Source organism: Sphaerisporangium aureirubrum, from assembly GCF_042658925.1.
Taxonomy (GTDB): Bacteria; Actinomycetota; Actinomycetes; order Streptosporangiales; family Streptosporangiaceae; genus Sphaerisporangium; species Sphaerisporangium aureirubrum.
In genome coordinates this window covers 172660-230330 of record NZ_JBHSRF010000006.1, presented here as the reverse complement: position 1 = coordinate 230330, position 57671 = coordinate 172660, and the positions used below count along the sequence as shown (strand labels likewise).

Here is a 57671-nt window from a genome sequence, read left to right as displayed (position 1 = left end):
CCGTGGAGTTCGCCGTGGAGGACGTCCCCCCGGTGGAGGATCTTCTGGACGGCCCCGGCCGCCTCTCCTCGGACCCCATCCCCTTCGGCCGTGTCCAACCCCCCACCGCCGACTCCCCCCCGATCGTCGTCGTCTACCGCCGCCCTCTGGAAGCAAGGGCCCGCGACCGCGACACCCTGGGCACCCTGGTCCACGACGTAGTCGTAGAACAGGTAGCCAACCTCCTGGGCCTCTCCCCCGAAACCGTCGACCCCGGCTACGACGACCGCCACTGACCCGAGACCACGCACCCCCGAGCCTGCGCGGGGCTCATCGTGCTCCACCACGCCGCGTTCGGGTCCATGCCCCGCCGTCCCGCCCCGCGTTGAGGGGCCGGCCACCGTACGACGGCGCCGAATTCGCCATACGACAACTCACCGTCGCGGCGCCGACTTCAGACCACCCCCAAGGCAGCGCTCACGTGACGTCGCCCCCGCTTACGTCCCGCCAAGTGGTGCACTGCGGAGGCACCGCCGAGATCATGGCTGTCGCCGGACGGCCGTCCGCGTGGGAACCAGCTGGACGGGAGACGCGCGGTCCGGACTCCCTGTCGAGGGTCAGGGGAGGACGGCGGCGGGAGATTCGAGGGTGGGGTGGACTATGGCCCAGATTCGGGTGGGGGTCAGGGGCTGGGTGGTCAGGAGGAGGCCGGTGGGGGTTTGTTCGTCCTGGATTTGGCCGCCGTATATGGGGGCGGAGCCGGGGAGGGGGGTGAGGATGAGGCTGTAGTCGCCGGATTTGCCGGTGGGAGGGGAGAGTTTGATCTCCTTGGTGCGGGCGGCGGGGACTTCGATGTCGACGGGGGGTGGGGGGGTGCCCTTGGTGGGGAAGGTTTGGAGGCGGAATTTTCCGGGGCCCTCGGGGGCGGAGAGGATCAGGCGGGTGGAGATGTTCTTGGCGGTGCGGTTGTCGGCCAGGACGCTGCCCAGGTCTATGGGGGCGGCGCCGGCGGTGAAGGCGATGTCCTGGGCGGTGCCGGTGCCGGTGATCATCAGGCCGGCGACTATGGGGGTCTGGGAGGTCAGCACGATCGCCGAGGGCTGGCCGCCGACGCCGGTGGAGAGGTCCAGGGAGACGGTGGAGCCCGCGGGGACCTCCAGGGTCTCGCGGTTCTTCATGGCGTAGAAGCCGTCGGCGGTCAGGGCCTTCACCTGGACCAGGGTGTCGGCTTCGCCGGGGGACGTCACGTACAGCTCGCGGCGGCCGCCGCCGCCGGGGAGGCCGGGGACGACGACCCTGGTGGCGGGGGGTGCGGCGGGGGGGAGCCAGTCGGTGCCCTTGCCGTCGCCGAGGACGGCCCGGGCGGAGGCGGCCACGCGGCCGCTGGTGGTACGGACCTCCAGGGCCATGACCAGCGGCGACGGTGCCAGCTCGCTGACCTTCACCTCGCGGTGCTCGCCGGGGCGCAGGACCAGGGCGTTGCCGGACTCGCCGACGACCGGGCCCTCGCCCGCGTACACCATGATCTCGATCACCGCCTGGGCGGTGTCGGCGTTGGTGAGGTACAGCGTGATGTCGGCGGTGGCCGGGCCGGGGCCGACGAACCACGCGCTGGCGCCGGGTTCGGCGCAGCGGACGGAGGCCAGGCCGCGGGAGGCCCCTCGGGTCTTCTTGGTCGTCTGGACGGCTTCCAGGCCTGAGGCCATCGCCCCGGTCCCGGCGACCTCCACGGGCGCGGACCCGGCGGGCAGGTCGCGCTTCCACAGCAGGCCGGGCCGGTCGAGCTCGGCCAGGGGCGACGCCTTGGCCTTCACCTCGGTGACGGTCGCCCGCCCGGCGCCCTTGCCTCCCGGCGGGGTGACCGTGCTGATCCGCCCGCCCCCGGGGTCGGGGCACACGGTGGACACCGACTCCACCGCCACCCTGGCCGGGGCCGCGACCTTGGGCGCCACCGGCGCGGGCCGGGTCACGTGCGCGACGCCGTACAGCGCCACCAGCGACGTCAGCACCAACGCCAGGAACCCAAACCGGTTCTCGATCAGCCCCCGGACGATCCCACCCACCCCGACCCGCGGGCCACGCGGGGGCCCCGCGGAGGCGCCGGCGTCATCCTGGCCCCCCGCTCCGTTCGTCCCGGGACCACCAGAACCACCAGAACCACCGGCACCGCCAGAACCACCGGGCCCACCAGGACCGCCGCGACCGCCGCGACCGCCGCGACCGCGACCGCCGGGACCACCAGCAGCACCGGGACCACCGGGACCACCGGGACCGCCAGAAGCACCGGGACCGCCGGCCCGCACGGGACCGCCGTCGTTCTGGGGCTGCCCGTCATTCCGGATATGTCCGTCGTTCCGCGCTTGCCAGATGTCACCGGATCCGCCCGCACGCCCGGGAGCGCCGTCACCCCACACGTCGCCGGATCCGCCCGCACGCACAGGGGCGCCGTCACCCCACACGTCGCTGGACCCGCCCGCACGCCCGGGAGCGCCGTCACCCCACACGTCGCTGGACCCGCCCGCACGCCCGAGAGCGCCGTCACCCCACACGTCCCCGGACCCGCCCGCACGCACAGGAGCGCCATCACCCCACACGTCACCGGACCCGCTGGCACGCACCGGACCACCGGTGCCCCACACATCGTCGGACGGGGCGGCCGGTACAGGTCCGCCGTCGCCCCGAGGCCGCCAGAGGTCGCCGGGCTGGTCCCCCCGGGCCGGGCCGGTCTCCTCCGGCTCCGGTGCGCCACGGCGCCGGCGGCGGCCCTTGTCGCCGGGGGGGCGGGCGCCGGGCTCGGGGGGCGGGGAGTCCTCGCGTCTGCGGCGGCCCTTGCGTTCTGCCATCAACGGACCAGCACCCCCGGGGCCTCTCGTTCCATCGGCTCGTCGGCGTACTCAGGAACGGCCTCGGCGCCCCGCGCCCCCGGGGAGGCGAGGACGAGGACCAGGGCGACCAGGGCCAGCTGGATCCACAGCCAGGTGTCGTGCCGGAACGTGTCGTGCTCGACGGTGACCCGGCCACCGGCGGCGGGGGCGTCGAAGCCCTGGGCCCAGCCGTCCACGGTGGTGCCGGGGACCGAGGCACCCGCGGCCGTGTGCGCGAGCCAGCCGCCGGCGGGTTCGGCGAGCACCAGGGTGCGCTTGCCGGCCCCGGGCGGCACGGTGACCGCGAGGGCGCCGCCGGGCGGATGTTCCACCCGCAGCGGGGTGCGGAGGCCGTCCTGGCCGAGCAGGTACGCCCGGCCGAGGGGGGCGGCCATGCGCCACAGGCCGCCGCTCGCCGAGAGGTTCACCCGGGCCAGGGCCGGGTCGGAGTCCAGGGCCTGGCGGACGGCGGTGTCGACGGGCGCGGGGACGGCGATGAAGCGCACGCCGAACGTGGCGAGGGTCAGGGCGTCGTCGCCGCCCCGCCCGGAGATGACGCCCGCGATCACGTCGCCGAGCCGGGTGCGCAGCGCCGCGGGCACCGGCAGGTCGGTCTCGCCGAGCAGCGGGGAGCGCCCGCGCAGCACGGTGAAGGCCAGCTCGCCGCCCGGCACCTGGCGCAGCACCACGGTGCTCTCGCCGCCGGTGGAGTTCGCGGCGGCGTAGTCGGTCACGACGTCCGGCACGCCGCGCCGCAGCGGCCCGGAGACGCCGTCCCGCACCCAGAGCGCGGCCACGGCCACCGGCCCGGCGCACGCCACCAGCACCACCAGCACGGCCACCACCCGCCGCAGCCCGCGGGCGCGGAACAGCTCGATCACGCGGTACCCGGTCAGCGCGGCGGCCACGATGAGCCCGGTGGCGGCGAACGCCAGCGGCACCCCGGGCCAGCCGGGCGCGCCGGCCACCGGCACCCGGGAGACCACGATGGCGACCAGCACGCCGAACACCGTGACGCCCCACCCGACCACGACCACCATCTGGTGGCGGCGGAACAGCAGCGCCGCCAGCGCGGTGGCGATCAGCCCGGCGGTCACCCAGATGGGCGGCACCCCGGGCCCTCCGGGGCTGAGCATCAGCAGGGACTCGGCGGGCAGCCGGGGGTCGACCAGCGCGGGCCGGTGCAGCCCGGCTTCGAGCAGGATGCGCCCGGGGTCGGTGACGGTCTGCGCCAGCCAGGGCGCGAGCAGCACGACGGGCACCGCCATGGCGATGCCGAGCGAGAGCCCCACCCCGCGCCGCACCCCGCCGAACGACACCGCGGCGAGGCCGCCGAGCACGGCGACCAGGACGTACACCAGGGGCGCGAAGGCCGTGCCCACCGCGAGCAGCAGCCCGAGCGCCCAGGCGGCCCGCCGGGCACCGCGGCGCTCGCCGTTGATGACCCTGGAGGCGAGCGCGGCGTACGCGGGCAGCAGCACGAACACCACGGCCGTGCCGAGCCGCCCGGCGGCCACGACACCGGTCGCGACCGGCAGCAGGGCGTAGGAGGCGGCGAGCCAGACCCGCGCGGGCGGATAGGAGATCATCGAGCGGGTGGCGACATAAGCGGAGATCCCCGCGAGCGGCACGCAGCCGAGCAGCAGCACCGACACGGCGAGCCAGGTCTTGCCGAAAAAGAGCGTGGACAGCGCGGCGAGCACGGCGACGTACGGCGGCGCCCAGGCGTCGGAGCCGAGGCCCGCCGCGTGGTAGCCGGAGGTGTAGAGCTGCCACAGGTCGGAGGCGCCGCCCACCACGGGCACCAGCGCGCCCCCGCCGAGCAGCCCGCCGAGCACCAGCGAGCGTTCCGCGGCCAGCGTGACCGCGAGCAGCGCGAGGCACAGCAGCACGCCGGGGTTGCCGAACACCCGCTGCATCAGCCCGGCGTCGGTGAGCAGTTCGTCGCCCTCTTCCGCGGACGGCTCGGAGATCACCGCGTGGTGCCGCCCGGACGAGTCGATCGGGCCCGAGCCGGAGAGATACCCCTGGAGCATGTCGGCCAGCCGCCGGTACGCCATGCCCTGCGGGGTGAACAGCTTCTTGACCTCGGGATATCCCTGTTTCCTGCCCTGACGCCGGGCCTTGCGCGCCCGCATGAGCCGCCGGGGCCTGCCGAGCACGGACACGAGCGCGACGATCTCGTCCAGCGCGTTGGCGGGCTGTTTGGCGAGGAGCAGGAGCAGGCTGCGCACCAGGGAGGAGACGATGTTGCGCGCCACCGACCACAGCAGGGACCGGAACGGGAGGTTCGCCATGATCACGAACATGGCGTTGCGCCGGTCGAGCCTGCGGGGGTGGTCGGTGCTGGCGGTCAGCCGCCGCCTGCGCCGGGACGCCGCCTCGGCGTGCCACACCACGGCGTCGGTGACGTTGAGCACGCGGTGACCGGCGGCGGTGGCCCGCCAGCACAGGTCGAGGTCGTCGCGGAACAGGGGCAGCTCGGGGTCCAGGCCGCCGAGCGCCTCCCAGACGTCGCGCCGCACCAGCATGCCCGCGGTGGACACCGCGAGCACCTGGCGGACGCCGTCGTGCTGCCCCTGGTCGTACTCCCTGGGTTCCAGGCCGGTGTCGCGGCGGCCGGACCGGTCGACGGTGACACCGGCCTCCAGCAGCAGGCGCCGGTCCAGCCAGTCGCGGATCTTGGGCCCGAGCACGGCGGCCTTCTCGTCCGCCGCGGCGACGGCGAGCAGGGCGGCCAGCGCGTCCGGGTGGGGCGCGCAGTCGTCGTGCAGCAGCCAGATCCACTCGCTCTCGCCGGCGTGGGGCAGCCGCTCCAGGACGGCGGCCACCGCCTCGCCGAAGCCGGTGGAGCGGGGAAGGCTCAGCACGCCGTTGGCGCCGAAGGCCTCGGTCAGCAGCCGGCCGCCGCCGTCACGGCTGCCGTTGTCGACCCCCACGAGCCGGTCGAGGGGCCGTGTCTGCCGCAGGACGCCGTCGAGTGTCTCTCTCAGCCAGCGGGCGCCGTCGTGGGCGACGACGATCGCGGTGACGGACATGCGGGACGGGTGCACGGAGATGATGTCCTCGGGTCGTGTGGCTTGCGCCGATCACGATACGACACCCCCGGCGTGCCTGGTCCGGCACTCTGCCAATCCGGTCCGCCCGACGATGGACGGAACACCGGCTCGTCCCCCCGGACGAGCGGTCACGACCCCCCGGACGTGCCCGCTCTCAGCCGGCCTCGCGCTTGATGCGCCGACGCTCCCTTTCCGACAATCCCCCCCAGATGCCGAACCGTTCGTCGTGCTGCAACGCGTACTCCAGGCACTCGGCCCGGACTTCGCAGGAACGGCACACCTTCTTCGCCTCTCGCGTCGACCCGCCCTTCTCTGGAAAAAACGCCTCCGGGTCGGTCTGCGCGCACAGTGCGCGCTCTTGCCACCCCAGCTCTTCCGCGCCGAGCATCTGTGCCATGACCAGGTCGGTCACTGCACACCTCCTGCTGATCGCCCACCCGCCCCGCAACGGAGCCCCCCTTTTGAACACCTTCCTCAATACCCACGATGTGAAAGGCGTAACAACACAGCTGTAATTACACGCGTGTGCCGCATGTGGCGTCAAGCGGCAGGACGGTATCCGGGGAAAGAGCAGCTCACCCCGGTATGCGGGCCCCTCGGCGGAATGGGGCCACCACAGCGTCGGCGGCACAGGCCGCCTGGGGGATCCGGCTGCCTCCAAGATCCCCCGATCCTCAATGCCCTCAGCGGTCGGAACCGTACCAGGGGGCCCCTTGATCTGCTCCAGATTGTGCTTGATCTCTACCGGGGCTTTCCTCGGGCGTTGCCTGAGGGGTCCGATCCGGCGCGTATATGGCGGTCGGGTCGATCGCGTCGCCCCGGCGCGGCTGGGGCGCGGAGGGGGGCAGGGCGGACGGCAGGGGGGCGTTCAGCGGGTCGTCCTGGAACGCCTTCTGCTCGAACCGCACGGTCCGCTCGGCGGGTGCCTCCTCCCAGCCGGGGATCGGCTGGGGGTACGGCTGGGGCTCCGCGGGGGCCGGGTAGGACGGCTCCGGGGTCCCGTAGACCGAGTCGGCGCGGGACTGGTAGGTGCCGGTGTCGATGGGTGCCTGCGGGTGGCCGAAGGGGTTGCCGTAGCCGGAGGCGTAGTCAGGCGTGCGCACCGGCTGCGTCCCGGTGGTCTCGCCGCCGTGCCCGCCGCTCCCCTGCTCGGCGCGGCCCCCCTGGGCCTGGTAGTTCTGCGCCTGCTGGTACGCCTGCGCGATCTGCTGAGCGCGCGCGTCCGAGCCGTCGGCGTACAGCGGGGAGGCCTCGGACGGCCGCCCGTGCTCCCCGGTGGGGTAGCCGCCGCCGAACTGCTCACCGCCCTGGGGGTAGCCCCCCGCGTACCCCGGCTGGTCCAGCGGGCTCGCCTGCGGACCGGTCTGCCCGTACGAGGAGTCCAGCGGGCTCACCTGCGGGCCGCTCTGGCCGTACTGGGGCTGATCCACCGGGGCCGCCTGCTGGCCGTACGACGAGTCCAGCGGGCTCACCTGGGACCCGCTCTGGCCGTAGGTGGAGTCCAGCGGGGTCACCTGCGGGCCGCTCTGGCCGTAGCCGGGCTGCTGCTGGTCCAGGGGGCTCACCTGCGAGCCCGTCTGCCCGTATCCGGGCTGGTCCAGGGGGCTCAACTGCGGAGCGGTCTGGCCGTACGAGGAGTCGAGCGGGCTGACCTGCGGGCCGCTCTGGCCGTACGAGGAGTCCAGCGGGGTCACCTGGGGGCCGCTCTGGCCGTACGAGGAGTCCAGCGGGGTCACCTGGGGGCCGCTCTGGCCGTACGAGGAGTCCAGCGGGCTGAGCTGCGGGCCGCTCTGGCCGTACGCGAGCTGGTCGGAGAAGGGTGCCTGTGGGCCGGTCTGGCCGTACGCCGGGGGCTGGTCGGCCTGGCCGGAGTGCGGGAGGGCCTGGCGGGCGCCGGTGGTGAAGGCGTCGGGCGGGGTGCCGAAGGCGCCGCCGCCCGAGGAGGGGTAGGCGGTGCCCGCCTGCTGCTGCGCGTACGACCCGGGTATCTGGGGGTCGGTGGACTCGCCCTGGGGGCCGCCGGCCGGGTAGAGCGCGGGCGGGAACTCCAGGGGCTGGGAGTGCTGGGGCGAGTAGCTGTCCGACTGCGGCGGCTGCTGGTCGGCCGCCACGTACGGGTGCGGCTCGGCGGGCGACGGGAACTGCGGGCCGCCGAACTGCTGCGGGCCACCGGGCGTGGGGTGCTCGGCGTACCCCGGCGGCGTGCCGAACGCCTGCGGGCCGGACATCTGCGGGCCGGGCATCTGGGGGTTGGGCAGCTGGGGGTTGGACACCTGCTGGCCGGGCATTTGCTGGCCCACCATCTGAGGGCCGGGCACCTGAGGACCGGCCGCCTGAGCACCGGCCATCTGCGGACCGCCCATCTGCTGCCCCTGTGGGCCGCCCATCTGCGGGCTCCCCATCTGGCCGCCGGGAGGCGGGCCGTGCGGCGCGCCCATGCCGGGTGTGAAGCCGGCGGTGGCGGGTGTGCGGGGCGGGCGGGGGGCGGCGGGCGGCAGGACCGACAGCGCGTACAGCAGCGCGAGCACGGACAGCAGCAGGCCGGGCACTCCGGTGAGCACCCACGAGAAGGCGTTCACCCAGATGGAGCCGCCCCCGATCAGGGTCCCGAAAAGGGTGACCACGCCGATGAGCGCGGAGGCCCCGAGGACCCCGATCACCCCGAGGTGGATCAGCCGCGCGCGGGGAGCGGGCGGCCCGAACCGGGTGGCCAGGAAGAACGCGCCGAGCGCGAGCGCCGTGTGCACCGGCGAGGTGAGCGATGTGAACGTGTAGACGGACCAGTCGCCGAAGGTGACCGAGGTGAACAGCAGCCGCACCACCGCGATGAGCACCTCGGCGCACACCAGCGCGAGCATGATCCATGCCGCGGGCTCGCGGAGCCGTCCGGGCTCTACTTTGACCACAACTACCTACCCCCCATGGGTCATACGCCACCCGAAGTTTCGCACATATCCCCACTTAAGAGCGTGCAGACCCACAAACCACACCCTCCCCACGCCCCGCATCGGCACGCCCCGCAATGCCGTGACCTGGGCGTTTCATCGGACCACCCCACCGGGCGGCCCACCGGGCGACACACCAGTGGAACACTTGACAACATGCGCATCGTGTCCCTCGCCGGCGGCATCGGCGGCGCCCGTTTCCTGCGCGGGCTCCGCGCCGCGGCCCCCGACGCCGAGATCACCGTCATCGGCAACACCGGTGACGACATCACCCTCTTCGGCCTGCGGGTCTGTCCCGACCTCGACACCGTGATGTACACCCTCGGCGGCGGCATCGACGAGCAGCAGGGCTGGGGGCGGGCCGGCGAGCACCACGTCGTCAAGGAGGAGCTCGCGGCGTACGGCGTGGAACCCCAGTGGTTCGGCCTCGGCGACCGCGACTTCGCCACCCACATCGTGCGCACCCAGATGCTGGGCGCGGGCTACCCCCTGTCCGCGGTCACCGAGGCGCTGTGCGACCGCTGGCGGCCGGGCGTGCGGCTGATCCCGATGACCGACGACCGCGCCGAGACCCATGTGATCGTCGAGGACGAGCAGGGGCGCCGGGCGATCCACTTCCAGGAGTGGTGGGTGCGGCTGCGCGCCTCCGTCCCGGCGAAGGGCTTCGCCCTGGTCGGCGCCGAGGACGCCAAACCGGCCCCGGGCGTGCTCGAGGCGATCAGGGACGCGGACGCCGTCATCCTGCCGCCGTCCAATCCCGTGGTGAGCATCGGGACGATCCTCCAGATCCCCGGCATTCGCGAGGCGGTGGAGGCGAAGCCGGTGGTGGGCGTGTCCCCCATCATCGGCGGCGCCCCGGTGCGCGGCATGGCCGACGCCTGCCTCACCGCGATCGGCGTGGAGACCAGCGCCCAGGCGGTGCTGGAGCTGTACGGCTCCCGGCTGGTGGACGGCTGGCTGGTGGCCGAGCAGGACGCGGACGTCGCCCTGGAAGGCGTGCGGGTGGAGGCCCGTCCCCTGCTGATGAGCGATCCCGAGGCCACCGCCGCCATCGCGCGGGCGGCGCTGGAGCTGGTCAAGTGATCACCATCCACCCGGTGCCCGGCCTGCCCGAGGTGCGGCCGGGCGACGACCTCGCCGCGCTGATCGCCGCCGCCGTGCCGGACCTCGCGGACGGGGACATCCTGGTCGTCACCTCCAAGATCGCCAGCAAGGCCGAGGGCCGGGTGCGCCGGGCCGCCGGACGCGCGGAGGCCATCGCCGGCGAGACCGAGCGGGTCGTGGCCCGGCGCGGCGAGACCGTCATCGCGCAGACCCGCCACGGGTTCGTGATGGCCGCCGCCGGGGTGGACGCCTCCAACACCGAGCCGGGCACGGTGCTGCTGCTGCCCGAGGACCCCGACGCCTCCGCGCGGCGCGTCCGGGCTGGGCTGGGGGCGAACGTCGGGGTGATCCTTTCGGACACCTTCGGGCGGCCCTGGCGCAACGGGCTGACCGACATGGCCATCGGCGCCGCAGGGGTGCGCCCGCTGGACGACTTCCGCGGCAGGTCCGACGGGTACGGCAACCCGCTGTCGGCCACCGTCACCGCACTGGTGGACGAGATCGCGGCGGCGGCCGAGCTGGTGAAGGGCAAGCTGGCCGGGGTGCCGGTCGCGGTGGTGCGCGGGCTGTCCCACCTGGTGACGGCCGAGGACGGCCCCGGGGTGCGCCCGCTGATCCGCCCGGCCGCCGAGGACATGTTCCGGTACGGCGCCGCCGACGTGCTGTTCGCCCGGCGCACCGTCAGAGAGTTCTCCGCCGATCCCGTGGACCCCGCGGCGGTCAGGCGGGCGGTCGGGGCCGCCGTCAGCGCGCCCGCGCCGCACCACACCACGCCGTGGCGGTTCGTGCTGCTGGAGACGCCGTCGGCCCGCGAGAAGCTGCTGGACGCGATGCTGGAGGCGTGGATCGCCGACCTGCGGGCGACCGGCTTCACCGAGGAGTCCGTCGCCAAGCGGGTGCGGCGCGGCGACGTGCTGCGCCGGGCGCCGTACCTCGTGGTGCCGTGCCTGGTGATGGACGGCTCGCACACCTACCCCGACGCGCGCCGCAACGCCGCCGAGCGGGAGATGTTCGTGGTGGCGGCGGGGGCGGGCGTGCAGAACCTGCTGGTCCACCTGGCCGTGGAGGGGCTCGGCTCGGCGTGGGTGTCCTCCACCATGTTCTGCCGCGACGTGGTGCGCGAGGTGCTCGACCTCCCCGGCTCCTGGGACCCCATGGGCGCGGTCGCGGTCGGCCACCCGGCCGCCCCGCCGCGCGACCGCCCGCCGAGGGACGCGGCGGACTTCATCGTCACCCGCTGACCGGCTCCTCGCGGTCGGGGCCGGCCCCGACCGGCTTCCGCGGGCGGTTCCGGGGTGCCGCCGGCGGCCGGCCCGAGGGCTCGGGGGCGGGTGCCGTCAGCTCGTCCTGGCGCAGGTGGGGTGGCACAGGCGGCGGGCCAGGGCGCTGAGCACGACGTCGATGATCTCGCCGGGGCTGGTGGCGACGTGCAGCGAGCCGTTGGTGACCGAGGTGATCTCGGCCAGCGCGTCCCGGTCGACCCCGGAGCCGAACGCGATCACGATGATCTGCACCGGGCGGTCGGGGTCCCACTCCTCGCGCAGCTCGCGCACCAGAGCGGCCCGGGACAGCCCGGCGCCGTCGTCCCGCCCGGCGGTGATGGCCAGCACCGAGTTGTTCCGCGCGGGGTCGTACTTCGAGGTCACCTCGCGGAAGCCCGCCAGGATGCTGTCGTACAGCGAGCTGCGGCGCCCCTGGTACGCCTTGAGCGTGCGGGTCAGCTCGGTCAGGCGGCTGCGCCGGGTGAACTGGTCGGACGGACGGTCGGGCTGGCCGATCGGCCCGAGGCCGACCAGCTCGCGGTGGCCCGCGCCGCCGCCCAGACCGTCGGCGAACTCCCACAGGCCCATGCTGGTCGTGTCGGGGAACAGCTGGAGGCCGGTGCGGGCCGCCTCCAGCGCCACCGACTGGCGGGTGGCGCCCTTGCGCCCGGCGATCGGCTCGGCCATGTGCCGGGAGGCGTCCGTCATCACCAGCACGCCGGTCGGCGGGGCCAGGCGGCTCCACGCCTCCAGGGCCGCGTCGACCAGCGGCGGGGTGATGGAGGGACGGGGGCTCGGCGGGGTGGCCGGGATCTCGGTGCCCGCGCCGAGCGGCGGTTCCTTGCCGCCGGGGGTGCGGAAGCCGCCCCTGCGCACGGCGGAGCGCGCCTCGAGCGACGTCAGCCAGTCGCCGAACAGCCGCGCCCCGGCCGCCACGTCGGGCTCCTCGGCGGTGACGACGTAGGGGTAGTCGAGCAGGATCGTGCCCTCTTTGGGGTAGAGGGCGACGACCGGGTCCGCGGACGGGACGCGGTTGCGCAGCCACACCGACTGCTCGGGCACCACGACCACCGGGCGCCGCCAGTACGAGCGGTCCTCCGCGGCGGCGACCATGGTGCGGTAGTCCGGCGCCGAGCCCGCCTGCGCCATGCGGACGAACGCGGTGAGCTGCTTGTCGCCGGCGGGGCCCGTGCCCGCGAGGTCCCTGGCCGCGGCGACGGTGGCGATCCCGGCGCCCGCGACCGAGGGGTCGGGGATGCGCACCACGTCCGGCTCGTCCTTGCCGGGCTGGAGCCGCCCGCGCGCGGTGGCCGGGAAGACCATCTCCCAGCTCATCTCGGTCTTCCCGCCCGCGAACGTGTCAGCCAGGGAGCGGGTGGTGGCGAACACCAGCGGCGAGGTGGCGACCACCGTGTCGCCGGGGGCGAGGCCGGTGGCGCCGGAGGCGCGGGCCAGCCGGATCCAGGCCGTGGAGTCGGCGATCCACGCGGCGGGGCGCCCGGCGGGCACCCCCGCCGGGTCGCCGATCAGGGTGCGCAGCACGGGCGCGGGCGGCTGCTCGGCGACCTGCACGAGCACGCAGCGGCCGTCCACCGCGGCCCTGGTGGTGTTGAACCGCTCGGCGGCCTCCATGGCGACCGGCGCGAAGTCCACCGCGGCGTCCACGCCGACCAGGACGGGGTTGCGGGCCGAGCAGGGGCCGCCGCTGCCTTGGAAGACCACGACGAGCACGCCCGCCAGCACCACCAGCGCGAGGGCCGCCGCGATGACGCCGCCACGCCCGCCGCGCCTGCCACGCCGCCGCGGGACCTCGGCAAGCGGGTCCGCGCGGTGCCGACCTGGACGACCAGACGCCACGGTTCGCCTCTCGAAGTGTCACGTTCCGGCGGATGAGCCCGACGATCGTCCAATGCCCCCCGTGCGGTGCGCAACCCTTGCTCACCGTCAAATATGAAACTTGTTATAACCGCCCCGGAATCGCGGTGTTCGTGCCTATCGCGCCGCCAGCGGCAGGGTGCGGCGGATGCTGCGGCAGACGCCGTCGCTGGCCCGTGCGGCGGCCACGCGCTCCTCGGACGGCACGCCGTACCCGGTGGTGCGCTGGCGCAGCGGGCGGCCGGTGGGCTCCACCATGGCGGCGATCTCGCTGATCGTCTTGTAGGAGCCGTTCTCCGAGCCCGCCATCCGGCTGATCGTCTCCTCCATCAGGGTGCCGCCGAGGTCGTTCACCCCGCCGGTCAGCACGTCGCGGCACAGGTCGTCGCGGAGCTTCACCCACGAGCACTGGATGTTGGAGATGGCGCCGTGCAGCATCACGCGGGCCAGGGCGTGCACGGCGCGGTTCTCCGGCGCCGTGGGCCCGGGGCGGGCGATCCCGGCGAGGTAGATGGGCGCGCTGTGGTGGACGAACGGCAGCAGGACGAACTCGGAGAAACCGCCGGTGTCCTCCTGGATGGAGCGGATCAGCCGGATGTGCGCCACCCAGTGGGCGGGGGTGTCCACGTGGCCGTACATCATCGTGGAGGTGGTCGGGATGCCGAGGCGGTGCGCGGTGGTGATCACCTCGATCCAGTCCCGGGTGGGGAGCTTGCCCTTGGTCAGCACCCAGCGCACGTCGTCGTCCAGGATCTCGGCGGCCGTGCCGGGCAGCGAGTCCACCCCGGCCTCCCTGGCGGCCTCCAGCCAGTCGCGCACCGACATGTCGGTGCGGGTGGCGCCGTTCATGACCTCCATCGGGGAGAAGGCGTGCACGTGCATGCCGGGGACGCGGGCCTTGACCGCCCTGGCGATGTCGAAGTACGCGGTGCCGGGCAGGTCGGGGTGGATGCCGCCCTGCATGCAGACCTCGGTGGCGCCCGCCTCCCACGCCTCGGCGGCGCGGTCGGCGACCTGGTCGAGCGACAGGGTGTAGGCGTCGGCGTCGGTGCGGCGCTGGGCGAACGCGCAGAAGCGGCAGCCGGTGTAGCAGACGTTGGTGAAGTTGATGTTGCGGTTCACCACGTACGTCACGTCGTCGCCGGCCGCCTCCCGGCGCAGGCCGTCGGCGACGCGGCACAGCTCCGCGAGGTCCGCGCCCTCGGCGCCGAGCAGGGTGACGGCCTGGTCGTCGGTGAGCGCGGCGGGGGCGGACTCGGCGCGGCGCAGGGCCTCGCGCATGTCGCCGGAGATCCGTGACCCCGTGGCGGCCGGGAGGCGGTCGCGCAGGGCCTCCCAGTCGCCGTACACGTTGTCGAAGTCGTCGCGGCGGTCCGCCGAGCGCCCGCTCCCGTCGACCTCCACGTGCAGGTCGGTGCGGCCGGACGCGGTGAAGCCGCCGTCCGGCTCCTGCCAGGGCCTGCCCACCGGCAGCACGTCGCGGGCCAGGCCGGTCTCCGGGTCGGCGAGGGCGTCCACGTGGCCGCGCAGGCGCGGGTCCAGCCACGGCTCGCCGGCCAGGACGTACTCGGGGTAGATCGTCAGGCGTTCCCTGAGCGTGAAGCCGGCCGCCGCGGTGCGGGACGCCAGCTCGTCGATGTGCGGCCAGGGGCGCTCGGGGTTGACGTGGTCGGGCGTCAGCGGGGACACCCCGCCCCAGTCGTCGATGCCCGCCTGGATCATCAGGGCGTACTCGTCGCCGATGAGGTTCGGCGGGGCCTGGACGCGCATGCGGGAGCCGAGCACGAGCCGGGTCACCGCGATGGTGGCGGCCAGTTCGTGCAGGTCCGCGTCCGGCATGCCGCGCATGGCGGTGTCCGGCTTGGCGCGGAAGTTCTGCACGATGACCTCCTGCACGCCGCCGTACTCGCGGGCGGCCCGCCGGATCGCGAAGATCGACTCGGCGCGGTCGGTCACGGTCTCGCCGATCCCGATGAGGATGCCCGTGGTGAACGGCACGTTGGAGCGCCCGGCGTCCTCCAGCACCCGCAGCCGGACGGCGGGGTCCTTGTCCGGCGAGCCGTGGTGCGCGCCGCCCTTCTCCTCGAACAGGCGCCGCGAGGTGGTCTCCAGCATCATGCCCATGGACGGCGCGACCGGCTTGAGGCGCTGCAGGTCCCCCCAGGTCATCACGCCCGGGTTGAGGTGCGGGAGCAGGCCCGTCTCCTCCAGCACCCGCACGGCCATGGCCCGCACGTAGGACAGGGTGTCGTCGTACCCGTGGGCGTCCAGCCACTCCCTGGCCTGGTGCCACCGGTCCTCGGGACGGTCCCCGAGGGTGAACAGGGCCTCCTTGCAGCCCATCTCGGCGCCCCGGCGGGCGATGTCCAGCACCTCGTCGGGGCTGAGGAACGCCGCGGGAAGCTTCCCCGGCGCGGTGGCGAAGGTGCAGTAGCCGCACCGGTCCCTGCACAGCCGGGTCAGCGGGATGAACACCTTCCGGCTGTACGTGATCATCCCTTCCCGGCCCGCCGAGGCCAGCCCCGCGTCCCGCACCCGCCCCGCGTGGCCGAGCAGCCTCGTAAGGTCCCCGCCCCGCGCGTGCAGCAGAACGGTGGCCTCCGCCACGTCCAGCGCCTTACCGTCCCTGGCCCGAGCCAGTGCCCGCCGCATCGCGGCGTCTGTGGGGATCACGTCCATGCATCGCACAGTACGAAACCGGGAGGGACACCGGGTGCGGCGGGTCCCGGATCAGGGGTGCGGAGTGTTTAGGGCCGCTTAATGGTAAGGGCCAGCAAATCTCGATGGACGTAAAACTATGCACGAGAACATAATTAAGAGGTCGCCCCAGGCGGCGCCCTCGGACCCCCGGGGGACACCGGATCCGGACCCCCGGACCGGGCACCACCGGCCCCGGAACCACGGGACCCGCATCCCCCACTAGGAGCACGCCATGTCCTGGCTCGTCCTCGCCTTCATCCTCGCCGCCGCCGTCCTCGCCCCGCTGTTCGGCGCCGACACGCGCGACGGTCGTGACTGGAAACCCGCCGCCACGCCCGCGCACGACGACGACCCGTACGCCTCGGCCCGCCCGCGCGGCCGGTTAGTCCGCTTCCGCGAACGGCGCGCGGCCGTTCACATCCCGGTCCTCGGCACCCGCCGCGTCCGCACGGGCGCCTGACCCGCGGCACCTCCGTCCCACGCCCCCGCCACCCGCGGCGGGGGCGGGCCGCGAAAAGCGCCGGCGGTGATCGAGACCGGGGACGCCGGGCGGGTCAGAACGAGCGATAGTCGCGGGCCGGCATCCGTGGGCCCCGCGCCGGGGGACGGGTGCCGCCCAGCTCCAGGAGCCGGACGATGCGATGGCGGTGGCCCCGGTAGGGGGCCAGGAGCTCGAGCATCCCGGCGTCGTCGGTGCGGTCACCGGTCAGGGACCAGCCGACCAGCGACGGAATATGGTAATCACCCACCGAGACGGCGTCGGGATCGCCGTGGGCGCGCTGGCGGGTCTCGGCGGAGGTCCACACGCCGATGCCGGGCAGGGATCGCATCAGGCGGTCGGCCTCGGCGGATCCGGCGGCCTCGAACTTCTCCGCGTGCCGGGCGGCGTTGATGATCGTCTTGGCCCGCACGCCCTCCACGCCCGCCCGGTGCCAGTCCCAGGACGGGATCGCCCGCCAGACCTCGGGGGCCGGGCAGATCCGCATCCCCGCGGGCCCCGGACCGGGGGCGGGATCGCCGTACCTGCTCAGGAGCCAGCGCCACGCCCGGCGCGCCTCCCGGCCCACCACCTTCTGCTCCAGCACGGCGGGCACCAGCGCCTCGAAGACCCGCGACGTGCGCCCCACCCGCAGATCGCCGTACCGCCCGGCCAGCTCACGGATCAGGGCGTGGCCGCCGCCGCCGAGCCGGTCCATCAGGGCGCGGAAGTCGGCCAGCGGGTCGGCGGCGCCGAGCAGCTGCGGCAGCGTCTCCAGCAGCCACTCCGCCCCGGGCCCGAAGGCCCGGCCGAGCACCAGCCCCTCACGCGGGTGGGCCGAGACGCGGATCGTGCCGGGCCCGGCGGGTGTGCGGGACGTCCGCCAGATCGCGCCGTCCGCAGCCTGCTGCCAGGTGGGGTCGCCGGACCCCCGCCGGTGCGGCAGGAGCGTCCTCGCCACATCCAGCGGGCCCTCCGGCCGCCACCCGCGTTCACGCACGGGGCCAGACTAACGCCGCCCCGGGAGCACCTCCCGGGCGCCGGGTCAGATCTCGCTGGAGAAGCGGACCGAGCACGCGGGCAGCTGGACGCCCGGCCAGACGCGCATCCCCGACAGCAGCTCGTTGTCCGCGCCGACCACGGCGCCGTCGCCGACGACCACGTTGCGCAGCACGGCGCCGGAGCAGACGCGGGCCCCGGCGCCCACCACCGACTCGTGGACGGTGGCGCCGGACTCCACGACGCTGTCCTCGGAGAGGACGCTGCCGTGGACCGAGGCGTCCGACATCACACGGGCCCGGGCGCCGACCACGGTGCCGCCGGAGAGCTTGGCGTTGGGCGAGACCTCGGCGCCGGGGAGGACGAGGTGCTCGCCGGTGGGGCCGGGCAGGGCCGGGGACGGCAGGTGGCCGAGGACCAGGTCGCAGGAGCCCTGGACGAACGCGGCGGGGGTGCCGACGTCCAGCCAGTAGGTGCGGTCGGCGTAACCGAGCACGGTCTCGCCCGCGGCGATCATGCCGGGGAAGGTCTCCCGCTCGACCGACACGACCTGGCCCTTCGGGATGCGGTCGATGGCGGAGCGCTGGAACACGTAGCACCCGGCGTTGACGCGGTTGGTCACGGGGTTCGGGGTCTTCTCCAGGAACGCGGTGACCCGGCCGTCGGTGTCGGTCGGGACGCAGCCGAACCGCGACGGGTCGTCCACCTCGGTGAGGTGCAGCGTGACCGAGGCGCGACGCTCGACGTGCGTGCGGACCTGGGCGCCGATGTCGTGCCCGGACAGGATGTCGCCGTTCAGCACCAGGACCGGCGCGTCCGGGCCGCAGGTCAGGGCCTCGGCGGCGTTGCGGATCGCCCCGCCGGTGCCGAGGGGGCTGCGTTCGGTCATGTAGTGGAGGGACAGGCCGAACTCCGAGCCGTCGCCGAACGCCTCGGTGAACATCTCGGCGCGGTAGGACGTGGCGAACACGATGCGGCGCACGCCGAACGACCTGGCCCGGGCGAGCTGGTGGGCGAGGAAGGGGACGCCCGCGGTGCGCAGCAGCGGCTTGGGGGTGCGTAGCGTGAGCGGGCGCAGGCGGGTGCCCTGCCCGCCGACTAGGAGGATGGCCTCAAGGTGCGCCGACTGCGGTGGGCGGGTCTCCGTCACACCGTGAGGCTAGCTCACCGGTCGATCGTTCGCAGATAACGACGAGCTCACCGATTGATCGTCAGCCGGTAACGGCGCTCACTGCTCGACCGCGCGCTGGTACGACTGCAGGTGGGCCTCGGCCGAGGCGTCCCAGGTGAACTCCCGGGAGCGGGCCAGACCGGCGGCGCCCAGGGTCCCCCGGCGGGCGGGCGACTCCAGCAGGGCGCGCAGGGCCACCCTGATGCTCTCGGCGTCCGGCTCGGTGTAGGCGACCGCCTCCCCGCCCACCTCGGGCAGCGAGGTGCGGTGGGTGGTCAGCACCGGGGCGCCGCAGGCCATGGCCTCCAGCACCGGCAGGCCGAAGCCCTCGCCGCGGGAGGGGAAGGCCACGACGACCGCGCCGCCGAGGAAGCCGGACAGGTCGGCGAAGGAGAGATAGCCGGGGCGGACGACCCGCACGGTGACGGGCAGCTCCTCGATCGCGGCGTCGACCTCGTCCTCCCACACCGCCGCGCTGGCCAGCACCAGCGCGGGCGGGGACGGGAGGTCCGCCACGGCCTGGCCGAAGCCCCGCACGAGGTTCGGCACGTTCTTGCGCGGCTCGAAGGCGCCGAGGAACGCCACGTACGGCTTCCCGTGCAGCCCGAGCCGGTCGGCGGCCTTCCGCAGCTCGGCGGGGGACGGCGGGTGGAACAGCCCGGGGTCGACCCCGTGGTAGGCCACGTCGATGCGGGTGGGGTCGGCGCCGAGGAGCCGCTCCAGCTCGTCCCTGGTGGCCTTGGACGGCACCACGACCCGGGCGGCGTTGCGCACGGCCGTGCGGGTCGCCGCGCGGAAGAACGCCGCCCGCTCGGTGTCATGCCGGCCCTCGGTGAACCACGTCACGTCGTGCACCGTGGCGACCGTGGGCAGCCCGGCGTGCGGCGGGATGGAGTAGTACGGCGCGTGGATGACCTTGGCCCCCACCTGCCGGGCGAGCACCGGCACACCGGTCTGCCCCCACACCAGGCGGGCCCCCCGGCTCGCGATGGCCGACGGCCCCGGCAGCACCTCGGCGGCGGGCGCCAGCCGTCCGTACCGCTCGGCGTCGGACCGCTGGCAGACGATGGCGAGGTCGGCCCCCGCCCGCCCGAGGGCGGCCACGAGCCCGTCGACGTACCGGATCAACCCCCCGCGGTCCGCCGGGACCGCGGCGGCGTCAACGAGCACCCTCAAGAGCGATCGCTCCCTTCCGGTCTTCCCAACGTTCCGGCGGAGACCTAAGGCAGGCGAAAGCCCACACGCCCAGGCCAGGCACCCCTCCCTGGGCCCCGCACTCGTCCCGATCCCCACCCCTGTTCACTCTATTGCGAGGTCCCCCGGATCCGTGAGAGAAATCACACCTCATTTCCCCCGAACCCCACCCCACCAACAGGCGAACAGCACCCTCTTCTGGCCGGTCAGACCCCTCAAGGAGGCTTCAGTCGCCGGGGACGGGGACCCGGGCGGACTCGGCGCGGCGGGCGGCGAGACCGGCCGCGGCGGCGCAGATCAGGTCGCCCAGGGAGACGACCAGGCGGGAGCACAGGGCCGCGGCGATGGCCGGGCCGGCGTCCAGGACGGGGGCGAGGGCGGCGACCATGGCGACCTCGCGCACCCCGGCGCCCGCCGGAGCGATCACCACCACGAAGCCGAGGCACCAGGCCAGCGCGAACGCCCCGAAGGACAACCCGAACGCGCGGGGGCCGGTCGCGCCCAGCCCGGCGACGATCAGGGCGAGGTGCACGCCGTACGCGGCCCACCCCGCGAAGGCCCACGCCGCCGACGCCAGCACCCCGCGCCGGGTCAGCGGGCGCTCCAGCGGGGGGCGCCGGAGCAGCCGCAGGCCGAGGCCGAGCAGGCCGTTGACGACACGGGGATGCAGGCCCGCGACCAGCAGCGGCAGCAGCAGGAGCAGCCAGCCGAACCGGGCCACCGACCCCCCGGCCAGGCCGGGGAGCGTCACGACGGCCACCGTGATCCCGGTGGCGAGATAGAGCGGGTAGGTGAGGAAGAACGCGGCGGCGCTGCGCGGCCGGGGCACCCCGAGGTCCTTGCCGAGCTCCATCTGCGCCAGGACCGGCCACAGCGACCCGGGGATGTACTTGCCGAGCTGCCCGACGAAGAAGACCTTGGCCGCGTCCGGCAGCGCCAGCGGCGACCCCAGGTCGGCCAGCAGGGCCCGCCACATCATCATCCCGGCCATCAGGGCGGCCAGCACGGCCACCACCGACCCGGCCAGCAGCCCCCACGACAGCCGCGCGAACCCCTCGGCCACGGCGTCCCACCGGCTCGCCACGGCCCACACCCCGAAGCCGAGCGCGACCGCGAGGAAGCCGAACCGCACCGTCTTCCTGCGGGTCAGCGCCATCGCTCCGTTCAGGACGCTCACGGTGTGCGTACGGACCGGGGCGGCTGCGGCAGAGCGGCGCCGAGGGGGCGGCGGGGGGTCTTGGTGGCCACCCACAGGTAGGTGGGGACGACCGGCAGCAGGCCGCGCAGGGCCGGGCGGGGCGTGCGGGCCAGGGCGGCCTGGGCGGCGCGCCCGGCGGCGCCGGGGAACAGCTCTCCCCCGGCGAAACGATCGGGACTGACGAGGACGGGCAGGGAGTAGTCCCAGATGTGGAAGTCGCGGAGCATGCGCCGTAGGCCGCCCCGGGTGCGGAACCGCTCGTGGTAGTGGTCGGCGCGGCCGGAGAGGCGGACGTACCGGTCGGCCAGCGCGGGGGGCAGGTAGGACAGGAACGGCAGCTTGTAGTGGGGCTCCATGACGCCGAGGCGGTTGCCGAGACCGAGGTAGAGCACGCCGTCGTCGGCCAGCACCCGGTGCATCTCCTTGACCACGGCGTCGGGGTCCACGACGTGCTCGTAGATGTGGTTGAACACCAGCGCGTCCATCGACCCGTCGGGGAACGGCAGGGCCGTCCCGTCGGCGCACAGGAACGTCACGCGCTCCCCGAACCGCTCGGACGCCTTGCGCAGGCCCGGGACGTCGATGTCCACCCCGATCGCGTGCCGCGCCCCGGCCGAGGCCAGCTCGTCGGCGATGAACCCGGCCGAGCACCCGATGTCCGCGACGGTCATCCCGTCGAGCACCGGCCCGTCCCCCGGGGCCCGCCCGAGGAAGTGCCCGAGCACCGCGATGATCTTCGCGGCCTTCCGCCGCCGCTTGGCCTCGTCGAGCATCGCCCCCTGGAACTCCGAGTAGGCGAGCTGCACCGCACGTTCCTTACCCACGCCGCACAACACTAGTGCGCCGCCCGCGCCCCTTCCCCCGAGTCGCCCGTTCCCGCGTCTTACCGGTACGCGCGGGAGAGCGCCGGGGGACGGGCCGGAGCCTTACGCTGGGCGGGTGCTGAGGCGGTTGCGATCGAGCCGGCTGCTCCGGGTGGGGCTGGCCGTGGTCGCGCTGGGCTTCCTCGGGTACGGGCTGGCGGCCAACTGGAGCGCCACGGCGGCGGCGCTCGGCAGGCTGTCGTGGGGGACGGTCGCCGGGGCCGTAGCGGCGGTGCTCGCGGGGGTCGGGTGCATGCTGGTCGCCTGGCGGGCGGTGCTGGCCGGGCTCGGGTCACCGCTGCCGCTGCGGGTCGCGGCCAAGGTCATGTGCCTCGGGCAGCTCGGGAAGTACGTGCCGGGGTCGGTGTGGGCGTTCGCCGCGATGATGGAGCTGGCCCGCGACCACGGGTCGCCCCCGCGCAGGACGTTCGGGGCCACCGTGATCGCGCTGGTGACCTCGCTCGGGTGCGCGCTGGGGCTGGCGGCGGCCACCTTGCCGTTCACGTCGCGGGAGGTCGCCGGGCGGGCGTGGTACCTCCTGGCGCTGGTGCCGCTGATCGTCGTCTGCCTGCACCCCCGGGTGCTCACCTTCGGGCTCAACCTGCTGCTGCGCATCGCGCGCAGGGAGCCGCTGGAGCGGGTGCTGCCGGGACGCGCCATGCTGACGGCCGGCGCGTGGACGCTGGCCGGGTGGCTGCTGTACGGCGTGCACGTCTGGCTGCTGCTGCGCGAGATGCGGCCCGGCGGGGCGGCGCTGTTCGCGGTCGCGGCCGGGGCGTACGCCCTCGCCTGGGCCACCGGGCTGCTCACCGTGATCGTCCCGGCGGGCATCGGGGTGCGCGAGGGGGCGATGGTCCTGGTGCTCGCGCCGGTGCTCGACGCGCCGCGCGCCCTGGTGATCGCGGTGGTGTCCCGCCTGGCGTTCACCCTGGCCGACCTGGTCTGGGCGGGCCTGGGGTTCGCCCTGGCCCGGGGGCACGCCCCGGTGGACGGCGAGGCCGCCTACGCCGCCCCGCAAGCCTGAGGCGCCGTCCTCGGCGGGCCGACATCACGCCTCCGCGGCGAGCAGCTGTGCGGCGTACCCCGCCCAGTAGGGCTCGGGGTCGACGGCCTTCACGCCCCGGCGCAGGCGCTCGGGCTCGCCGTCGGCGTAGAAGCGGGTGATGGCGGCGGTGAGCGCCGGCACCGAGCCGGGGTCGGTGAGCAGGCCGTCCACGCCGTCGGTGATGTGGTCGGCGAGAGCGCCCACCCGGGTGGCGATGACGGGGAGGCCGTGCTCGTGGCCGAGCCAGGCGTTCTGGCTGGCGGTGGCGGAGCGGTACGGCAGGATCAACGCGTCGGCCTCGGCGAACAGCACGGGGACGCCGTCGGCGGGGACGTAGCCGGGGCGCAGGTCGACCCGGCCGGAAAGGCCGAGCTCGGCGATCAGGGCGCGGGTCTCGTCCAGGCCGCCCCAGAACTCGCCCGCCACGGTCAGCGACACCCCGGGGACCTCGGCCAGGGCCCGGAGCAGCAGGTCGAGGCCCTTGTAGGGGCGCACCATGCCGAAGAACAGCAGCCGGTTCCTGACGCCGTCCGCGCGGGCCGGGGCGGCGCCGTGGGCGGGCAGGTGCGGGGGCAGGGCCGCCACCCGCACGGGGGCCGGGGCCAGGGACCGGGCCAGGTCGGCCTGCTCGGGCGAGTGGGCGAGCACCCGGTCGACCCGGCGCAGCAGAGCCTTCACCAGCGGCGCGTCGTACGGCTTGCGCTCGTGCGGCAGGACGTTGTGGCACAGGGCGACCACCGGGGCCCCGCGCCGCAGACCGGACAGGATGCCGAGGTAGGCGGGCACCTGGACGGGGCTGAGCAGGGTCAGCACGACCAGGTCGAACCCGCGCAGACGGCGCCCGCAGCGCAGCCAGCCGTCCGGGCGGCGCCAGTCGAGGTCGCGGCGCACGTGCGGGAACGGGTCGCCCTCGGGGGCCGTGATGGTCTGCTGCCCGGGGTACAGGAACGCGGGGTACTGCGCCCGCCAGGACTCGATCACGACATCGTGGCCGAGGGCCGTCAGGCGGTGCGCCAGCTCGGTGGTGTGCTGCGCCCCGCCGCCCTTGTACGGGAAGGCCGGCCCGACGATCGCGATCCGCACGTCAGTCGTTCCGGGAGCGGACGATCAGGTCGGCGAGCAGGGCCAGCGAACCGATGATCAGGCCGGACAGGAAGGTCATCACCGTGCTCGCCGGGAAGTAGAACGGGTGGCGGATCATGTCCACCACGCCCTTGCCCGCCGCGATCACCACGAGCCAGATGGCCGGGGGCATCAGGACCTTCAGCGGGTTGAAGTACATCACCATCCGCAGCACCTGCAGGATGTAGCGGTAGGCGTCGGAGATGAAGCTGAACTTCGACTTCCCGGCCCGCTTGCTGTACTCGATCGGCATGTAGTGCACGTCGTGCTGGTTGGACAGGAACGCCAGCGTGATCGTGGTCACGCAGGAGAACCCGGGGGGCAGCAGCCGGAGGTACGGCAGCGACACCTGGCGCCGGAACGCCCGCAGGCCGGAGTTGAGGTCGGGGATCTCCTGGCCCGCCAGCCGCTCGGCCACCTTGCGGATGAACCACTTGGCCGGGACCCGGAGGAACTTGTGCGAGCCCTGCTCGCTGGTGCGCGCGCCCACGACCTGGTCGATCGAGGGGTCCTTCTCAAGGATCTGCACCAGCTCGGGGATGCGCTCGTTGGGGTAGGTCATGTCGGCGTCGGTCCACACGACGATCTCGCCCCGGGCGTCCTGGGTGCCGATGCGGCGCACCGTGCCGGAGCCGCCGTTGCGGTGGAACGCCACGACCCGCATGTTCGGGAAGCGGGGCGCGGCCTCGCGCAGGCGCTCAAGGGTGCCGTCGGTGGAGTGGTCGTCCACGGCGACCAGTTCGTAGGTGTAACCGCTGGTGTCCATGGCCTGGCAGACGCGCTCGACCTCGGCGATGACGTGGTCCTGCTCGTTGTAACACGGCAGAACGATCGTCACGTACGGCTTCGCATCCACGGCGGGTCCCGTCTCAGGCTTCTGGGTCACACTCACGTCGGGCGAGAATACCGGCCCTGGACGGCGACCGAGTCCACGTCACCGTTATCGGGCACCCTTCCCGAGCGTGCCCGCCCTATTCTCTACAAGACCGGGTAGATCCCCTGGATGCCCGGCATGGCGTTGATCGCCAGCCGCACCTTGGTCATCAGCGTGGGGGAGTCCAGCTTCAGGTAATAGGACTCGGCCATACTCGCGGGCTGCGCCTCCGGGCTGCCGGCCTGCTCCGGGACGTACAGCTTGGCGAGCCGGGAGGCGTGCTCACGATCCTCCAGGTAGACGGCCTTGATGCCCTTCAGCTCGCGTAGTTTGTCGACGATGGCGCGCTTCTCCGCCTCGGTGGCGGGCCCACGCGGCTGCCGCTCGCGGCACGGCCCGGGTGATTCGTTCCCGCACAGCTGCACCTCGAGGTCGGCCTTGCCGGTCCAGAACCCGGTCGGCTCCCGCGAGAAGCCCTGCACCCCCGGCACCCGCTCCCCGAGCCGGATCATGGCGTAGAAGTCCCCCGGGCGCCGCAGCGTCCCGGTGAACGTCCCCCCGAGGTTCCGGACCCCCGGCTCCCACCACGACGACCCCACATCAGTCCCCCAGATCCGCCGGTACTGCCGCGCCGCCTGTCGATCCCCCACATAGGTCAGCGAAGCCACCTGCGGCAGCGCCTTCAAGGCCGCCTCCACCCGCTCCGTCTCCCTGGCCCTGGCCAGGTTCGCGGCCGAGCACATCTCGAACGCCTGCTCACACAGATGGACCCGGAACCGCACCTGCTCGGGAAACGCCACATCCGGCGGCGGCAACGGCCACCTCTCCCGCCCCAGCAGGAACCTCCCACCCCCCACCGCGACCACCATCAGAAGAACGACCCCGACCGCCACCACCCACCGATGCGCCTCCACCCACCCCCAAACCCACGACCGCCCTTCTCCCCCGAACCCAAGCTCCTCCGCCGCCTCCCCTCCGCCGGAGTCCCCACGCTCCCCCGAAGGCCTCCCGAACCCAAGCTCTTCCGCTCCGCCACCGTCCACGCCTCCCACTTCCCGCCCCCCCGTTAACCCGGTCAAGCCCGGACCACCTCGACCAAACCACTCCATTCTGCGCCCCTCGGCCGAACTTCGCCCGGCACGTCAGTCAGGAGGTGGGACGACGCTCCAGACGTCGATGGCCAGGGACCAGGTGCCGTTCGGGGCCTCGATCAGGGAACGTTCGTCCTGGCGGGTGCGGAGGCGCAGGGCCAGGGTGGCGGGGCCGTAGGGGGTGAGCTGGCTGCCTTGGGCGGCCAGGAGTACCGGTTGGCGGCCGGAGGCGCGGATGCGGGCGGACAGGCGGCGGACGACGGCGGGCGGGGGGACGTCGCCGGTCACGGCGGGGACGCGGGCGGCGGGGACTCCGCACATGCCGCGGACCACCTGGGTGAAACGGTCGGCGGTGGCGCGTTCGATGATCAGGACGGCGGCGTCGCGGGGGATCGTCGCGCACAACTCCGCGATCGCGGCCGCCTCGCCGCGTTCGGCGGGGCTGAACGCGGTGCCGATGGACGTCACGACGGGGGGTGCCACCAGCAGCGCGCACCCCGCCACGAGCACGCCGTCCCGGGCCCGGCGCCTTCCCGGCTCGGCCAGACGGCGCGCCCATCCTGTGAGACGCCGCTCGCCCGCGTGGTCGCGCAGCCGGCGGACTCCCCAGACGGCCAGCAGGATCAGGCCGGGGAGCACCACGGGGACGAGGCGGCGGGAGGCCCAGGGGTGGTCGGGGGTGATGGCGGGGCGCCAGAGTGTGGTCACCGTGGTCCAGGCGATGATCGCTAGGGGGAGGGCCCAGGCCAGGTCGCGGCCGCGCAGGACGCGGCGGGTCAGGACGGCGGCGCCCAGGGTGGCGAGGATGACGGCGGGGAGGCCGATGTACCAGATCACCCACCACAGCGTCTGCTCGGTGTAGATGCGGGACGGGTCGACGGGGAGGCCGTTGGCCTTCTGGACGCCCGCGATGAACAGGGCGTTGGCCCGGTCGTCGGGGTTGGTGGGGAACCGGCGCACCGTCCGCAGCCAGGGCCAGGCGGCGAAGCCGGTCATCACCAGCACGACTCCGGACGCGGCCAGGATCCCGGGCCATCGGACGGGGCGGGTTAGGCGGGGGATGACGGCGGGGCCGAAGGCGGCGCAGAGGGCGGAGACGGCGAGGACGACGGCCGCGATGCCGAGGAGCGGGCGTACCGAGGTGGAGAGGTACAGGAGGTAGGGGCGGGCCAGGGTGTAACCGGTCAGCAGGCCGACCCCGGCCCCGGCCAGCAGGCCGGCCGCCAGCGGCAGGCCCATCGGCGCGTACGCCGCCCGGCGGCCGGGCGAGGCGCGCAGCGCGGCCACGAGGCCGGCGTAGCCGAGCACGGGCAGCAGGTCGCGCAGCGCGTCGATGCGCACCACGACGGCCAGGCCGAGCACCAGGCCCGCCAGGGCGGCGGCCTTCGGGCGGAAGCGGGCGTCCAGGGTGAGGGCGATGCCGCCGAACAGGAGCACCAAGGAAGGCATCTCGCTGAACGTGGTGCGCGAGGTGTAAAGGATCGGCAGCGCCACCGCGAAGACCAGCGCGGCCAGCGGTGCCCACCATCCGCCGATCAGCCGCGCCGCCAGCCCGCCGATCACCAGCACGGCGAGGCCGCCGAGCACCGCGGGCATCCACAACATGCCCGTCAGGCCGCCGAGCCAGTACCCGGCCGCGTCGACGATCGGCGCCCCGGGCATGAACTGCGGGACCACCGCCCCGCCGAAGTCGTAGAACCCCACGCTGTCGAACCGCAGGAACGGGTCGGAACCCCCGAAGGCCGAAAGGTCGTACGGAATCGGCATCGACCCGTGCCGGGCCAGCCAGATCGCGTACTGCGCGTACGTCCCGGGGTCCCGCCGCACGATGAGCTGCTCCCCGTGCAACACCCCGTTGAACACCAGGGACGCCACGGCGAGCCCGCCGACCGCCGCCGTCTGGGGCCACGTCACCCGGGGCACCGGGGCGCGTGGCGTGAGCCACACGCCGAGGCCCGCGAGCACCAGCACGAGGAGGCCACCGGCCAGGAGCATGGGCACCGGCCGGAACCAGCCGCCCGCGACCGCCGCCACCCCGGCGAGCAGCCATCCGGCCGTGGCCAGGGCGGGCACGACCGACACCGCGGCGAGCACCCGGCCCGCGGGCGGCGTTCGCGATCGATCGAGCCAGGTCCCGTTCATGGTGTGTCCAGCGAGCCTAATGCCCGCCCTACGCTGCCGCGACGCGCGAACCGCCGCGCCGACCGGGTAGCGTACGGCCCCAACCACAGGCGCGGCGACGGAGGGCATCGGCATGCTGAGGCGGCACTCCGTGCTCACCTGGGCCGCGCCGCTCGGGCGGCACCGGGTGTTCCTCGGGGTGATCGCGCTCGGCGCGGCCCTGCGGGTCGTCGTGACGCTGGGGTACCGGCCCGCGCTGTGGTTCCCGGATTCGTACACCTACGTGGTCACCGCGCTCCGGCCGAGCCCGGACCTGGTGCGGCCGGCCGGGTACTCGATGTTCCTGCGGCTGCTGGAGCCGTTCCACGATTTCGGGGTGGTGGCGCTGGTCCAGCACGGGCTGGGGCTGGCCACGGGGGTCCTGGTCTACACGGCCGTGCTGCGGTGGGGCGGGCCCGTCTGGGCGGCCGTCGCCGCCGCCGCGCCGGTGCTGCTGGACGCCTACCAGGTGCAGCTGGAACACCTGCTGGTCTCCGACACCCTGTTCATGTTCCTCGTCGTGGCGGCCGTGCGGGTCGCGATCGGCGCCAGGACCTGGCGGGGCGCCTGCGCCGCCGGCCTGCTGCTGGCCGCCGCGACGCTCACCCGGACGGTGGGCCTGCCCCTGATCGTGCTCATCGGCCTGTGGCTGGCCGCCCGGCGGGCGGCCCCGGCCGCCGGGGCGGGCCTGTGGGCCAGGCTGATGGCGCACCGGCCGCGGGGCGCGTGGCTGGCGGCGGTGTGCGTGGTGGCGGCGCTGGTGCCGGTGGGGGGGTACGCGGCGTGGTTCTCCGCGACGCACCACCGGTTCGGCATCGTCGGCGCCAACGGCGTGTTCCTGTACGGCCGCACCATGTCGTTCGCGGACTGCGCCGTCATGCGCCCGCCGCCGGACCTCGCCGTGCTGTGCGACGACACCCCGCCGGACGCCCGCCCGCCCTCCCAGGCGTACGTCTGGGACCCCCGGGCCCCGCTGGTCACCCTCCCCGGCATCACCTTCACCGCCGCCACCGACCGGCTGGCCGGGCGGTTCGCGCTGCTGGCCCTGCGTTCCCAGCCCCTGGACTACGCCGGGTCGGTGCTCGGCGAGCTGGCCCGCTCGTTCACCTGGGGCAGGCCCGTCTACCCCGACCGGGAGACCTACGACCTGTACGAGTTCCCCCTCCGCCCCCCGGCCCCGCCGACCCGCACCCCGGCCGTCACGGGCGCCGCGCTGGCGGCCGAGTACCAGCGGGGGCCCATCGGCACCCGGGTGGAGGAGCCGTTCGCCGGGTGGGCGAGGGCCTACCAGGACGTGGCCCACCTGCCCGGCACGGTGCTGCTGGCCGTCCTGCTGGTGTCCCCGGTGGCCGCGGCGGTGCGGCGCCGCCGGGGGGCCGGGCCGGCGCCCGCGCCGTGGGCGCTGCCGTGGCTGACGGCGGTCGTCCTGCTCGTCATCCCGGCCGCGACCGCGGAGTTCGACTACCGCTACGTCCTGCCCGCCGTACCCCTGGCGTTCCTGGCCGCGGCGCTGGCGGCCGCGCCCGGGATCCCGGTGGGTGCCGGAAAAGCAGCTCTACCAGCGGATTCCATGCACAATGGGTAAAGCCGCCGACTAGACTGTTCCAGCAAACATCCTCGTGTCGGTAAGCTTGCGCCGCCGCTTCGACCGCCTGGAGTACGCATGATCACGAGTCCATTAATCCGATCATGCTGCCCACAACCGGGCTGGTGACCTAATCTCATGACGCAATGAGCGAGCACCGACACGTCGCCTCGGTGAGGGAACATCGCGGGGAACCCGCGCAACCCGGCCGCAGAGCGAGCCGCGCCCGGGTACCGGAGGCGCCACAGCGCCCGCCCGTCGAGGGCGAGCGCTCCCGCCGCCATCGAGACGCGCCCCACGGCGAGATGCCCCCGATCGTCCCCGAGAGCCGTCACCCCGAGGGAGACCTGCCGCCGCGCCGCCGCAGGGGCTCCGAGCCCCCCGGGCCGCCGGACGGCCCCGGCGGTTCCCGCCGCCAGCGCGACCCGGGCGGCGGCAAGCGCTCCCGCGTGCTGGCCTGGATCAGCATCGCGCTGACCGTCCTGCTGGTGGGGGTGTCCCTCGGCGGCTACACCCTGTACCGCAGCCTGCTCGGCAACCTGCGCACCCAGGACGTCAGCGGCGACCTCAACGCCAACCGCCCGGTCAACTCCACCGGCGCGCTCAACGTCCTGCTGGTCGGCTCGGACACCCGGGCCGGGGACAACAAGCGGTACGGCCAGCACATGGAGAACGAGGGCGAGCGCACCGACACGATCATCCTGCTGCACGTGTCGCCCAACCGGGACAAGGCCACCCTGATCAGCTTCCCGCGCGACTCGATGGTGCAGATCCCGGCGTGCAAGCACGCCCGCACCAAGATCGCGCTGCCGCCCCGCCTGGACATGATCAACTCCGCGTTCAACGAGGGCGGCATGGCCTGCACGATCAACACGATCGAGGCCAACACCAACATCCGCATCGACCACTACATCAAGGTCGACTTCACCGGCTTCAAGAACATCGTGGACGCCCTCGGCGGCATCCAGATCTGCGTGCCCCAGGCCGTCCAGGACAAGAAGGCCAAGCTCGACCTGCGGGCCGGCAAGCAGATCGTCCGCGGCGAGACCGCGCTCGCCTACGTGCGCGCCCGGTACGCCCTCGGCGACGGCAGCGACATCAGCCGCATCAAGCGCCAGCAGATCTTCCTGTCCCAGGTGGCCAAGAAGGCCACCAGCGGCGACACCCTCACCAACCCCGGCAAGCTGATCGGCCTCATCACCGCCGCCGCCCAGTCGGTGGTCATGGACCCGCAGCTCGACGTGGACACCCTCATGCAGATCGCGCAGAGCGCCCGCAGCCTCACCGCGACCGGCGTGAAGTTCGTGACCGTGCCGTGGGAGGCGTACCCCAGCAACAAGAACCGCGTGCAGTGGAAGCAGCCGGACGCCGGGCGGCTGTTCGAGTCGCTGCGCAACGACATCGAGGTCACGCCGACGGCCAAGCCGAGCGCCGCCGCGTCCGCGTCCGCCTCGGGGCCCGCCAAGCCGTCCATCAAGCCGAACCAGGTGCGTGTCCAGGTGCTCAACGGCACCAGCACCCCTGGCCGGGCCAAGGACGTCGCCGAGGCGCTGGCCGCGCAGGGCTTCAAGGTCGTCCAGGTGGGCGACGCCAGGAACGCCGACGGCACCGACCGGCCGCAGACCCAGGTGCTCTACCCCAAGAAGTCCGCGGACGGCGCCGACTACGCCGCGCCGCTCACCGCCAAGCTGGTGGCCAAGGTCACCGCGGCCGACGGCAAGGTGAAGCCGGGTTCCGTCGCCCCGTTCACCCCGTCGGCCAGCTCCACGCCGGTGGACGGCGCGGACGCGGGCGGCACGCCCGCCGGCGGCCCCGTCATCCAGCTCGTCATCGGTGCCGACTTCAAGGGCGTCAAGGTGCCGGTGACCATCCCGGACAGCGCCGCCGTCGTCGACTCCAAGACGGACGTCTGCAGCACCTGACCGGATAGTCCGGACGGCCCGATTTCCCCAGGGAAGTCGGGCCGTTTTTGCCTTCTCCACACGCGGGAATCCCGGCTCCGTCGCGACAATCGAAGGGGAGCGCGTTAGGGTTGGCTGATCTGGTGAGCGCGCCCGCCGTCGTCCTCGATCGCCTCACCCTTCACGGGCAGCCGCCAGAATCCGCCGCCAGTGCAGGTCAGTCCAGGTCTCCGACAGATAGCCGAGCGTTTCCCCCGTGAGTGAAACCAGATCGTCATTCCACGTTCCGGCCCCCCGCGCGGACGGCGCCTCCACCGACGCCGACCAGCCCGATGCCACGGGCGACCCCGGACGGCCCCCCGAGGAGCCCCGGGATACGGACACGACCGCGGCCCCCTCCCCTGGCCCGCACCCGGTTCCTGACGCGCACACGGGCACTCAGGCTCCCGGCACCGGCACGGACCCGGGCGCGGACCCCGCGTCCGGCGAGGGCGCGTGGGCGGCGCGGTGGCCCGTGCCCGAGAACTCCGAGCCGCCGACGGGCGCGTGGGACCGGCACCGGCCGCGGAGCGGGGAACAGCAGCCCGGGCCGCTGTGGCCGGTGGCCGAGCAGCCCGAGCAGCCCCAGGGGCGGGGGCACCGGGGGCGTCCCGTGGCGGACGACGACCCGGAGACCTTCACCTTCGACCGGCCCGCCTGGCCCGAACAGTCCGCCGAGCGGCCCGCCTGGCCCGGCCCGGCCGTCGAGCGGCCAGCCGAGACGACCGGCCCGCGTCAGCCGCCCGCACAGGGCCCGCAGCAGGCGCCCGCGCAGGGCCCGCGGCCCGGCGTGCCCGGCGCGCCCGCGCGCGAGGACCAGCCGCCGGGTGACCAGACCCCCACGCCGTCCGACGGCTTCTCCTACTGGGAGCGCCGCCCGCTGCCCGCGGGACCCCCAGGACACGCCGGTGCCGCCGTCGCCGCGCCACCGGTGCCCGCCTGGGGGCGGGGAGAGCAGCCGCGCGTCCCGGCGCCGTCGTCCGCCGGAGGATGGGAGCAGGCCGAGGAGACACCCGCGCCGCGCGCGAGCCGGACCCGCGAGCCGTACCTCGACAACGTGAAGTTCGTCCTGATCGCGCTGGTGGTGACCGGGCACTCCCTGGTGCCGACGTTGTCCGCACACTCGTCCCGCTCGGCGTACCTGTTCATCTACGTGTTCCACATGCCGCTGTTCGTGATCATCAGTGGCTACCTGAGCCGGAACTTCTGGAACTCCAACGCCAAGACCAACAAGCTCGTGGACACGTTCCTCGTGCCGTACGTCATCGTGGAGATCGGGTACGCCCTGCTGCGGTTCGCGTTCGGGCACAAGTGGAGCCTGACCATCATCGACCCGGCCTGGCTGAACTGGTACCTCCTGGCCCTGCTGCTGTGGCGCCTGTCCACCCCGGTGTGGAAGCGCATGCGCCACCCCCTGCCGATCGCCGTCGCCGTCTACCTGCTGGCCGGGCTGTCCGACCTGCCCGGCGACTTCAGCATGGACCGCTTCTTCGGGCTGATGCCGTTCTTCGTGCTCGGCCTGTGGCTCCAGCCGCGCCACTTCGAGATGCTGAACCGCCGCTGGGTGAAGGCCGTGGCCGTCGCCGTGCTCGCGGGCGGGGCCGCCGTGGCCATCGTGCTCGCCCCGTACGTCAAGCTCGCGCCGGTCTACTACAAGGACAGCTACGCCGACCTCAGCATGCCGTGGTGGATCGGCATGGCGATGCGCGGCGCGCTGCTGATCGCCGCGCTGGCCATGTCCATGGCGATCCTGGCGCTGGTCCCGCGCCGCAGCACCTGGTTCTCCGACCTCGGCACCCGCACGCTGTACTGCTACCTGCTGCACGGCATCCCCGTGTACATCGCCAAAGAGATGGGCTGGCTGGAGTTCCCCTGGCTGCACGGCCCGCTCGGCGTGATGGCGATCGTCAGCAGTTGCTTCGCGCTCGCCATCGTGCTGTGCCTGCCCGAGACCCGCGCGGTGTTCAAGTACGTGCTGGAGCCGCGCCTCACCTGGCTCTATCGCAGACCCTCCGCGGACGCCAGGCCGGCCGCCTCCTAGGGCCGGATGTTCAACCGCATTTCCACCGCGATTAACGATCCGCATCCAGGCAGTAAGCGAACGACGCTCAGCATCGACACATGAAGGTATGCGTCGGCACGATCGTCCACCATCCGGAGGACGCGCGGATCATGCACCGCCAGATCCGCGCGCTGCTGGAGGCCGGTCACGAGGTGACCTATGTGGCGCCGTTCACCCACTGCAACGTCACGCCGATCCCGGAGATCCGGGCGATCGACGTGCCGCGCGCGGTGGGGCTGCGCCGCAGGGGCGCTCTGTCCGCCGCGCGGGCGGCGTTGCGCAGGGGATCCAAGGACGCCGACCTGCTGCTCGTCCACGACATGGAGCTGCTGTTCGCGCTGCCGCGCCGCCGGCCTCCGACGGTGTGGGACGTGCACGAGGACACCGTCGGGGCGCTGGACACCAAGCCGTACCTTCCCGCGTCCGCGCGGCGGATACTGCCCGGCCTGATCCAGCGGATCGAGAGCCGGGCCGAGCGCCGGCTGCGGCTGATCCTCGCCGAGGCCTCCTACCGGGAGCGTTTCACCGGCAACCACCCCGTGGTGCCGAACACGACGTATGTGCCGGAGACGCCGCCGCCCCCGCCCGGCGCCAACCGCATCGTGTACGTGGGCCAGCTGTCCGAGGCCCGCGGCACCCTGGAGATGATCGAGCTGGCCCGGCGCCTGCGCCCGCACGGCATCCGCCTCGACCTGATCGGCGGCGCCGACCCGCAGGTCCGCCCCATGCTCCGGGACGCCCAGCGGGAGGGCCTGCTCGACTGGTTCGGCTACGTGCCCAACAACCACGCGCTCCGGATGGCCGAGGGCGCCCTGGCCGGCCTGTCGCTGCTGCACGACGTGCCGAACTACCGGCACTCGCTGCCCACCAAGATCATCGAGTACATGGCGCGCGGCGTCCCCGTGGTGACGACCCCCCTCCCCCTGGCCGCGTCCATCGTGGGCCGCGCCGCCTGCGGCATGATCGTCCCCTACGGCGACGTCGACGCCGTCGCCCAGGCCGTCCTGCGCCTGCGCGACGACCCCGAGCGCCGCACGGTGATGGGCTCCCGCGGCTACTCCGAGGCCCGCGGCCAGTACCACTGGCCCGACCAGGCCCGCGACTTCGTCGCCCACCTGGAGGAATGGGCGTCCCGCGTCCCGGCCCCGGCCCTGCGCCGCGTCGTCCCGGTCTGACGCGGCAGCCGTCCCGGTCTGACGGGGAAGCCGTCCCGGTCTGACGGGGAAGCCGTCCCGGCCTGACGGGGAAGCCGTCCCGGCCTGACGAGGAAGCCGCCCCTGCCTGAGGAGGGAAGTTCCGCGTCCAGGCGCCGCGTCGTCCCGGCCTCACATCTCGACGACCACCTGCCCGTCCGCGTCGGCGTGGACGGCGTAGGAGCGCAGGTCGGGCTGACCCGAGCGGGAGCAGCCGGTGACGAGGTCGTAGGTGTGCTGGTGCAGGGGGCAGACGACGATCTCGCCGTCGATCTGGCCGTCGGCCAGCGGGCCGCCCGCGTGGGGGCAGACCGCGGAGACGGCGCGGAGACGGCCGTCGCGGAGGCGGAACACCGCGATCCGCTCGCCGTTCACGGCGTAGGCGCGGCCCTCGCCGGCCGGGATCTCCTCGACGGGGCCGAGGCGGTACGCGGTGACCGCGGCGCTCATCGGGCACGCACCTGGAGCAGGGGCAGCGCCGGGCGGAACTGGCCGGGGGTCGCGGGGGCCCGGCCCTCCTGCCAGGGGTCGCGGTAGGCGTCCACGGCCTCCTGGACGGCCTCGTCGAGACGGGCGGCGATGCCGTCGGCGTCGTCCACCACGATCGCGCGGACGCGGTCGATGCCGACGCGCGGGACGAAGGCGTACGTGCGTTCCAGCCAGTTGGCGTTCTCGCGGTAGTACTGCAGGAAGCGGCCGGTGAGGGTGATGACCTCCTCGTGGGTGGCGACGGTGGCCAGCAGGTCGCCCTTGCGGACGTGCGCGCCCGCGGCGCCGCCCACGTAGATCTCCCACCGGCCGCCGTCCACGGCGACCACGCCGAGGTCCTTGACGTAGGCCTCCGCGCAGTTGCGGGGGCAGCCGGTCACCGCGAGCTTCATCTTCGCCGGGCCCTCCAGACCCTGGTACCTGCTCTCCAGGGCGATGCCGAGGGCGGTGGAGTCGCCGAGGCCGTAGCGGCAGAAGTCCAGGCCGACGCAGGTCTTCACCGTGCGGAAGCTCTTGCCGTAGGCGTACCCGGACGGCATGCCGAGGTCGGCCCACACGGCGGGCAGGTCCTCCTTGCGGATGCCGAGCAGGTCGATGCGCTGCCCGCCGGTGAGCTTCACCAGCGGGACCTGGTACTTGTCCGCGACGTCGGCGATGCGGCGCAGCTCGTCGGGGGTCGTGCAGCCGCCCTTCATCTGCGGGACCACCGAGAAGGTGCCGTCCTTCTGGATGTTGGCGTGCACCCGGTCGTTGATGAACCGCGCGTCGCGCTCGTCGACGTACTCGCCGGCCCACATGGTGCGCAGCAGCGACGCCAAGCCCATCTTGCTCTTGGCGTCCTCGGTCCCGCCGGGGGCCAGCTCGGCGAAGACGGCCGACACCGACCGCAGGCCGCGGGCGCGGATCTCGGTCATCAGCTCGGGCTTGGCGAACGGGATGCCCGGCACGTACCAGTTCGCGGACGGGTCCACCTCGGCGGCGCCGCCCGCGGCCCAGTCGACGATCTGCTCGACCAGCGACCTGCAGGAACCGCATCCCTTGCCCGCCCGGGTCCTGTCCATCACCCCGGTCACCGACCTGGCGCCCTGCTTGACGGCGTCCACCAGGGCGGCCTTGCTGACGCCGTTGCAGTTGCACACCTGCGCGTCGTCGGACAGCTCGGCGGCGCTGGTCTCGGCGGAGGGGCCGCCGAGGTCGAACAGCAGGCGTACCCGGTCCTCGGGCAGCGGGAGGCCGCGGTCGAACGCCTGCATCAGGAAGGCGACCTTGTCCACGTCGCCCACCAGGGTCGCCCCGATGAGCCTGCCGTCCCTGACCACGACGCTCTTGTACGTGCCGCGGCTGGGCTCGGCGAACACCACGAACTCGTCGTCCTCGCGCTCGGGTCCCACGACGCCCATGGAGGCCACGTTCACGCCGGCGACCTTGAGCTTGGTGGCGATCCGCGAGCCGTGGTACGCGGCGTCCGGGTCGGCGCCGGTCAGGTGGTCGGCCAGCACCCTTGCCTGCTCCCACAGCGGCGCCACCACCCCGTACACCCGGCCCCGGTGCTGGGCGCACTCGCCGACGGCGTAGATGTCGGGTTCCTCCACCGCGCGCATCTGGTCGTCGACGACGATGCCGCGCTCGACGGTCAGGCCGCTGGCCCGGGCCAGCTCGGCGTTGGGGCGGATCCCGGCCGCGACGACGACCATGTCGCACGGGAGGGAACGGCCGTCGGCGAGGCCGATGCCGGTGACCTTCTCGGCGCCTGCGACCGAGGTGGTCCTGGCGTTCAGCTCGACGGTGATGCCGAGCCGCTCGACGCTGCGCTTGAGCACCGCGCCCGCCTGCGGGTCGAGCTGCTGGTTCATCAGGTTGCCGCCCGCGTGCACCACCGTGATGTCCAGGCCGTGGCTCTGCAGGCCGCGGGCCGCCTCCAGGCCGAGCAGGCCGCCGCCGATCACGACCGCGCGGCGGTGGCCGCGGGCGTACCTGAGCATGTTGCGGGTGTCGTCGATGGTGCGGAAGGTGAAGACGCCCTGGTGGAAGCCTCGTCCGGCGGCACGCATGCCGGGGATGTCGGGGACGAAGGGGGTGCTGCCGGTAGCGATGATCAGCTTGTCGTAGCGGGTCACGGAGCGGTCGTCCGCGTACACCTTGCGGGCGAAAGGGTTGACGCGCCGGACGCGGGTGCCCGCGCGCAGGGTGATGCCGTTGTCCTCGTACCACGCCAGGCTGTTCAGGAAGATGCCGTCCTCGGGCTCGATCCCGGCGAGGACGTTGGACAACATGATGCGGTTGTAGTTGCCGTAGGGCTCGTCACCGAAGATCGTGATGTCGAACTTCCCCCCGCGCGCCAGGATCTCCTCGACCGCGCGCACCCCGGCCATGCCGTTGCCGATCACCACCAGACGCATGTCCCGTCTCCTTTCAGACCTCGACCATGCCGAGATCGACGACCAGCGATCCGGACGTGCCGTCGGGGGCCGCCACGAACACCTCGATGGTGGTGCCGGGCTCCAGGTCCTCCACCACGCGCAGCGAGACGTGCATGCCGTCCTTGGCGCCGATCGGGAAGTACCGCATGGGCGTGCCGTCGCGCATCAGCACCACGCAGACCAGCTCGTCGCTGGAGTTGCCGCCGCGCAGGTAGACGAGCTGGCCGACGGCGCCGTCCGGGACGACGTACCGCAGCTCGGACGCCAGCGGGTACGGGGCGTCCATCCCCTTGCCGGTGAACGAGAAGATTCCCTGGAGAAAACGAGGGATCGAATCCACTTCGGTCCTTTCCTGAGGGGGCGGCCCGGCGGGCCGGATGACGCCGCCGATGGCGACCGCGCAGGCCTTGAACGCGGGCATACGGGAACGGGGGTCCAAGGCCGGGTCGGTGAGGGCGTTGGCACTGGACTCGCCGCCCCAGTGGAACGGGACGAACACGGTGTCGGGCCGGATGCCGTCGGTCAGCTCCACCGGGAAGACGGCGCGGCCCCTCCTCGTGCGCAGCTCGACCCGGTCCCCCGGCTCGATCCCGTGCCGCCGGGCCAGGTCGGGGTGCATCTCGGCGTTCGGCTCGGCGGCCAGCGCCGGGACGCGGCGGGTCTGGGTGCCGCTCTGGTACTGGCGCATGAGACGGCCGGTGGTGAGCACGTACGGGTAGTCCTCGGTGGGCTGCTCGGCGGCGCCCCGGTGGTCCACGCGGACGAACCTGGCGCGGCCGTCCGGGGTGGCGAAGCGGTCGGTGAACAGGCGCTGGGTGCCCGGCTCGCCCTCCTTGCACGGCCAGAACACTCCCTTCTCCGCCTCGATGCGGTCGTAGCGGATGCCGGAGTAGTCGGCGGCGCCGCCCGCGCTGGCGCGGCCCAGCTCCTCGAACACCGCGCGCGGGTCGGCGCTGAAGTACTCGCCGCGGCCGAGCCGGTCCGCCAGGTCGGTGATGATCTGGAGGTCGTCGCGCACCTCGCCGGGCGGCGCGAGGGCGCGCCTGCGGCGGATGACCCGGCCTTCGAGGTTCGTCATGGTGCCCTCCTCCTCGGCCCACTGGGCGGCGGGGAAGACCACGTCCGCCTCCTGCGCGGTCTCGGAGAGGAAGATGTCGGACACGGCGAGGAAGTCCAGCGACCTGATGCGCTCCAGCACGTGGTCCCGGCCGGGCGCCGAGACGACCACGTTGGACGCGAACACCAGCAGGGTGCGCACCCCCGTCCCGGTCCCGAGCGCGCTGAGCATCTCGTAGGCGGACGGCCCCGGCCCCGGCAGCTCCTCGGGGTCGATCCCCCATACCCCCGCCACGTGCTCGCGCGCCGCCGGGTCGTCGATCCGGCGGTATCCCGGCAGCTGGTCGGCCTTCTGGCCGTGCTCACGGCCGCCCTGGCCGTTGCCCTGCCCGGTGATGCTGCCGTAGCCGCTGTACGGCCGCCCGGGCAGCCCGAGCGCCAGGGCCAGGTTGATGAACGCCTGCGCGGTGTCGCTGCCCTCCCGGTGCTGCTCGGCGCCCCGTGCCGTGAGGATCATCGCGTCCGGCGCGGAGCCGAGGATCTCCACCGTGCGCTCCAGCTCCGCCACCGGCACGCCCGTGATCCGCTCCACCCGGTCCGGCCAGTAGGCCGCCACCCCCGCCCGCACCTCGCCGAATCCCCTGGTGCGTGCCTTGACGTACGCCTCGTCCACGTACCCGGCGCGCAGTGCCAGGTACAGCAGGCCGTTGGCCAGCGCCAGGTCCGTGCCCGGCACCGGCCGCAGGTGCAGCGTCGCCCCCTTGGCCGTCGCCGAGCCCCGGGGATCCACCACCACCAGCTGCCCGCCCCGTCTGCGCAGCTCGTCGAGGTACCGCATCGCGGGCGGCATGGTGTCGGCGAGGTTGCTCCCCACCAGCAGCAACGCCCCCGTGCGCTCCACGTCCGCCAGCGGGAACGGCAGCCCGCGGTCGACCCCGAACGCCGCGTTCATGGCCGTCGCCGCCGACGACATGCAGAACCGGCCGTTGTAATCGATGGACGCGGTCCGCAGGCCCACCCGGGCGAATTTCCCGAGCAGATACGCTTTCTCATTCGTCAGCCCGCCGCCGCCGAAACACCCGACGCTATTTCGCCCGTACCTCTCCTGGCCGGCGGAAATCGCCGCCACCGTACGGTCCAGCGCCTCATCCCAGCCCGCCTCGCGCAAAGGGCTGTGCCGATCCCCCGCGATCGCCCTGACCAGCGGCTTCCTCAACCTTTCCGGATGGCCGATCAGCTCGGCGGCGGTCCATCCTTTGACGCAGAGCCCGCCGCGATTGGTGGGAAAATTCTCCGGTGAAACCGAAACCCCGCCACGGTCGACGGTGAGCGAGATCCCACACTGCAACGCACAGTACGGACAATGAGTGGTCGTTCTCGGCAACCCCACGGCCCCAGCGTCGACCCCGTGAATTACTCAGGCATACAAATGGCATGTCTTACTCGTTAACCAGTCCTCACCCACGACACCCCTGCGCACCGGCCACACCCGTGTCCCCCGCTGGCGTCCGGCACCTCGGATTGGTGTACTGGAGGCATGGCCAGCCACCTCGTCCAGGGGCGACGGATCACCACCCCCGTGGAGGTCAGAGACGCCACCGCCTGCGGCGCCACCTACCTCGTCCGGGCCGACGCGGTCCGTGCGGTGCTCGCCTACTGCGACCTCGACGTCACCGAGGTCCTCCCGGGCAAAGCCCTCTGCACCCTGATCTTCGCCCGCTTCGCCGACACCGACCTCGGGCCCTTCCACCAGTTCGGCGTGGCCTTCCTGGTCCGCTCCCCCGAGTGCACCCGTCCCCGTTCCCGCACCCTCCTGTCCGGCGTCAAGGAACTCTGCACTCCCGGCACCGGCGCCTTCGTCCACTGGCTCCCGGTGGACCAGTCCTTCGCCCTGGAGGCCGGCCGCCAGATCTGGGGCTTCCCCCAGGAACAGGCCCAGCTGGACCTCCGGCTGGCCTCCCCCTACAAACGGTGCCTCCTCCGCAAGGACGGCCGCCTGGTGCTGGACCTCCTCCTGCGTCCCGGCCTGCCCCTGCCCCGCCTGCCGTCCCCGGTCGCCTCCACCTCCCGGCCCTCCCGCGTCACCCACCTCGGCATGCCGATCCTCGGCGCCCCCACCATGGACGCGTACACCCACCTCGACGGTGTCACCCGCCGCACCCGCTGGACCATGCACCCGCAGTCCGTCCGCACCCGCCCCGGCGGCGCGTTGATCCGGCTGGGCAACCATCCGATAGCCAAGGAGCTCAGCGAGCTCGGCCTGCCCAAACGGGCCCTCACCACGACCACCGTCGCCCGGTTGACCATGACCTTCGAGGAACCGGCCCAGCTGTGACCTCCCGGCCTCAGTGGCCGTGCTCCGCGGGGTCGGCGGTGCCCGGCGCCGTGGTGGTCCGGGCGGTGACGGTGACGGTGAAGGCGGCGGTGCGGACGGTGCCGGCGTGCTGGAAGTCCAGGTAGAGGCGGTAGGTGCCGCGGCTCGGGACCTCGGTGTGGAAGGTGATCCCGGGGCCCGGGGCGGTCTTCCCGTCGCCCGGTTCGCCGTCGGGGTGGACGTGGAGGTAGGCCAGGTCTCCGGCCCGCAGGGCCACCAGGTGGCCGTAGGAGCCGAGGTAGGGCTGGAGGTCGGTGACGGGGCGGCCGTCCTTGGAGACCTTCAGGGTCAACCGGCTCGACTCGCCGGGGGTCGGCTCGCCGTCGAGGGTGACGGTGTAGCCGTCCACGGTGGCGGTGCGGGCGGGCTCGGGGAGGGCCTCGGGCTCGTAGGGGCCCTGGGCGAAGAGGTCGGTGCCGAGGGTGAGGGGCTCGGCGTCGTCCGGGGCGAAGTCGGCGTACATGCGGTAGGCGCCGGCCCGCGGCACGGCCAGTTTCACGCTCCAGGTGCCGTCGGCCGCCAGGGCGGGGTGGAGATGCTGGAAGCCGGAGAGGTCGCGGGGGACGACGATCAGGTGCAGTTTCTTGTCGTGCCGCACCTGGAAGCCTGTCACCGGGGTGCCGTCCGGGCCGGTCACGGTGAAACGGAAGTCCGTGGTCTCACCCGCGGGGAGATCCGTCGTGGACGGCGTCAGGGTGTAACCGGCCTCGGACACCTGCAGGCCGCCCGGGATCTCGAGCCCTCCGTCCGGCGACGGGGCCGGTGTGTGGCCGTGGGCCGCCGTCGAAGGGCCGCCGGGGTCCATGGCGGCGCCTACCACCAGAGCCCCGCCGAAGATCACGGCGAGTCCGGCGGCGTAGGCGGTGAGCTTCATGGGGGCGTTCATCACTGATCCACCGTGCCCGTTCACTCGGCGTTACCCCTTGGGGGTATCTGATGGACAGGACGGTAACATACCCCCCTAGGGTTCACAAACGCGGTTTTACCAGTCCCGCCTCGTAGGCGTGGATGACCAGCTGGGCGCGGTCGCGGGCGTTCAGCTTGCTGAGCAGGCGGCCGACGTGGGTCTTCACGGTGCCGGGGCTGAGGTGCAGATGGTCGGCGAGCTCGGTGTTGGACAGGCCGCGGGCGATGAGGGTGAGGACCTCGCGCTCGCGGTCGGTGAGGGCGTTCACCGGGGACGGCGAAGGGGCCCCCGCGGGCTGCCGCTTGGCGAACTCGGTGATGAGGCGGCGGGTCACGGCGGGGCCGAGGAGGGCGCCGCCCGCGACGATGACGCGGATGGCCGCGAGGAGCTCCACGGCGGTGGTGTCCTTCACCAGGAAGCCGCTGGCGCCCGCGCGCAGGGCCGCGTAGACGTACTCGTCCAGGTCGAAGGTGGTGAGGATCAGCACGCGCACACCGGCCGTGCCGGGGGAGGCGCAGATCCGGCGGGTCGCTTCGATGCCGTCCATCTCCGGCATGCGCACGTCCATCAGGACGATGTCGGGCTGTTCGCTGAGGGCCAGCCGCACGGCGTCCGCCCCCGTCGCGGCCTCGCCGACCGTGGTCATCCCGGGGGTGCCGTCGACCAGGGCGCGGAAGCTGTCGCGCAGCAGGGTGTGGTCGTCGGCGATGACCACACGGATCGGGCCGGGGGTCACGCGGTCGCTCCCGAGGGCTCGTAGGGCAGGTGGGCCGTGAGGTGGAAACCGCCCTCGGGGCGCGGTCCCGCGGACATGATGCCGCCGTACATGGTCACCCGCTCCCGGATGCCGAGGAGGCCGTGGCCCCCCTCGGGGTGCTTCGGCGGCTCGCGGTGCGGGCGGCCGTCGTCCACGACGTCGATGTGGACCACGCGGCCGTCCGCGGTGACGGCCACCTGGCAGCGGGTGGGGGCCGCGTGCTTGACCACGTTGGTGAGGGCCTCCTGGACGATCCGGTACACCGACAGGCCGACGGCCTCGGGGAGCCCGTCGGCGCCGCGCACCTGGAGGTCGACCTCCACCCCGGCGGACCGGGCGGTGTCCGCCAGCCCTGGAAGCCGATCCGGGCCTGGGGGCGGCGTCAGGTCGGGGGCGTCAGAGCGCAGGACCCCGAGCAGGCGGCGGATGTCGGCGAGGGCGGCCCGGCTGGTGTCCTCGATGACCGTGAGGGCGTCGCGCACCTGGTCGGGGCGGGTGTCGGCGAGGTGGTTGGCCACCGTGGCCTTGACGGCGATGAGACTCATGCCGTGCCCGATGATGTCGTGCAGTTCGCGGGCGAGGCGCAGCCGCTCGTCGGCGACCGCCGTCCGGGCCAGGGAGCGGGCCAGGCGCGCGGCGGCCTCGCGGCGCGAGCGGACGACGGCCCCGACCGTCCACAGGGCCGCCATGGCCACCCAGGTCACGCCGATCTCCCCCGGCGCCCAGAGCGGCACCTCGGCGGCCGGTTCCGGCACCACCGCGAGCCTCGTCGCGTAGAAGACCCAGATGGCGGCGGCCGAGGCGAGCAGGCCGACCGCCAGCGCCACGGCCGACCGGCCATAGGGCAGGCACGACGCGACCAGGTACAGGACCAGGGCGGCGGACGCGTACACGGCCCACAGCGCTCCACCGCCGGCCACGCCGAGCAGCGTGCCCACGGTCGCGGACGCCAGCACCACCCCGTACACCGCGACCGGCCACCGCCGCCGCACCCCGGCCGGCAGCCCCGCGAGCCCCGCGACCAGCCACGCCACCCACACCGGCCCGCCGAACCCGGGCCCTGGCGGGTCCAGGATCGCGAACGCCCCGAACAGCGTCAGCGCGACCGCCGCGCAGCCGTCGGCGACCAGCAGCGACCTCGACCTGCGCGGCACCTCGGAGCCCTTCACAAGCCGTACCGTATCCGGGCATTTCACCCCGCCGCGTCCGACCGTGGTCATCATCCCCAGGTCGTACACCCCCACCCCAGGTGTGGAGCGAAGGCAGACGCGCCGGGACCGCCTTCCCCTGGATTGTCGGCACATGACACGAACACCTGACGCGAACCCCGGCACCAGCGACGACGCGAACCCCGGCACAGCCACCGTCCCGGACGCGGGCACCGCCACCGGCACGGGCTTCTGGTTCCCCGGCCGCTGGATCGGCGGCATCGCGATGGTCCTCGGCCCCGCCCTGCTGCTGGCGGGCGTGCTGCTCCGCGTCCGCCACCACTTCTTCTTCCCCGACCAGCTCAAGGCCTACGACGCCGAACCCGTCCTCATGACGGCCGCCTACAGCCTGTTCGCCGCCGGGAACGTGGTCCTGTGCGCGGCCGTCGCCACGTTGGCGAGAATGATCGGTGTGCACAGACCCGCGTGGGCCCTCTGGGGCGGAGCCCTCGTCATCGCCGGCCTGTTCACCCGCACCTTCCACGCGGGCATCGACCACCTCGCGTTCCAGCTGGTCGACGTGCAGGGCGTCCAGGCGGCGACCCAGGCGGTGGCGGACTCCTACACCGTGTGGCACGTCTTCCGCTTCCCCGCCCTCGCCATCTTCACCGGCTGGACCGTCCTCGCCATCGGCGCCTACCGCTCACGCACCCTCGGCCTCGCCCGCGCCGTCGCCCTCGGCCTCATGTCCGCCCTCGCCCTCGGCACCCTCAAAGGCACCGAGGTCCCGCAGTCGCTGATCGCCGTCGGCGGCCTCTGCGTCGCCCTCGTCCCCCTCGGCGTCACGCTGCTGCGCGACGGCCCGAGGCCGGCCCGCCGGGCGCTCCTCTGGTTCGCGTTCACCGTCACCGCGCTCGTCCTGCTCCACTTCTTCGGCCCGGAAGGATGACCCCCGTTGCTCCCTCAGCGGCACATCACGTTCACCCGCCTGCACAACTTCAGGGACGTCGGCGGCTACCCCACCGGCGACGGCGGCACGGTCCGCTGGGGCCGCCTGTACCGCTCCGACGGCCTGTACAAGCTCGAAGGGGAGGACTGGGAACGGTTCCGCGAGCTCGGCGTCCGCACCGTGATCGACCTGCGGTATCCCTTCGAGATCGAGGCGAGGGGCCGGGTGCCCGAGGACGACCGGCTCGCCTACCACAACCTCAGCATCGAGCACCGTCCGTACGACCAGCCCGCTCTCGGCCCGCACATCGACCCCGGCCCGTTCCTCGCCGAGCGGTACGCCGAGGTCGCCGAGGACGGGGTGAAGGAACTGCGGCAGGCCCTTGAGATCATCACCGCCGACGGCAACGCCCCCGTCGTGATCCACTGCGCCTCGGGCAAGGACCGCACCGGCATCCTGACCGCGCTGGTGCTGAGCCTGCTCGGCGTCGCCGAGGACGACATCGTCGCCGACTTCGCGCTCACCGAGCTGGCCACCGCCCGCCTGCTCGCCGACCACCGGGCCGCCGGCGGCGCCACCGCCCCCGTCTGGCCCGGCTACGGCCGCGCGCCCCGCACCACGATGCGCCTGTTCCTGGACGACCTGACCCACCGGCACGGCTCGGTCCGCGCCTACGCCGCGGAACGCCTCGGCGCCGACGAGGCGCTCGTCACCGCCCTGCGGAGACAGCTCACGGCAAGGTGAGCACGCGCGGCCCGTCCTCGGTGATGGCGACCGTGTGCTCGATGTGGGCGGCGCGGCTGCCGTCGGTGGTCTTCAGCGTCCACCCGTCCGGGCTGACGCGGTAGTCGTCGCGTCCCCCCGCCATGAGCATCGGCTCGATGGCGAGGGTCAGGCCGTGCCGGAGGGGATAGCCGCGCCCCGGGCGCCCGTGGTTCGCCACGTGGGGATCCTCGTGCATCTTGCGCCCGATCCCGTGGCCGCCGAAGTTCGAGGGCATGCCGCAGCCGGCCGCCTTGGCGGCGGTGCCGATGGCGTGGGAGATGTCCCCGATCCGGTTGCCGACGGTGGCGGCGGCGATGCCCGCGTCCAGGGCCTCCTGCGTCGCCTTGATCAGCTCCAGGTCGGCGGGCGAGGGGGTGCCGACGGTGAAGCTGATGGCGGCGTCCCCCGTCCACCCGTCGAGCTCCGCCCCGCAGTCGATGCTCACCAGATCGCCGTCCCGCAACCGGTACCCCGTCGGGATCCCGTGCACGACGGCGTCGTTCACCGACGTGCAGATCACCGCGGGAAAGGGCGTCGGCGCGAAGTCCGGCCGGTACCCGAGGAACGGCGACTTCGCCCCCGCCTCGTACAACACGGTCCGCGCCACCTCGTCCAGCTCCGTCAGCGACACCCGCACCCCGGCGGCGCCCCGCACCGCCTGCAGCGCGTTGGCCACGACCCTCCCGGCCTCCCGCATGGCCGCCAGCGCCGCGTCACTCTTGATCTCCACCATTTCCGGCAACCTCCGTGACCCAATACCTATACCGGTATTACTATAACGCCCATGGTGCGAACCCCGCTGACCCCGTCCGAACGCCTCCGCGGCGAGCGCTTCGGCGCCCTCCTCCGCCAGGCCCGCGGCGACCGCAGCATGGTCGACGTCGCCGCCAGCGCCGGCGTCTCCGCCGAAACCCTCCGCAAAATAGAGACAGGCCGCGCCCCCACCCCCGCCTTCTTCACCGTCGCCGCCCTGGCCGCCGCCCTGAACATCTCCCTGGACACCCTGGCCACCACCTGCACGGAGGACACCCCCCACACCGATCAGGCATTATCAGCCTAAAGATCACCGGCCCCCCGCCCCCGAAACGGACCCCCCTCCATGGCCCCCCTGATCCGCCCCTACACCCCCACCGACACCGACTGGGCAAAAACCCTTCTAACCGCGCACTTCGGCTCCCCCAAGGTCGTCTCCCGAGGCACCCTCCACGACGCCACAACCCTCCCCGGCTTCGTGGCCGAAGCAGACAAAACCCCCGTAGGCCTAATCACCTACAACATCACCGACACCCAATGCGAGGTAGTAACCATCACCGGCCCAGGCGTAGGCGCCTACCTCCTGGCCGCCACCGTAGAACACGCCAGAAACCAAGGCTGCCACCGCCTCTGGCTAATAACCACCAACGACAACACCCACGCCCTGACCTTCTACCAACGCCAAGGCTGGGACCTCTCCGCCCTCCACAAAAACGCCGTAACCGAAGCCAGAAAACTAAAACCCGAAATCCCCCGAACTGGCGAAAACAACATCCCCATCCGCCACGAACTAGAGCTGGAATTCCTCCTCCACTCCTGAATGATCCACTTGAACGAGTAGGTGGCCGATCATGGCGTCGCCCGCTGCCCGCGACGACGACATGACTGAAACGGCGTCATTCAGACAGAAGTGGGTGAATCATTTTAAATCCATCTATACCCATGCATAACGGATAGCATTTGCGCGGCAGGCCGTAGATCACCCCGATAAGACGGCAGAACGGTATCCGATCGAGATGCGCAACCAACTGCACAGCGAGAGGTACGGCTTTATTCTTCGTTGTCGCGATACCAGAGATTAGGAGCGGCAGCATGGACGAGCAGGCGGCCGGCACGACGACGACTTCGGATTACACGTCCACCTCGCCGGACCCGATCAAGATCACCGGCTCTGAATCCGCCAACGCGAAGAAGACACCGTTGCCGAGAACGGTTCCGAAGTGGGAGGCGGACTCCCGGGATCGCGTCCGGGCCGCCATCCGCCGCTACTCCAAACCTCTTGCCGACCTCGTCGCGAGGGACGCCAACGAGGGCGACACACGACTCCTCGTGACCGACTTCCTCTGCGACGGACTCGGGTACGACAAGTACCAGGAGTTGACCACCGAATATCAGGTGAAGGGCGAGTTCGCAGACTACGGTGTCCGCGTCGAGAAGCAGCTCGTCGCGTTCATCGAGGTCAAACGCTGCACCCAGAAGCTCGGCATAAGGCATCTGCGGCAAGTGCAGATGTACGCCGTGAACGAGGGCGTCGAGTGGATGATCGTGACCAATGGCCAGGTATGGCAGGTCTATCACATGACCGGCGGCCTTCCGGTCATCGTAGACCTCGCACTGGAAGTGGATCTTCTAGGTGACATCAGCCTGTCGGCCAAAACCGATGCATTGTTCTACTTGAGCAAGGATGCCTTCAAGCGACGGCTGATCGACGAGCTGTGGAAGGCACGCGCCGCCACGTCCCCCAAAGCTCTGGCTCAGGTGGTGATGTCAGAAGTGGTCCTGGAGTCGATCCGCAAAGAAGTCCGGCGCCAGACCAGCCACAACGCGGACACCAAGGACCTGGCACGGATCCTTCGCGAAGAGGTCCTACGCCCTGACGCCCTGCCGTGATCCGCTGACGGCGGATGCCCGGACGAGGCGAGCGAGGCCGCCCGACGGAAACGATGGGTCGAAACGCGGTCAGGCGACTCTCCAAGTGCGATCTCCGAGGGTCGCGATGAGATCGACGGTTCCTCCGAGCGCGGCGACGTAGGCACGCAGGACATCGATGCCGGACACCTCACCGTTCTCAATCTTGGAGATTTGTGCCTGAGTCACACCGAGCGCTTCAGCGAGCTCCACCTGAGTGACTCCAGCGGCCTTCCACATCTCGGCAAGATAGCCCCGCACGTACGCCTCGTGTCACTAGGGGGGGCCGTCACCAGCACCTGGTGAACCACACGGCCTTGCCGTCGGGCTGAGGGTCGATGCCCCAGCCGGTTGACAGGGCGGCGACGATCTGGAGGCCGCGGCCGTTCTCCTGGTCGTCGGCGGGTCGCGGTGGGGGTGCGAAATGTGTGCCACGATCGGCTACTTCTCCGCCCAGGCAACGGCCTGTTAGGCGCAGGCGCAGGGTGATGGGCGCGGCGCCGTAGCGGATCGCGTTCGTGTGAAGCTCGCTGACTATCACCAGTACGTCGCTGACCGGGGCGGACAGGCCCCATGCGGTCAGCGTCTCGCGAACCATGTCACGGCTATCTCTGACGGCTTCGGCGTGGGCTGGGAGATCCCAGCTCGTCTCACGGGCAGCGAGGAAGGAGGGCGTGGAGTGTCTATTCGCCATCGGGTGCTCCCGATGGCGAGGCGATCGGGGCGGCTTCGGCGCCCACCTCGCCCATCTTGTGTCCGGCTGAGATCACATCGTTTGTGTCCACAACTCGGATGGCGTCGCTCAGCCGGCCGGTGACCGGGTTGCGCACCTGCATGGCATGAGGCAGGGTGCGCGTGTCCCGTCCGTGACCGTCGAGCAGAGCGGCCGGGTGGTGAAGATCTGTCGTCACGGCACCGAGTACACGCCTTACGCCACCCGGCAGGGGAGATGACATCCGATGACGTCGCGGCGGCGGCCTTGCCAGATGCGATAACGATCAGTGGAACCCGATCGACCGATCATCGCCCGCTTGTCGAATACCGGGAGATATTCGCCGAGTACGTCGCCCCGTTCGCCGCGCCAGGCACGCGGTTCTACATCGGCGGAGCCAGCGGAGTCGATTCGTTGACGCTCCTCTGGCTCGCGTCCGAGACACGAGCCGAGCTCGTCGTGGTCGTTCCCGGGGTGCTGTCCGATCAACCCGCCGACGCTCGTCGTGCGGTGGCGGTGGTCCGGGGACGTGGTCGCTTGGGTGAGCTGGTGCAGCTCGCGCATCCCGCGCATCCTTCGGCTGAGGCTTACCACCACCGCAACCGATGGATGGTCGATCGCAGTGGATTCGTGATCGGCTTTCCTCGGGCGGGCATCACCGAAGGCGGGACCTGGCATACCCTCCACTACGCCGCTGAGCACCGCAAGCCTCGCCTTATCCTCCCCGTGTAGGTCGTCGCGTGCTGTAATTGCGCCATGACACGGAGGGGCCGACGGGCCACCCCGCGCGCGCTGCGAGTCCTGCGCGAGCGGCGCGGCTGGTCCTGGGCGGATCAGGCACGGGCCATCAAGGACGCTGCCCGGACCCTGTCCGTCGATGCGGTGGCCTGCATGAGCGTGACCAGCTTGGTGCGCACGATCGCGCGCTGGGAGAGCGAGAGCGGCGATTCCCGGCGAGCGCTACCGGCTCCTGCTCGCCTACGCCTACGCCCGCCGTGGTGACGATGTGACAGTCGCGGCAGGGTCGGACTTCGAGCAACTGATGTCGCTGATGGCCGGGTGGGGCACACCGGCCGAGCGGATCGCCGAATTGCGGGCCCAAGTGGTCCGGGTGACCACTCGAGGGCATGCTCTCCTGGCCTACCTCGTTCCCGGCGAAGACCGCGCTCTGGGGGCCGCCCCGGCCGCTCCGGAAACCCTCACCATCGAGGTCGTAGACGAGATCAGAAAACTCGTCGACGCCGTCAATGCTCAAGTGGGCAGCGTGCCCTTCGGCCGGCTCCAGGTGGCCTTGGCTCCGGCCGTCGAGGCGTGCCGCATCCTGCACAAGGGTGGTTCACCCGGGCCTGTCCGCACGTCTCTCGCGGCCGTCGCGGCCAACGCGTTCATGGTGGCCGCTCGGGTGGCGTTCGAGACGCGAGACGACCACACGTCCACCCATCTGTACACCGAGGCGATACGAGTCGCCGAGAGCCTTCCTGCCTGGGAGCGCGTGGCGATACGAACCAGCCAGGCGCTGGTCACTCTGTACTCGACGAATGACGTGGCCGCGGCGCAGCTGGTCGCAGACGAGGCGGTTCGCGTCGCGCGGCGCAGTGACAGCCGGATCATGCGAGCCCGAGCCCATGCCCTCCAGGCCGAGATGGCCGCACGAGCGGGACGGGACAGACACGCCTTCACCGCGCTGCACCAGGCCTGGCACGATGTGGACAGCTCAAGCCCGGACACAGGTGACCCGGCCGCCGGCCGATTCGGCACCGCGCAGTTGGAAGGGTTCGAAGGAACCTGCAACCTATATCTGGGCCGTTCGGCGGAATCCGCACCACAGCTATCCCGGGCGCTGAGCGCGCTGAGCCACCCCCGGCAGGCGATACAGCGTGCGATCGTCACCGCTGACCTTGCCTGGGCTCGACTACAGGAGGGCGCACCGGAAGCGTCCGCTCGGCTGCTGCACGACTGCGTCGACCTTGTGGCCGCGACGCGAGCTCGAGTCCCGGCGATGAGGGGTGCGCACGTGCGCCGTGCTCTGACCCCGTGGCGGCGCGAGACCTTCGTCGCGGACCTCGATGATCATATGCGTGATGTGCTCGCAGGCATCTGAGATGCGAGCGTCACTAACCCTTGCTCAAGTCCTTGGGGGTGGCAGTCGGCTGTGCGCCACAGGAAGTCGTACTAGTAGGTGCCGTACTTCATGGTCGTTGGCTCTCTTCCCCACGTGACACCACTGCGGCTTGTAGTCGAGCGATGTCCTCGATGTCCTTGACTCGTGTCGGGCGGCCAGGGATCCATACCGGCATCATCTGCTTGATCTCGATCTGGGCCGCAGGGCTGATGATCGGGCAGGTCAAGGAGTCGATACGGCCTACGTAGGCGCCGATCATGTTCTCCGGCCAGGGGGCGCCCTTCCATGGGCCGCCGCCGACGACCACGCGGCCGGACGGGTCTCTGGACAGTAGGGCGAAGCTGAGGTCCACGTCCTGTTTGTTGAAATCGAGTTGTTGCTCCCGAGGCGGGCCGGGTACGGGCGCGTAGTCGTGCCGTGTCAATTCCAGGGCCAGGGCGGGGGCGTCGTCGATCCAGGTGAACCAGTCGATGTCTTCGTGTTCCCGGGTGACCTTTCCGAGGAAGAAGTCCATGGCCCATCCGCCGCGCAGCCAGACCTCGATCCGGAGTTCTTTCGCGATCTTGACGGTCTCGGCGATCAGGTCCAGCTGGCGGGCGGCGCTACGCATGTCCACGGGTGCGGAGACTACGTGGTGGTCGGGGCGCCGCACACTTTTTTTCTGTGGCCTCGAACCTTTTGCCGCCATCGGGACTCTTACTAGGGGAGGACGTGATCCCCTCCGGTGGCTCGCCGGAACGCCGGTGGGGTTTCGGGGGTCGAAGGGGGCGGAGCCCCCTGGGAGAGGCTGTCCGAGCCGGAATGCGCGCAGCGCGTGGAGGGGAGGCCCGTGGGTGGCGGGAGGGGACGCCTGCCTGGGGTGCCTGCTGGGGTCAGACGATGGGGGGGCGGCCTAGGCGGAGCATGCGCCAGGCGGTTTTCCAGGCCATGGGGCGGCGTTCGCCTGCGGGTTCGGTGAGGCCCTCCTTGAAGCCGCGGAACCAGGACTTGATGGCCAGGTGGGAGCGTTCGCGGATCACGGTGAGGATCATCCAGTCCAGGAGGTACAGGGCCGCCAGGAGCCAGGGGAGGTTGCGGCGGGCCAGCCAGACACGGTTGCGGGCGTTCAGGCGGTAGAAGTCGGCGTGCCTGGTGGGGGGGACCTGGGGGTGGTACATGACGGCGTCGGCGTCGTATTCGATGCGGTAGCCCTCGCCCAGGAGGCGCCAGGCGAGGTCGGTCTCCTCGTGGGCGTAGAAGAAGCGGCCGGGGAGGCCGCCCACCTGGAGGAAGGCCGAGCGTCTGATGGCGCAGGCGCCGCCGAGGAAGGTGGTCACGGGGGAGGAACGCTGGGGGTCGCCGGCGCGGAGGCGGGGGACGTGGCGTCGCTGGCCCACGCCGCCGTCGGGGTCCATCACGCGGAAGGAGATGACGGCGAGGTCGGGTTCGGCGGCGAAGCGTTCGCGGACGTGGACGGCGACCTTGTCGTCGGCGTACCAGCCGTCGTCGTCGAGGAACAGGACGACGTCGCCGCTGCACTCGCGGACACCGTGGTTGCGGCCTTCGGGGATGCCGACGTTGGTGGGGATGCGTACCGTGCGGACGTTCGCCGCCGGGTGGCCGGAGACGTCGGCGAGCGGCGGGACGTCGGCGCCGTTGCCGACGACCACGACTTCCACGTCGCCGTCGGTCTGGGTGACGGCGGACTCGACGGCCCGGTCGAGCTCGGCTACCCGGTTACCCATGGTGAGGATGACACACGAAATCTTCAACGCGTCATCGCCTCGACGCTGGGAAGGCGCAGGTAACCATGATCACCGAGTCTGGTTGGGCGGCTGGTCCGAACTCTGTCTGCATACTGTGAAATAAGGGTATCGGAACGGTCAGCGAACCCCCACCGAACAATCGGTGTGGATTGCGCGTCGGCTCTTGACAGAGATACGACGTGGGAGGCCCGCCGACGGTTCCGATCAATCACGCAAGCCGCCTCGACGCCAGGATGCTCACCAGGTGGAGGACCGTCTGCACCCCCGCGAACACGGCGCAGGCGACGGTGAGGACCTGGGTGGCGGTCAGGCCGCCCGCCACGGCGTCCCAGACGGCCGCGAGCAGGGCGATGATCGACAGCTCGACGGCCTGGATCACCCGGTGGAAGCGCAGCGCCGCCACGGCCTTCCTGGCCACGCCCAGCCTGCGGGAGGTGAAGTGCTCGGCCGCCGCCTCGGTGGTGGCCGGCAGGCCGGAGCGGGCGCGGGCGACGTCCACCAGGTCGGTCTCCGACTTGATGAGGATGGCGCCGAGCGCCGCCGCCAGGCCGAGCACGGTGTACCAGTCGGGCACGGCGGACGAGGCACGGAAGCCGAGCCCGATCAGCAGCGCCGCCTCGGCGAAGTAGTGGCCGACCCGGTCGAGGTAGACGCCGGTGATCGAGGTGCGGTTCGTCCACCGGGCCAGCTCGCCGTCGGAGCAGTCGAGCAGCAGGTAGACCTGGATCAGCAGGGCGGCCCCGATCGCCGCCCACAGCCCGGGCAGCGCCAGCACGACCCCGGCGAGCAGGCCCGCCACGATCATCAGGCCGGTCACCTGGTTGGGGCTGATCCGGGTGCGGGCCAGCGCCCAGGTGACGTAGATCGACAGCTTGCGCATGTACAGCGCGCCCGCCCAGTGCTCACCGGAGTTGCGCTCCATGGTGGTGTGCGGCTGGGCGACCGCGCGCATCTCAACGAGCGACGGCCCGGACATAATCCTCCACCCGGTCGCGCGCCTCGGCCTCGGACAGGCGCAGGTGCTCCAGAATCGTGTACCGCCCGGGACGGGTGGACGGCGCCAGCATGATCGCCTCGGTGAACTGGCCGACGGTCAGCCCGATGTCGGCCGGGCCGAGCGGGAGCCCGTGCGCGCGCAGGCAGTCGGTCACCAGCGAGAGGCGCCGCTCGTCCTCGCGCAGGTAGAAACAGAAGGCCGCCCCGATCCCGGCGAGCTCGCCGTGGTTCGAGGTGCCGGGGAACAGCTGATCCACGGCATGAAGGATCTCATGGTCGCCGCCGCTGCTGGGACGCGACGAGCCCGCGACCACCATTGACATGCCGGAAAGGATCAGCGACTCGGCCAGCACGGTGAGGAACGCGTCCGACTCGACGGAGTCGCCGCGCCCGAGCACCGCCTCGGCGCTGGTGCGCGCCATGGCCACCGCGAGGCCGTCGATGGGCTCGCCGCGCTCGACGTTGCCGAGCTGCCAGTCCTCGATGGCGGAGAGGTTGCTGATGACGTCGCCGACCCCGGCCCGCACCAGGGAGGCGGGGGCGCCGTGCACGAAGTCCAGGTCGACGAGGATGGCCAGCGGCATCGGCACCCCGAACGACCCCTTGCCGCCCTCGTGCTCCAGCGAGGAGACCGGCGAGCAGATGCCGTCGTGGGACAGGTTGGTGGCCACCGCGACCATGGGGATGCCGGCCAGCGACGCCGCGTACTTGGTGACGTCGATGGTCTTGCCGCCGCCGATGCCGACGACCGCCTCGTACGCCCCCTTGCGCAGGTCGGCGCCGAGGGTGACGGCGGAGTCCACGCTGCCGTCGGGCACGCGGAACACCTCGGCGTCCACCAGCGTGGGCGCGATGAGGTCGGAGATGTGGTCGCCCTGGCCGGAGCCCACCGCGACGGCGACCCGGCCGGAGGTGACCACGCGGCTGTCGGCCAGCAGTGCCCCGAGCTGGGCGACCGCGCCCCGGCGGACCTCGACGGTGAGGGGCGCGGTGAGCATTCTCGCTAGTAGCGGCATGCGGTCTCCCTGGTCGTGAGCGCACCGCCGGCCGGCCACGCGCCGGGGCGGCGCGGGGCGGCTAGTAGTTGCACGCGATCTCCCGCGCCCGGGCCAGGTCGGCGTGGTTGTCCACTTCGACCCAGTCGACCTTGCCGATCGGCGCCACGGCGATGTGCTCGCCGCGGGCGACCATCTCGCCGTAGCCGTCCTCGTAGTAGAGCTGGGGGTCGCGCTCGAACGTGGCCCGCAGCGCGTCGGCGAGCCGCTCGGCCGCGCCGGGCCGGATGAGGGTGGCGCCGATGTACTCGCCGTAGGCCTCGGCGGGGTCCATCAGCTTGGTGATGCGGCGCAGGTGCCCGGCGTCGTCCAGGGTGACCTTCATCTCTTCGTCGGCGAGGGTCTTGACGTCGTCGACCGCGAGCAGGATGTCGCTGGTCACCGGAGCGTCCAGCAGCGTGCGCTCCACCGAGACGGGGTGGACGGTGTCGCCGTTGACGAGCAGCGCCCCCTCGGCGAAGTGGTCGCGCGCGCACCACAGGGAGTAGGCGTTGTTCCACTCCTCGGCCTTGTCGTTGTGCACGAGGTCGAGCCGCACGCCGTGGCGCCGCTCCAGCTCGTCCTTGCGGTCGTGCACCGCTCCCGCCGCGTACCCGACGATGACCACGACGTCGCGAAGGTCCACCGCCGCGAGGTTGCGCAGTGCGATGTCGAGGATCGTGGTCTCTCCGTCGACCGGCACCAGCGCCTTGGGCAGCGTGTCGGTGTACGGCCGCAGGCGTCGTCCGGCCCCGGCGGCCAGCACCATTCCCAGCAACGTGCGCTCCTGTCGTTCTGAGGCATGAGTTTGTAGGGTGAAAGGTTAGTTGGCCGCAGGTGCTGATCGTGTAATCCACGGTTCACCTATGCCGTTATGAGATCGGTTGCATGCAATGTGACGGGTGATCTAGTCCCGGGAGCCGAGGTCGGCCGCCTCGACGCCGGACCGCGGCGCGACCAGCCAGCAGGTCACGCTCTCCCAGCAGAACAGCGCCGAGAGGTACAGCGTGGCCAGCACGAACACCGGGGTGACCACGTCCAGGAGCACGCCCATCGCCACCAGCAGCATGCGGCCCTCCCAGCCGAGGCCCGCGAAGGAGAGCCAGGGCGGCGGGTAGACCCGCTGGCGGCAGCGGTAGACGACATCGTAGTGGTGGAAAAGGATCGCGCCGAGCAGCCCGGCGATCAGCACCTTGGGGACGTCCCAGGCGAAGCCGACGCAGGCCACGAAGCCGTACTCGGTGCACCGCAGGATGGGGGGCACCAGCCAGTCCAGCCGCCCGTCGTGCGGGTGGGAGCTGCCGAGACCGGCCAGCAGCAGCGCCACGGCCGGGGCGAAGACGGCGGGGCCCTCGGCTTCCCCGATGCCGAGGAAGAGCATCACACCGGTCACGAAGGCCCCGGCGAGCGCGGGCGGCAGGGGCGGCAGCTGCCCGGCGAGCAGCAGGCCCATGCCGCGGGACAGCACGCCGTCGTCGCGGTAGGTGATCACCACGCTGCGCGGCACCGGGGTCATGCGGACGTACACCATGGTCTACAGCGACCTCGCGATCCTGCCGGTGAGGGTGTACAGCGTGGCCAGGCCGCCCCAGGCGAGCAGGGCGAGGAAGGTCACGCGGGCGTTGGCCACACCCGCGGTGAGGGCGATCAGCAGCACACGCTCACCGATGGGCAGCACGACGATCTTGCGGAGCCAGTACGACGCCGTGTCGCGGTCCGGCAGCACGGCGAGGCGGCCCTTGGGCTCGGGGGCGGCGGGCCGGGCGAGGGCGCCGTCCGGGCGTTCCAGGCCCAGGTCGGCGGCCTGAGCGCCCGCGTAGGAGAAGTCGATCATGTGGCGGATGGACTGGAGGAGCATGGCCGCCACCGCCAGGGCCCAGATGCCGTCGGGGCCGGCCGGGCCCGCGGCGACGCTCCCCGCGTACCCGACGGCGAGGCCGAAGTAGACGACGTACTCCTTCACCCGGGCGAACGCGGCGTCCAGCCAGGCGCCGACCGGGGAGAAGGCGCGGGTGTAGCGGGCGAGGCGGCCGTCCACGCAGTCGAGGACGAACGACAGGTACAGCAGGACGGCTCCGGCGAGCAGCTCGCGGCGGCGCCCGGCGGAGAACGCGACGGCGGCCAGGCCCGCGAGGCCGACCGACAGGCCGGTGACGGTGTTGGGCGTCATGCCGAGGCGCGCTGCGAGGCGCACCAGCGGGCCGGTCCAGGTGCTGACGAGGTACGTCGCGGTGAAGCCGTCGCCGGAGCGGACGGTGGCGGCCAGCCGGGCGCGCTCCTCGTCCACCTCCGCGAGGCGCGCGACGGCGGCGGCGGTCTCCGGCCCGCCGGCCATGCGGCCGACGTGCAGCAGCCCGAGGGGGGCGGCGCGCACCGGCACCCGCAGGCGCACCAGGCCCGCGAGCAGGAGGTCGGCCACCTCGGCGTCCGTGGCGTGGCCGAGCACCCCGGCCTGGGCGAGGTCGGCCAGCTCGTCGGCGACCTCGGCGAACGTCGCGAGGTCGGCCACCCCGACGTGCAGGACGCCGCGGAAGGTGCCGTTGGCGGCGCTCACCACGTGGAAGGAGTTGCCCGCGGCGACGACGCGGCCGTGCTCCACCCGCACCGGGGGCCCGTCCCCCGGCGGGGACACCAGCGCGGCGGTGCCCCGGGACGGGTCGGCGAGCAGCAGGGCCAGGGCCGCGGTGTGGGCCACCAGGTCGCCGGGCAGCACCGCCACCGGCCCGGTGCAGGCGCGGGCGACGGCGGCGACGGCCCGCAGGTCGGCCGGGAG

At 72.6% G+C, this 57671-nt stretch carries 50 protein-coding genes (2 of these 50 only partly in view); 17 read left to right on the top strand and 33 right to left on the bottom strand.

The window, feature by feature from the left end; translation table 11 throughout:
• Nucleotides 1–275, top strand: partial view of a metallopeptidase family protein gene (locus tag ACFP1K_RS06870; RefSeq protein WP_380748091.1) — the 3' portion only. The gene continues 121 nt to the left of window position 1, outside the view; the window shows 275 of its 396 coding nt (coding positions 122–396); its start codon lies off the left edge, out of view; it ends in the stop codon at nucleotides 273–275.
• Between the two features lie 321 nt (nucleotides 276–596).
• On the opposite strand, the gene ACFP1K_RS06865 is transcribed toward ACFP1K_RS06870, so the two are convergent.
• The 5 genes from ACFP1K_RS06865 to ACFP1K_RS06845 form a co-directional block, all read right to left on the bottom strand.
• A complete protein-coding gene (locus ACFP1K_RS06865) occupies nucleotides 597–1988 on the bottom strand; it encodes a DUF5719 family protein (protein WP_380748089.1) in 1392 nt (463 codons plus the stop codon).
• A 29-nt stretch (nucleotides 1989–2017) separates the two neighbouring features.
• Nucleotides 2018–2263, bottom strand: a complete 246-nt coding sequence (locus ACFP1K_RS06860; protein ID WP_380748087.1) for a hypothetical protein — start codon at nucleotides 2261–2263, stop codon at nucleotides 2018–2020.
• A 558-nt stretch (nucleotides 2264–2821) separates the two neighbouring features.
• Complete coding sequence (locus ACFP1K_RS06855) at nucleotides 2822–5881, bottom strand: glycosyltransferase family 2 protein (RefSeq protein WP_380748085.1); 3060 nt, start codon at nucleotides 5879–5881, stop codon at nucleotides 2822–2824.
• Nucleotides 5882–6056: 175 nt separating this feature from the next.
• Complete coding sequence (locus ACFP1K_RS06850) at nucleotides 6057–6299, bottom strand: WhiB family transcriptional regulator (RefSeq protein WP_184889896.1); 243 nt, start codon at nucleotides 6297–6299, stop codon at nucleotides 6057–6059.
• 286 nt (nucleotides 6300–6585) lie between these two features.
• Nucleotides 6586–8808: a hypothetical protein gene (locus ACFP1K_RS06845; protein WP_380748083.1), complete on the bottom strand. Its 2223-nt coding sequence runs from the start codon at nucleotides 8806–8808 to the stop codon at nucleotides 6586–6588.
• A gap of 195 nt (nucleotides 8809–9003) precedes the next feature.
• On the opposite strand from ACFP1K_RS06845, the gene cofD reads away from it, so the two are divergent.
• Both cofD and ACFP1K_RS06835 read left to right on the top strand, forming a co-directional pair.
• On the top strand, nucleotides 9004–9930 hold the full coding sequence (cofD, locus tag ACFP1K_RS06840) for a 2-phospho-L-lactate transferase (RefSeq protein WP_380748081.1): 927 nt from the start codon (nucleotides 9004–9006) through the stop codon (nucleotides 9928–9930).
• Entirely contained in the window at nucleotides 9927–11192 is a 1266-nt protein-coding gene (locus ACFP1K_RS06835; RefSeq protein ID WP_380748079.1) for a coenzyme F420-0:L-glutamate ligase, read from the top strand. Before cofD ends, ACFP1K_RS06835 begins: the two co-directional genes overlap by 4 nt.
• Before the next feature lie 96 nt (nucleotides 11193–11288).
• Here the strand turns inward: ACFP1K_RS06835 and ACFP1K_RS06830 are convergent, their stop codons facing one another.
• On the bottom strand, nucleotides 11289–13070 hold the full coding sequence (locus ACFP1K_RS06830; protein ID WP_380748077.1) for a substrate-binding domain-containing protein: 1782 nt from the start codon (nucleotides 13068–13070) through the stop codon (nucleotides 11289–11291).
• 135 nt (nucleotides 13071–13205) lie between these two features.
• The gene (locus ACFP1K_RS06825; RefSeq protein ID WP_380748075.1) at nucleotides 13206–15767 is read right to left on the bottom strand and encodes a bifunctional FO biosynthesis protein CofGH; all 2562 of its coding nucleotides are present in this window, start codon (nucleotides 15765–15767) and stop codon (nucleotides 13206–13208) included.
• Nucleotides 15768–16020: 253 nt separating this feature from the next.
• Here ACFP1K_RS06825 and ACFP1K_RS06820 point away from each other — a divergent pair, with 253 nt between their 5' ends.
• Nucleotides 16021–16248, top strand: coding sequence for a hypothetical protein (locus ACFP1K_RS06820; protein WP_380748074.1), 228 nt, complete (start codon nucleotides 16021–16023; stop codon nucleotides 16246–16248).
• Nucleotides 16249–16342: 94 nt separating this feature from the next.
• On the opposite strand, the gene ACFP1K_RS06815 is transcribed toward ACFP1K_RS06820, so the two are convergent.
• From ACFP1K_RS06815 to ACFP1K_RS06795, 5 genes are all read right to left on the bottom strand, one after another.
• Nucleotides 16343–17266: a DNA-3-methyladenine glycosylase family protein gene (locus ACFP1K_RS06815; protein ID WP_380748072.1), complete on the bottom strand. Its 924-nt coding sequence runs from the start codon at nucleotides 17264–17266 to the stop codon at nucleotides 16343–16345.
• A 45-nt stretch (nucleotides 17267–17311) separates the two neighbouring features.
• On the bottom strand, nucleotides 17312–18415 hold the full coding sequence (locus tag ACFP1K_RS06810; RefSeq protein WP_380748070.1) for a sugar phosphate nucleotidyltransferase: 1104 nt from the start codon (nucleotides 18413–18415) through the stop codon (nucleotides 17312–17314).
• 78 nt (nucleotides 18416–18493) lie between these two features.
• Nucleotides 18494–19606, bottom strand: coding sequence for a glycosyltransferase family 4 protein (locus ACFP1K_RS06805; RefSeq protein ID WP_380748113.1), 1113 nt, complete (start codon nucleotides 19604–19606; stop codon nucleotides 18494–18496).
• A gap of 250 nt (nucleotides 19607–19856) precedes the next feature.
• Entirely contained in the window at nucleotides 19857–20807 is a 951-nt protein-coding gene (locus ACFP1K_RS06800; protein WP_380748068.1) for a lysylphosphatidylglycerol synthase domain-containing protein, read from the bottom strand.
• Entirely contained in the window at nucleotides 20804–21652 is an 849-nt protein-coding gene (locus tag ACFP1K_RS06795; protein WP_380748066.1) for a class I SAM-dependent methyltransferase, read from the bottom strand. Before ACFP1K_RS06795 ends, ACFP1K_RS06800 begins: the two co-directional genes overlap by 4 nt.
• A 115-nt stretch (nucleotides 21653–21767) precedes the next feature.
• Between ACFP1K_RS06795 and ACFP1K_RS06790 the strand changes: the two genes are divergently transcribed.
• Nucleotides 21768–22715 carry a lysylphosphatidylglycerol synthase domain-containing protein gene (locus tag ACFP1K_RS06790; RefSeq protein WP_380748064.1) on the top strand — a complete coding sequence of 316 codons (948 nt, stop codon included), beginning with the start codon at nucleotides 21768–21770 and terminating at the stop codon, nucleotides 22713–22715.
• Between the two features lie 24 nt (nucleotides 22716–22739).
• On the opposite strand, the gene ACFP1K_RS06785 is transcribed toward ACFP1K_RS06790, so the two are convergent.
• The 4 genes from ACFP1K_RS06785 to ACFP1K_RS06770 form a co-directional block, all read right to left on the bottom strand.
• Nucleotides 22740–23819 (bottom strand): glycosyltransferase family 4 protein, encoded by a 1080-nt coding sequence (locus ACFP1K_RS06785; protein ID WP_380748062.1) that lies wholly within the window; start codon nucleotides 23817–23819, stop codon nucleotides 22740–22742.
• A 1-nt stretch (nucleotide 23820) separates the two neighbouring features.
• Complete coding sequence (locus tag ACFP1K_RS06780) at nucleotides 23821–24750, bottom strand: glycosyltransferase family 2 protein (RefSeq protein ID WP_380748060.1); 930 nt, start codon at nucleotides 24748–24750, stop codon at nucleotides 23821–23823.
• An 86-nt stretch (nucleotides 24751–24836) separates the two neighbouring features.
• Entirely contained in the window at nucleotides 24837–25628 is a 792-nt protein-coding gene (locus ACFP1K_RS06775) for a permease-like cell division protein FtsX (RefSeq protein ID WP_380748058.1), read from the bottom strand.
• Between the two features lie 246 nt (nucleotides 25629–25874).
• The gene (locus ACFP1K_RS06770; RefSeq protein WP_380748056.1) at nucleotides 25875–27965 is read right to left on the bottom strand and encodes a hypothetical protein; all 2091 of its coding nucleotides are present in this window, start codon (nucleotides 27963–27965) and stop codon (nucleotides 25875–25877) included.
• Nucleotides 27966–28077: 112 nt separating this feature from the next.
• On the opposite strand from ACFP1K_RS06770, the gene ACFP1K_RS06765 reads away from it, so the two are divergent.
• The 4 genes from ACFP1K_RS06765 to ACFP1K_RS06750 all read left to right on the top strand — a co-directional run bounded on the left by ACFP1K_RS06765 (nucleotide 28078) and on the right by ACFP1K_RS06750 (nucleotide 34745).
• On the top strand, nucleotides 28078–29568 hold the full coding sequence (locus ACFP1K_RS06765; RefSeq protein WP_380748054.1) for a hypothetical protein: 1491 nt from the start codon (nucleotides 28078–28080) through the stop codon (nucleotides 29566–29568).
• Between the two features lie 146 nt (nucleotides 29569–29714).
• The gene (locus ACFP1K_RS06760) at nucleotides 29715–31490 is read left to right on the top strand and encodes an LCP family protein (protein WP_380748052.1); all 1776 of its coding nucleotides are present in this window, start codon (nucleotides 29715–29717) and stop codon (nucleotides 31488–31490) included.
• A gap of 235 nt (nucleotides 31491–31725) precedes the next feature.
• Nucleotides 31726–33549 (top strand): acyltransferase family protein, encoded by a 1824-nt coding sequence (locus ACFP1K_RS06755; protein ID WP_380748050.1) that lies wholly within the window; start codon nucleotides 31726–31728, stop codon nucleotides 33547–33549.
• A gap of 80 nt (nucleotides 33550–33629) precedes the next feature.
• Complete coding sequence (locus tag ACFP1K_RS06750; protein ID WP_380748048.1) at nucleotides 33630–34745, top strand: glycosyltransferase; 1116 nt, start codon at nucleotides 33630–33632, stop codon at nucleotides 34743–34745.
• Nucleotides 34746–34895: 150 nt separating this feature from the next.
• Here ACFP1K_RS06750 and ACFP1K_RS06745 read toward each other — a convergent pair whose 3' ends face one another.
• The 3 genes from ACFP1K_RS06745 to ACFP1K_RS06735 are packed head-to-tail and all read right to left on the bottom strand — an operon-like array spanning nucleotide 34896 to nucleotide 40118.
• A complete protein-coding gene (locus ACFP1K_RS06745; protein ID WP_380748046.1) occupies nucleotides 34896–35213 on the bottom strand; it encodes a Rieske (2Fe-2S) protein in 318 nt (105 codons plus the stop codon).
• On the bottom strand, nucleotides 35210–37651 hold the full coding sequence (nirB, locus tag ACFP1K_RS06740; RefSeq protein ID WP_380748044.1) for a nitrite reductase large subunit NirB: 2442 nt from the start codon (nucleotides 37649–37651) through the stop codon (nucleotides 35210–35212). Before nirB ends, ACFP1K_RS06745 begins: the two co-directional genes overlap by 4 nt.
• Before the next feature lie 13 nt (nucleotides 37652–37664).
• The gene (locus ACFP1K_RS06735) at nucleotides 37665–40118 is read right to left on the bottom strand and encodes a molybdopterin oxidoreductase family protein (RefSeq protein WP_380748042.1); all 2454 of its coding nucleotides are present in this window, start codon (nucleotides 40116–40118) and stop codon (nucleotides 37665–37667) included.
• A 147-nt stretch (nucleotides 40119–40265) separates the two neighbouring features.
• Between ACFP1K_RS06735 and ACFP1K_RS06730 the strand changes: the two genes are divergently transcribed.
• The gene (locus tag ACFP1K_RS06730; protein WP_380748040.1) at nucleotides 40266–41063 is read left to right on the top strand and encodes an acetoacetate decarboxylase family protein; all 798 of its coding nucleotides are present in this window, start codon (nucleotides 40266–40268) and stop codon (nucleotides 41061–41063) included.
• Between the two features lie 10 nt (nucleotides 41064–41073).
• Here ACFP1K_RS06730 and ACFP1K_RS06725 read toward each other — a convergent pair whose 3' ends face one another.
• From ACFP1K_RS06725 to ACFP1K_RS06715, 3 genes are all read right to left on the bottom strand, one after another.
• Nucleotides 41074–41988, bottom strand: coding sequence for a hypothetical protein (locus ACFP1K_RS06725; protein ID WP_380748038.1), 915 nt, complete (start codon nucleotides 41986–41988; stop codon nucleotides 41074–41076).
• An 82-nt stretch (nucleotides 41989–42070) separates the two neighbouring features.
• Complete coding sequence (locus tag ACFP1K_RS06720; RefSeq protein ID WP_380748036.1) at nucleotides 42071–42745, bottom strand: response regulator; 675 nt, start codon at nucleotides 42743–42745, stop codon at nucleotides 42071–42073.
• A complete protein-coding gene (locus tag ACFP1K_RS06715; RefSeq protein WP_380748034.1) occupies nucleotides 42742–43935 on the bottom strand; it encodes a sensor histidine kinase in 1194 nt (397 codons plus the stop codon). The genes ACFP1K_RS06720 and ACFP1K_RS06715 overlap by 4 nt, the downstream gene beginning before the upstream one ends.
• A gap of 133 nt (nucleotides 43936–44068) precedes the next feature.
• Between ACFP1K_RS06715 and ACFP1K_RS06710 the strand changes: the two genes are divergently transcribed.
• Both ACFP1K_RS06710 and ACFP1K_RS06705 read left to right on the top strand, forming a co-directional pair.
• Nucleotides 44069–44863 (top strand): hypothetical protein, encoded by a 795-nt coding sequence (locus tag ACFP1K_RS06710; RefSeq protein WP_380748032.1) that lies wholly within the window; start codon nucleotides 44069–44071, stop codon nucleotides 44861–44863.
• A 6-nt stretch (nucleotides 44864–44869) separates the two neighbouring features.
• Nucleotides 44870–45607 (top strand): tyrosine-protein phosphatase, encoded by a 738-nt coding sequence (locus ACFP1K_RS06705; protein WP_380748030.1) that lies wholly within the window; start codon nucleotides 44870–44872, stop codon nucleotides 45605–45607.
• Here the strand turns inward: ACFP1K_RS06705 and map are convergent.
• Nucleotides 45594–46361 carry a type I methionyl aminopeptidase gene (gene map / locus ACFP1K_RS06700; RefSeq protein ID WP_380748028.1) on the bottom strand — a complete coding sequence of 256 codons (768 nt, stop codon included), beginning with the start codon at nucleotides 46359–46361 and terminating at the stop codon, nucleotides 45594–45596. The genes ACFP1K_RS06705 and map overlap by 14 nt on opposite strands.
• Nucleotides 46362–46412: 51 nt before the next feature.
• Between map and ACFP1K_RS06695 the strand changes: the two genes are divergently transcribed.
• From ACFP1K_RS06695 to ACFP1K_RS06685, 3 genes are all read left to right on the top strand, one after another.
• Nucleotides 46413–46688 carry a helix-turn-helix domain-containing protein gene (locus ACFP1K_RS06695; RefSeq protein ID WP_380748026.1) on the top strand — a complete coding sequence of 92 codons (276 nt, stop codon included), beginning with the start codon at nucleotides 46413–46415 and terminating at the stop codon, nucleotides 46686–46688.
• Nucleotides 46689–46727: 39 nt separating this feature from the next.
• Nucleotides 46728–47201: a GNAT family N-acetyltransferase gene (locus ACFP1K_RS06690; RefSeq protein ID WP_380748024.1), complete on the top strand. Its 474-nt coding sequence runs from the start codon at nucleotides 46728–46730 to the stop codon at nucleotides 47199–47201.
• Between the two features lie 272 nt (nucleotides 47202–47473).
• Nucleotides 47474–48271: a type I restriction enzyme HsdR N-terminal domain-containing protein gene (locus ACFP1K_RS06685; protein WP_380748022.1), complete on the top strand. Its 798-nt coding sequence runs from the start codon at nucleotides 47474–47476 to the stop codon at nucleotides 48269–48271.
• Between the two features lie 69 nt (nucleotides 48272–48340).
• Here ACFP1K_RS06685 and ACFP1K_RS06680 read toward each other — a convergent pair whose 3' ends face one another.
• The 3 genes from ACFP1K_RS06680 to ACFP1K_RS06670 are packed head-to-tail and all read right to left on the bottom strand — an operon-like array spanning nucleotide 48341 to nucleotide 49200.
• A complete protein-coding gene (locus ACFP1K_RS06680) occupies nucleotides 48341–48529 on the bottom strand; it encodes a helix-turn-helix domain-containing protein (protein WP_380748020.1) in 189 nt (62 codons plus the stop codon).
• Nucleotides 48530–48578: 49 nt separating this feature from the next.
• On the bottom strand, nucleotides 48579–48983 hold the full coding sequence (locus ACFP1K_RS06675) for an ATP-binding protein (RefSeq protein ID WP_380748018.1): 405 nt from the start codon (nucleotides 48981–48983) through the stop codon (nucleotides 48579–48581).
• Nucleotides 48973–49200, bottom strand: coding sequence for a hypothetical protein (locus ACFP1K_RS06670; RefSeq protein ID WP_380748016.1), 228 nt, complete (start codon nucleotides 49198–49200; stop codon nucleotides 48973–48975). The genes ACFP1K_RS06675 and ACFP1K_RS06670 overlap by 11 nt, the downstream gene beginning before the upstream one ends.
• A gap of 38 nt (nucleotides 49201–49238) precedes the next feature.
• On the opposite strand from ACFP1K_RS06670, the gene ACFP1K_RS06665 reads away from it, so the two are divergent.
• Both ACFP1K_RS06665 and ACFP1K_RS06660 read left to right on the top strand, forming a co-directional pair.
• A complete protein-coding gene (locus ACFP1K_RS06665; protein ID WP_380748014.1) occupies nucleotides 49239–49733 on the top strand; it encodes a hypothetical protein in 495 nt (164 codons plus the stop codon).
• A 274-nt stretch (nucleotides 49734–50007) separates the two neighbouring features.
• On the top strand, nucleotides 50008–51102 hold the full coding sequence (locus tag ACFP1K_RS06660; RefSeq protein ID WP_380748012.1) for a hypothetical protein: 1095 nt from the start codon (nucleotides 50008–50010) through the stop codon (nucleotides 51100–51102).
• A gap of 88 nt (nucleotides 51103–51190) precedes the next feature.
• Here the strand turns inward: ACFP1K_RS06660 and ACFP1K_RS06655 are convergent, their stop codons facing one another.
• The 7 genes from ACFP1K_RS06655 to ACFP1K_RS06625 all read right to left on the bottom strand — a co-directional run.
• Nucleotides 51191–51733 (bottom strand): nucleotidyltransferase domain-containing protein, encoded by a 543-nt coding sequence (locus ACFP1K_RS06655; protein WP_380748111.1) that lies wholly within the window; start codon nucleotides 51731–51733, stop codon nucleotides 51191–51193.
• Nucleotides 51734–51995: 262 nt separating this feature from the next.
• A complete protein-coding gene (locus ACFP1K_RS06650; RefSeq protein WP_380748010.1) occupies nucleotides 51996–52874 on the bottom strand; it encodes a glycosyltransferase family 2 protein in 879 nt (292 codons plus the stop codon).
• A 202-nt stretch (nucleotides 52875–53076) separates the two neighbouring features.
• Complete coding sequence (locus ACFP1K_RS06645; protein ID WP_380748008.1) at nucleotides 53077–53844, bottom strand: CDP-alcohol phosphatidyltransferase family protein; 768 nt, start codon at nucleotides 53842–53844, stop codon at nucleotides 53077–53079.
• Nucleotides 53822–54862 carry an iron-containing alcohol dehydrogenase family protein gene (locus ACFP1K_RS06640; RefSeq protein ID WP_380748109.1) on the bottom strand — a complete coding sequence of 347 codons (1041 nt, stop codon included), beginning with the start codon at nucleotides 54860–54862 and terminating at the stop codon, nucleotides 53822–53824. Before ACFP1K_RS06640 ends, ACFP1K_RS06645 begins: the two co-directional genes overlap by 23 nt.
• 79 nt (nucleotides 54863–54941) lie before the next feature.
• Nucleotides 54942–55676: a phosphocholine cytidylyltransferase family protein gene (locus tag ACFP1K_RS06635; RefSeq protein WP_380748006.1), complete on the bottom strand. Its 735-nt coding sequence runs from the start codon at nucleotides 55674–55676 to the stop codon at nucleotides 54942–54944.
• Nucleotides 55677–55805: 129 nt separating this feature from the next.
• Entirely contained in the window at nucleotides 55806–56429 is a 624-nt protein-coding gene (locus tag ACFP1K_RS06630) for a DUF5941 domain-containing protein (RefSeq protein ID WP_380748004.1), read from the bottom strand.
• Nucleotides 56430–56432: 3 nt separating this feature from the next.
• Nucleotides 56433–57671 carry the 3' portion of a CDP-alcohol phosphatidyltransferase family protein gene (locus tag ACFP1K_RS06625; protein WP_380748002.1) on the bottom strand. 264 nt of this gene lie beyond the right edge of the window, so the window shows 1239 of its 1503 coding nt (coding positions 265–1503); the start codon falls outside the window, past its right edge; its stop codon occupies nucleotides 56433–56435.

Coding starts and splice junctions, on each gene's coding strand:
- ACFP1K_RS06855 (WP_380748085.1), bottom strand. CDS start 5,881: ATGTCCGTCACCGCGATCGTCGTCGCCCACGACGGCGCCCGCTGGCTG.
- ACFP1K_RS06850 (WP_184889896.1), bottom strand. CDS start 6,299: ATGGCACAGATGCTCGGCGCGGAAGAGCTGGGGTGGCAAGAGCGCGCA.
- cofD (WP_380748081.1), top strand. CDS start 9,004: ATGCGCATCGTGTCCCTCGCCGGCGGCATCGGCGGCGCCCGTTTCCTG.
- ACFP1K_RS06825 (WP_380748075.1), bottom strand. CDS start 15,767: ATGGACGTGATCCCCACAGACGCCGCGATGCGGCGGGCACTGGCTCGG.
- ACFP1K_RS06820 (WP_380748074.1), top strand. CDS start 16,021: ATGTCCTGGCTCGTCCTCGCCTTCATCCTCGCCGCCGCCGTCCTCGCC.
- ACFP1K_RS06770 (WP_380748056.1), bottom strand. CDS start 27,965: ATGAACGGGACCTGGCTCGATCGATCGCGAACGCCGCCCGCGGGCCGG.
- ACFP1K_RS06765 (WP_380748054.1), top strand. CDS start 28,078: ATGCTGAGGCGGCACTCCGTGCTCACCTGGGCCGCGCCGCTCGGGCGG.
- ACFP1K_RS06760 (WP_380748052.1), top strand. CDS start 29,715: ATGAGCGAGCACCGACACGTCGCCTCGGTGAGGGAACATCGCGGGGAA.
- ACFP1K_RS06750 (WP_380748048.1), top strand. CDS start 33,630: ATGAAGGTATGCGTCGGCACGATCGTCCACCATCCGGAGGACGCGCGG.
- ACFP1K_RS06745 (WP_380748046.1), bottom strand. CDS start 35,213: ATGAGCGCCGCGGTCACCGCGTACCGCCTCGGCCCCGTCGAGGAGATC.
- nirB (WP_380748044.1), bottom strand. CDS start 37,651: ATGCGTCTGGTGGTGATCGGCAACGGCATGGCCGGGGTGCGCGCGGTC.
- ACFP1K_RS06730 (WP_380748040.1), top strand. CDS start 40,266: ATGGCCAGCCACCTCGTCCAGGGGCGACGGATCACCACCCCCGTGGAG.
- ACFP1K_RS06725 (WP_380748038.1), bottom strand. CDS start 41,988: ATGAACGCCCCCATGAAGCTCACCGCCTACGCCGCCGGACTCGCCGTG.
- ACFP1K_RS06710 (WP_380748032.1), top strand. CDS start 44,069: ATGACACGAACACCTGACGCGAACCCCGGCACCAGCGACGACGCGAAC.
- map (WP_380748028.1), bottom strand. CDS start 46,361: ATGGTGGAGATCAAGAGTGACGCGGCGCTGGCGGCCATGCGGGAGGCC.
- ACFP1K_RS06695 (WP_380748026.1), top strand. CDS start 46,413: ATGGTGCGAACCCCGCTGACCCCGTCCGAACGCCTCCGCGGCGAGCGC.
- ACFP1K_RS06690 (WP_380748024.1), top strand. CDS start 46,728: ATGGCCCCCCTGATCCGCCCCTACACCCCCACCGACACCGACTGGGCA.
- ACFP1K_RS06685 (WP_380748022.1), top strand. CDS start 47,474: ATGGACGAGCAGGCGGCCGGCACGACGACGACTTCGGATTACACGTCC.
- ACFP1K_RS06680 (WP_380748020.1), bottom strand. CDS start 48,529: ATGTGGAAGGCCGCTGGAGTCACTCAGGTGGAGCTCGCTGAAGCGCTC.
- ACFP1K_RS06675 (WP_380748018.1), bottom strand. CDS start 48,983: ATGGCGAATAGACACTCCACGCCCTCCTTCCTCGCTGCCCGTGAGACG.
- ACFP1K_RS06665 (WP_380748014.1), top strand. CDS start 49,239: ATGACATCCGATGACGTCGCGGCGGCGGCCTTGCCAGATGCGATAACG.
- ACFP1K_RS06655 (WP_380748111.1), bottom strand. CDS start 51,733: ATGCGTAGCGCCGCCCGCCAGCTGGACCTGATCGCCGAGACCGTCAAG.
- ACFP1K_RS06645 (WP_380748008.1), bottom strand. CDS start 53,844: ATGTCCGGGCCGTCGCTCGTTGAGATGCGCGCGGTCGCCCAGCCGCAC.
- ACFP1K_RS06640 (WP_380748109.1), bottom strand. CDS start 54,862: ATGCTCACCGCGCCCCTCACCGTCGAGGTCCGCCGGGGCGCGGTCGCC.
- ACFP1K_RS06630 (WP_380748004.1), bottom strand. CDS start 56,429: ATGGTGTACGTCCGCATGACCCCGGTGCCGCGCAGCGTGGTGATCACC.